The organism is Chitinophaga eiseniae, assembly GCF_900167135.1.
Lineage (GTDB): Bacteria > Bacteroidota > Bacteroidia > Chitinophagales > Chitinophagaceae > Chitinophaga > Chitinophaga eiseniae.
Window position 1 is genome coordinate 1 of sequence record NZ_FUWZ01000008.1, and the last position, 57,671, is coordinate 57,671.

A 57,671-nucleotide genomic window follows, 5' to 3' on the forward strand; every position below is an offset into this window, starting at 1 on the left:
GCCAGGTCGGAAGGACCTGCCTGTAGCGGTAAACCGGCTGTGCTATACCGGCACCGTAGCTCCAGGAAGTGGTCCAGCACCGTTTTATCTATCACCAGTTTACAACCGCTGTCGCGGGTAATGTAACTGATCCGCTCCTCCGGATAACCGGGATCAATCGGAACATATGCGCCACCTGCTTTCAGCACTCCCAGGATGCTGATCACCTGCCACTCGCTGCGTTCCAGCTGCAAGCCTACCAGATCGCCGGGCGACACCCTGTAATGTTCCTGTAAGTAACGTGCCAGCTGATTGGCATGACCATCCAGGGAACTATAACTAAAAGAGCTGTCTTTAAAGACAAGGGCTGTGCGTTCAGCCGACTGCGCCACCTGTTGTTCAAAGCAGGTAATGATCGTTGCTCCTGTATCATAGCCCGGCGATTTTACTTTGAATCTGTCCAGCAGCGCCGACTCCTCTCCTTCCGTTAAATAAGGCAGGCTGTTTACCGCCATGTCAGGAGTACGCAATGCTGCTTTCAACAAATTTTTAAAATGAATCAGTATATTTTTCGCTACATGTTCAGGAAACAGATCTACTGCGTAGTCCAGGGCAAGCGTAAGATCCGCGCCATCCTCATATTCCAGCAAATGAAAGAAAAGATCTTCCTGCTGTTCAGGCGGCGGCAGGTACGTGATAGCAGCAGCCGCATTACCCAGGCTGGTATTATAGCTGTTCTTCTGATAAGAGAAAGATACGTTATAGATATTCCCCTTCCGGTCCAGCTCCTTCAGCATATCGTATAAAGGGAAGCGCTGATGACGGTAACATTCTTTCAGTTCTGCTGCCACCAGTGGCAGCAGCTGGCTGAAAACGCGATCATCCTCTACAGGAACAGAGAATGGCAATATATTTACGAAGGCGCCGAGTGTTTCCTTAAACTGTTTACTGCTGCGGTTAAAGACCGGAACGCCCAGCAACAGCGCTTCCTGGTTATTATACCGTTTATGCAGCACAAACAGCACCGCGATGAAATAATGGAAAGCCGTACAGTGATACAATTTGCAGAAGGCTGTAATTTCATAAAACAGGCTGGCTTCGATACGTATCTCCAGCCGCTGTGTGCTCATGGTATGCCTGTTATTGGCGTGAACGCAGGATTGAAAAGCGGCGGAGGTGCCTGTTCCGCCTAGTCGCTCTAACCACCAGCGGCGATCGTCCTGGTATTGATCAGATGATTTATACTGCAGCTCGTCGGCAATAAATTTCCCGTAACTGAAAGAGGGCACATCTGCTTCTGTATGACCACTAATCCATGTTGTATATAACCTGGAGACGTTGTTAAAGAAAAGCGCCATCGCATAGCCATCAAACAAGACATGATGTACTTTCGCATACCAATAGCATTTGTCATCCGAAGCCTTCAGCAGCCTTAACTTCAGCAGGCACCTTCCCGTATCGAAAACAGATTGCATATCGTCATGCATCCACTTCAGACAAACATCTGCCGCCTGTTGCTGCTGTGAGCAATCGACAACATCTATATCATATTTGATAAAGTTAGCATTGCTATTCAACGGCATATCATTAAACCCCATGTATCCCGTTTCAATAACATCCGTATGTTCCAACACGGTCGTTATTGCTTTTATCAGCAGCGGCATTTGTATTGCGCCATGAATAAGGGCATACCCTCCTACGTTGAACAAGGGCGAACGAGGATAAATATGTTGTGTTAAGCAAATGGAATCCTGCAGGGTCGATATATTTTTCGTTGGGTTCATCAAGATTGCATTAAACAGTTGTGTGAATTACAAATACGTCATCATTGCAGTTCTTACGCCTGCAAATCCGAAAATGTGCCAACAGCCTTAAACACAATGACAGCATGCGCCATTGAATAAGACCGGCATGAGTGCATACTGGACAGACTTTATTGGTTATTTGAGCAGCTTACGACTGGGGCAACAGGTCATCTTGTGCGCCTACAAAAGTTTGCGTACTCTTGGTGCCATTACAAACATACCTTACCGGTAGTTAATAAAAGCCATCCCATAACAATTAAGCTAAAAGGGGCAATAAATATTATTACAAAGGAATTACGTTGACAACTCTCACTGGAATTTAAATTGTTTAAAATAGGGAAAACGCCTTCAATAGATTAGCAAAAACAATGATCTTGCGGTTAAATCAGCTATAGTAAATTGTGTCTTATCGTTCAACTATCCACTAAACTCCTGAACAAATATCTTCTTTAAAACATCACCAAACTACATTCCATTTGTGCTATTATATTACGTTTGGAATATTGCCTGCAATGCTATTTTTTTTAATGATTACAATAATAGAAGAAAAAATATAGTTTGCCAATTTTAAAACAATTTTTTTCTCACCAACACACCCAAACACGCTACCACAGCGAATATAAATGCTACTCCGCTGCAACCGGAACAATACATCCTGTAAATAAAAAAAGTAAGTGTAAATCTTTTTCACAATTTTTATTGTATGTTTACGTAGCGCGTTAATTCCATAGTAAATTATTGATTGTTTAACTTCATATTTGTAATTCCCGGACCCTACAGTTTATAATCTGACCTCACCGGAAAGGAAAAGAACAGAGATATAAACCGTACTATACCTGGCGCTGCCAGCTTTTAATTTACCGTCAAAATAATCAGTTACACAATTAATCCATCCCTTAAAATATTTCCAACAATGAGCGAACTGTGTACTTACTCTGTATGTATATCTTTTTAAAATTGCCGCAGGCGACTGTATTTCAAAAGAGTTATTCCCAGCAATAAATTATTCCATAAAAAAATTTAATCACCGTGAAAATATTAGGCATTAAAACGAGCCATGATGGTGCTTTGGCATTAATAGACAATGGCAAGCTGATTTTTTCCTACGAAATGGAAAAACTAAATAATAACAACCGGATAGAAGTTTTCAATCTGACCATGCCTGAGGTGGAAACGATATTGAACAACTACGGGTATAGCCTGCGCACGATGGACGTGGTTGCCATTGATGGCTGGAGAAATGACAAAAAAGTGGTAATGCAATCCGAAAGAGAAGAAGAATTCTCCATTACCAAAGACGCGAAGCTTGGAGAGAACTTTACTGTCGACCTGAAGCTGGCAAAATACGGCATCCTCGTAAATGAAACCGAGGATGTATTGAAACCGGTGGAAGCGACCGTGGAGGCAGTTGGCATGTCCTATTCCAGCTACATGCATGTGACGGGGCATCTGTATTGTGCATACTGCACCAGTCCATTTGCGAAAGGCAAACAGGACTCGTATGTACTTGTGTGGGACGGTGGCATGCCGCCGCAGCTGTTCTTTTACCAGGGATCCGATGGAAAGGTAATCAATTGCGGCCCGTTGTTTCTCATGCTGGGTGCCGTTTACCCTGAATTCTCCTTTGAGTTCGAACCCTTTGACAAAATCAAGGGAGACGACCAGGCCTCAGGAAAATTAATGGCATACATCGCGCTGGGTAAAGTAAACGACAGCCTGCTGCAATACTTCAATGCACTGTACACAGAACTGGAAGCAGCAGTAGGCCAGGATATCACCGTCAGGAATGTTAACTGGATCACCCGCCAGTTCATTGCCCGTTCAAAAGAACATTTTCCGGCAACAGGCATTAGCAACGAAGATCTGCTCTGCACCTTCCACGTATTCCTGGAAAGCCTGCTGATAGAACGACTTACGGCCCGTGTGCGGACCCTTTCATATCCCACGGAGAACCTGTGCTTTGTTGGCGGTTGCGCGCTCAGCATAAAATGGAACAGCCGGATAAGGGACACGCAGCTGTTCAGGAACATGTGGGTGCCGCCTTTCCCCAACGATTCAGGAAGTGCGATAGGGACCGCCTGCAGCGCTATGGCAAACAAATCGGGGCATACCGTGCTTGACTGGGACGTTTACGCTGGTCCCGGAGTGGCAGTCTCACCGGCATTAAAGGACAGCTATGCGGTAAGGCCATTTTCTGTTGCACAACTGGCCGCATTGCTGGCAGAAAAAAATGAGCCGGTAGTAGTACTTAACGGCAGAGCAGAACTTGGTCCCAGAGCGCTTGGCAACCGGAGCATCATTTCAGCGGCCACACATCCCCGCATGAAAGACCTGCTGAACAAAGTAAAAGGCAGGGAATTCTATAGGCCCGTTGCGCCGATCTGCCTGGAAAGCGGGGCACCGGAAGTATTTACACCGGGCACCCCTGACCCCTACATGCTTTTCGAACATATAGTAAAAGACGACTGGAGAGATAAGGTCCCTGCTATTGCACATCTTGACGGCAGCGCCAGGTTACAAACAGTGAATGAGAACGAAAACGCAATGATATATGAGTTGTTGACCAGGTATCATGAACTGACCGGCGTCCCCTTATTATGCAATACCAGTGCAAACTTCAAAGGAAAAGGATTCTTTCCCGACGTTCAAAGCGTGATGGAATGGGACCATGTTAATTATATATGGAGCGACAACATCCTCTATGAAAGAAAAGAAAAGTTATCCCTGCCGGAGCCCCTGGAAGGCAGTAAAGCTGTGCCGGCCCTGTATTGATTCACTTTTCCCAATTGATGCAAAACTGTATGAAAGATATGAATTTACATGATAAAGGTTTTATACAAAGCGAACAGGCTACGCTTGTTGCGGCGTTAGAACCGGTGGAGAGCAAAGAGCGTCATGCGTCGCCGGAGGATTATTGGATTTCACAGCTGACCGGGGAGCTGCCTGTGTTAAATTTACCAGGATACAGAAACAGGCAGCTATGTACCACTTACAGCAGTGCATCTGTCAACTACAGCTTCCCACAGGAAACATTGGAGATACTAAGGTCCTTCACAGAGAAGCAACATATCACATTGTTCACGTTGTTGTCAGCTGGCGTACAGGTACTGTTACACAAGTACGCCCGGCAATGCGATATTATAACCGGCGCATACGTCAACTGCATGTCAATGCCCTTTGAAAAGAATGAAAGCGAAAATTTGCTACCGATAAGGACCCGGATAGATAAAGATATCAGCATTCAACAGCTGTTGAAATTGCAGCAGCATATTTTACAGGAGGCCTACACACACCGGCATTATTCGCCCGACGAGCTGCGTGCAAAACTGAATACCGGCATTACCTTCATGCCGGAAGTATATGTTGCGCTGAACGGCAACACGCCGGTGGGTGCCCCTCCCCCCGGGATCTGCTTTTCCTTTACAACGGACGATGGCCTGCAGCTGTCTATCATCTACAATGCAGATGCATACGACAACAACGCCATCAGCAGGATGGCAGGGCATTATCAGCAAGTACTCTCCGGCATGACGGAAAATGAGGTAAAACGCATCAGGGACATTAGCTATATTACCCCTGCGGAAACAACAGAGCTCCTGATGCTGAACCGCGTACAGGCGGTCAGCCAGGAAGATGAGACCATCATTGATCTCATTGAAGACCAGGCCTGCCGGCATCCCGGGAAGACAGCCATCGTGTTCAACGAACAGCAGTTTAGTTACCAGGAACTTGACAACAGATCAGACCGGCTGGCCAACTACCTGAGCGACATGGGCGTTCAGCCGGGGACCTGCGTGCTGTTATGCTTTAATAATCACATGGACCATGCACTAACCGGCATACTCGGAATAATGAAAACGGGTGCCGCTTATGTTCCACTTGACGCCGACCTGCCAAAAGAAAGAATTGCCTATCTTATTAAGGACACCAATGCATCAATAGTAATTACCAACACCCTGGATGCGGCTTCCTTTGACCATGAATCGCTGCAGGTGATCCCACTGGATGATGAGCAGGGACAATGGCAAAAAGCATCGCCCGACAAAAAACACAGGAAAGTCCAAAAAGAAGACCTGGCCTATGTGATCTACACATCAGGCACAACCGGTGATCCCAAAGGAGTAATGATCACACAGGGAAACCTGTCGGATTATTTTAAAGGACTGGACCAGCAGACGGGCATATCGGCCAACAAGGCGAGCGCCCTGATGTCGACACCGGCCACTGACCTGGGAAACACCGTATTGTTCGGCTCATTGATTTATGGCAATACACTGCACCTGTTCTCAAAAGATACCTTGCGTGACGTAGGGTATATACATCAGTATTTTACCAGGCATGAAATTGACTGCATCAAAATAGTGCCTACCTATTGGAAGGCGCTGGAATACAGCGGGCAATACCTGCTGCCCCGAAAGATGATAATATTTGGCGGCGAGCAACTTCAGAAAAACACGGCTGACCGGATACGCGAAGCACTGCCGGGACTGCGCATCATCAACCACTACGGCCCCACAGAAACTACGATCGGCAAGCTTCTCTATGAAATAACTGACACCGCGGACGAAGCGGCCATTCCCATCGGAAAGCCTTTCTCCAACACGTGCGTATACGTAGTGGACGAGGAGCTTTCGCCATGTGCAAAAGGTATCTGGGGTGAGCTGCTGATCGGCGGCGACGGCCTTTTCCGCGGGTACCTTAACCAGCCTGACCTGACGGAAGAAAAGTGTGTCAGATTCAATAATGAGCGCCTGTACCGCACCGGGGATATGGTACGGATAAACGAAAAAGGCGAAATAGAATTTGGCTACCGGATCGACAACCAGGTGAAGATACAGGGCTATCGTATCGAGCCCGGTGGCATCGAAACCGTTGTCCTGCAATACCCGTTCATAAAGCAATGTTTTGTAGCGACCGTGGAAAATGAGCATTCAGATAAATTACTGGTAGCCTACCTCCAGGTGAAAGAAGGATACTCGGACGAGGCGCTGAAGGAACACCTGCGGGAGCATCTTCCGACTTATATGATCCCATCCTTCCTCGCAACGCTTCCGGCTATCCCCATGACCTCCAATGGAAAAGTGGACAGAAAAAAACTACCCGGCGCAGACCTGCTGAAAGCATCCGGCGATTATGAGCCTCCCCATACCGAAATACAGCAAATAGTAGTGGGCATACTGGAGGAGATGTTTAACCGGGAACGCATCAGCCTGACCGACAACTTCTTTGAAATGGGTGGAGACTCCATCAAATCCATACAGGTAGCTTCGCGCCTGCGGCAGCGTGGTTATAAGCTGCAACTGAAGGATATCATCAGACATCCTGTCGTAAAGGATTTTACGGCGCAGGTGAAAGTGAATACCACAACAGGGGTGAAGGAAGATATGTTTACCGGTGCTATAACGCTCTCTCCCATCCAGCAATACTTCTTTGAAAGTAAAAGAGGCAACTATCACCATTATAACCAATCCGTTGCGCTCCAGGCAACGGCGATAGACGAGATCAGTATCGGGAAAGCTTTCGATAAACTGGTTCAGTTCCACGATACATTACGCATCAAATACAGGCAGGAAAATGACCAAAGCTGGCATCAGTACTATGATAGCCCGGATAATGTTTATTCGTTTGAAACCATCCCCTATACGGATGAAAGCACTATACCGGAAAAGACGGCAGCAGCAGGCAAAAGCCTGAACATCAAACAAGGTCCGCTGATGAGGGTATGCCTCTTCAAAGGAGGCGCGACAGACGTGCTGTATATTGTAATCCATCATTTACTGACAGACGGGGTATCATTCCGGATACTGATAGAGGACCTTACCAACCTGTACAACAAATACCGGCATGGGTCGGGTTTTGACCTGCAGAATAAAAGCGCTTCTTTTAAGGAATGGATGGTAAAACTGCAGGAATATACCAAAAAGGACACGGTACGGGCAGAGCTTCCCTATTGGCTGCACGTGGCAGACAGCAGGGCAGACCGGATAAGTACCATGACAGCCGTCAGCAATACGATCGCTGACAGGGATATCGTTTCATTCAGCATCGGTAAAACCGCAACTGCCGACCTGTTAACCAGGTGTTACCGCAAACACAATACAGAGATAAACGAAATACTTATCACGGCGCTGTGCCTGGCCCTCCAGGAAGTGTTCCATACCAGGAAGGTGCTGTTGAACCTGGAAGGACACGGCCGGGAGGATATCGGGTTGGATGCGGATATTTCAAGGACCATGGGGTGGTTTACCAGCATATTCCCGGTTTATTTTGACCTGCACACTACAGTCGGCTATATTGATACGCTGTTAGCAATAAAGCGCACGCTGAACACCGTCCCGGCAAAAGGCATTGGTTACGGGCTGCTGAAATACCTCTCCGGCGCGGACGGCCTGGATGTACAGCCGGAAATCACCTTCAATTACCTGGGCGATTTCTCTTCCGGCTTAAGCAGCAATAACAGTAATGTATTCCACAACGTGAAATTCAACTACCAGGATGCTGATACACAAACCACCTGTGGCGATAAACTGAATTTTACCGGAGTCATAACAGATCAGCAGCTTTGCATGTACATTAATTTCAACAGGCTTTTGTTTAACAAGATGCAGGTAAAGATGCTGGGTGAGGCCTTTAATAATCATCTGTTAAAAATAATTGATCAAATAGTGCTCCACTAAACCGGGCAACTTTCTATACAAGCTATTAATTGAACATATGGAGAATTCAGCGGATGCTTTATTATACTGGAGTAATTACCTGAAGGGCTATACAGCTATATCCGGAATACCATTCGAATCACGCCAGCCCTCTCCTGCGGGCCAGGAAGTAACAGTGGAAACCATACAACTTCCGACAGAAACAACCGAAGGTCTGCTGGCAATATGCGATCGCAACGGTATCTCCCTGACGACCTTCATACAGTGCGCATGGGGATTCCTGCTCGCCAGATACAATAATACAGAAGACGTGGTATTTGGAATATGCGAGCCGCAGCACGAAGTGATGCCCCTCAGGGTACAATTCAGCCCGACGGAAACAGTAAGCGGCTTCCTTAAAAGATTGCAACAGGAAGCACTTCAACGAAGACACCTGCACCTGGCAGATATACAGTCCCAAAGCATTCTGGGGAATGACCTGTTCAACCACGTGGTGACATTCGACCAACCGCCTCATACAGCATATCGCTTCCAGCTGATAGTGTCCACTACGGACGCAAACATTGTGATCCGGTTTGACCAGCAGGCCTATATTCACGATCTGGTCAGAAACATTGCCGTTCACCTGTCTGTAGTGATCAGGCAGTTCATAGAAAACGAACATCTGCCACTGGACAATATCAGCTACATCAGCGACAGTGAGAGGCAGAAAGTCCTTTATTCGTTCAATGACACCGCCGCAGACTATCCGCGGGAGCAAACCATAACAGCGCTTTTTGAGGAACAGGTGAGGAAAACACCCGGCAACGCTGCAATTGTAAAGGAAGACAGGGTGATTACCTATGAAGCGTTAAACAATATTTCCAATCAGCTTGCTTTTTATCTCAGCAGCAAATGCGGGGTGATGGCAGGCGACACGGTTGCCGTAAAGCTGGAACGCAGTGAATTCCTGATCATCGCATTGCTGGGAATTCTGAAGGCAGACGCCATCTACCTGCCCATGGACAAGGACATCCAGGAGAAAAGGATGGAATATATCCGTGAGGACAGCCAATACAAATATGTTATTGACGCCGCCTCCATCGAAGACTTTATGCAGCACCGCCAATGCTGCCCCGAGGAGAACAACCCACGACGGCGTAACGCAGATGATATTGCCTACATCATTTATACTTCAGGTACCACGGGCCAGCCTAAAGGCACCTTAATAAGGCATTATTCGCTGGTGAACCGCCTGTGCTGGATGCAAAAACAATACCGTTTGACGGACCAGGATAATATCCTGCAGAAAACCACCTGCACCTTCGATGTATCTGTATGGGAGCTGCTGTGGTGGTCGATCGCCGGTGCTAAAGTGACATTATTGAAAGATGGGGATGAAAAAGACCCCGAGCAGATCATACATTATATTGAACGTTACGCCATAACAGTGCTTCATTTTGTACCGTCGATGTTGTCCCGGTTCCTGGATTTCGCAGAAGGGGAACCGCGGTTAAAACACAAACTGGAAAGCCTGAAGAGGGTTTATGCCAGCGGTGAAGCGCTGACCGCTAAACTAAACCTCCGGTTTCACCGGTTGTTGACCGGAGCCAGGCTGGTAAACCTGTACGGGCCTACCGAAGCAACTATTGACGTCACCTGTTTTGAATGCGCGCCCGGGCTGGATGTGGTCCCCATCGGGAAGCCGATCGACAATACACGTACATACATACTGGACAGCCGTCTGCAGGCCGTTCCCGTTGGTGTGGAGGGCAATCTGTTCCTCGCCGGGGCGGGGTTGGCTGCCGGCTATCTAAACAAGCCCGATCTTACTGCGCAGCGGTTCATACAAGACCCGTTTCATCCCGGGGAACGCATGTATCACACAGGGGACACAGCGAAATGGATGCCGGATGGCAACATCGAATACACCGGCAGAAATGACGACCAGATCAAACTGAGAGGATTCAGGATAGAGCCCGGAGAGATCAGTTACCACCTGGAACGGATATCCGGCATAAGTGCCGCCCATGTGTTAAAAACAGATGAGAAGCTGGTGGCGTTTCTGTTATCTTCAACACCACAACAGGGGCAGCTGGATGCCGGGCAGGAAAGCAGCATCCGGTCGGCTCTCGAAAAGTGTGTACCGGACTATATGGTCCCTCATCGTTTTTTGCTGGTCAAAGAGATCCCCCTGTCATCCAGCGGCAAAGCGGATAAAAAACAACTTATCAGTCTTTACGAGGCCAGCCGGGCCCATGTGGCTGCAGCAAAGCCAGCCGCTGCGACGCTCTCCGCGAAAGCACGGGACATGGCCGGGATATGGGCCGAGGTGCTGAACATACCAATCGACACCATCGATCCGGGAAAAAGTTTTATCGAATACGGCGGGGACTCACTCTCTATGTTAAGAGTAGTGGCTATATGTAAAAAGAAAGGATACCCGGTAACTATAAAAGACTTTTTGCGCAAGCCCTACCTTCATATACTTGAAGACATCGGCCAAAGCAAAACTCAGGAGAAAAGTCGTATTGAGGACCAGCCAGCAGGTGAGCAAAAAAATACTTTCATGCTTTCGCCGATTCAGCAGTTTTTCTTCGATCATAACAAACAGGAGTTAAACTTCATTATGCATGCCTCCTACTACCTGCACCCGTTGTTCAACACGGACAGTATCGGGCAAAGTATTGCCGCTCTGACAGCAAACCATGATTCATTCAGCCTGCGGTTTAAAAAAGAAAAGGGAATGTGGGTTCAGTACTATGCGCAGGGCGGCACGGACCATCTGCTGGAAAACTGCGGACCGCAGGACGACACCGCTGACCTGGCATCTTCTGTTAACAGAGCGCTGGAAATAATAAACATTGAAAAGGGGCCCCTATTGTATGCACGTATTTTCTATGAGCATGCACGCCCCGTTCTTTTCCTGGCCTGCCATCACCTGGTAATGGATGCTGTATCATGGAAAATATTCATCGGGGAGCTGGAGGTAAACTATTTCAACAATCATATGCCTGAAATCACCACGCGGCATAAAGAAGCGGATTATGCAAACTTATAGGAACTGGATAAAAGATAATCAGCGGGCGGTTAACGTGCTGCTGGAAAATGAACTTGACTACTGGTTAGCACAGTTGGACCTAGCGGAAGCACCGTTCCCCACAGAGAAAGGAACGGTTTACACAGCAACGATAAACACCCCTTTCAACAACAGCTTTAACGGTACGGAACTGCAGAACCGTGGCATGGCCGCCCTGCTATTTTCGCTATACCAGTTGACCAATACAGCTGCACAGGTAATATTCAGAGAGGGACATGGCCGCACCCCCCTGGGGCAATACGATGTATCAGACGCAGTAGGCTGGTTCACCTGTAAATACCCGACCAGGTATAACGTTGTACCCGACAGCTTACACCGTACGCTGGATATGGTAACGGCGGCAAATAACGCGGTCCCTAACGGCGGTGTTGGTTTTGATGTGCTGAAATACTACGGGCCCGTTTATATTAACCGGCAGCTGGAATGCCCATCAGGAATTCTTTTCAATTACCTCGGCGACCTTACTTTTACCGGCAACACAGATACCGGTCATACGAAGCATACGCTGTTTCAATCCCCGCACTCCGGTTTTTCCTCCACTATGGAAAGCAGCCGGAGCGCAGAGGGGACAGCGCTCTTCAAGATGAATGTAAATGCCTGGTGTGACAGCAATACTTTTTACTGCAGCCTGGACATTGCGCCCAGCCTGGGACTGGATGCGGAAAGCTGTAAACGGCTTACAGAACACATTCAACATCATCTAAATGAACTGTTATCAGGCAGCCAGGCAGCTGTCAAAGGAAAAGTAACTCCATTTCAGCGGGGACTGATCAGCTATGCATTCAACCATCCTGAAAGCAACAGTTACATCAACCAGAATTGTTTTGAAAGCAGCACGGAAATATCTTTTGCCTTCTTTCGGGAGGTGTGCAAAATACTTACCGTTAAGTACGAGATCTTGCGTACCTGTTATGAGTTTGACTACCAGACGGGCAATTTTGCGTCCACCCTGCTGCCTGCCGGCACGCTCAGCTGCGCATACCACGACCTGTCAGATGCAAACCCTCAGACGGCACTACCTCCACTGTTAAAGCAAATAAAACATCGGGGGTTCCGGATAAACGAAGAACCACTGATCCGTTTCTCGCTGGTCAAAATACCGGCGGGCAAAAACATTATTGTAATAACAAGCCATCATATAATTATTGACGGCACCTCGGTGATGTATCTTCTGAAAGAGCTGCTGAACATCTCATCGGACCTGCAGGCAGGTAAACCAGTTGCTACCAGTATCTCTACCGCCCATAAGTTCTCCACGTATGCCGACTGGATAGCGTCAAAAAACGAAGCGGACGCCCTCCGTTACTGGAAAGACCTGCTGGCGGGCGCCACGGCTTCCCTGCCGGAGGACAAGACTACGGGGGAGCCCGAAGCCGCCGAAAACTCATTTGCAGATGCAGCGCATCACTTCAGCATACACCCGGATACCGCCGGCATTCTGAAAGAGCAGCACCTGACACAGGCCGCAGCCCTCAATTACATGGTGGGATTTGTTATGTCCAAATACAACGGGACAGACACTTTTGTGTGGGGTAACACGGTTACCGTGCGCCCTTTTGAGCTGGACGACATGGAGACTATTGTAGGTCCCTGCATTGCTACCGTCCCTGTCAAAATGAACTTCAATACGGACGATCACCTGGTGAGCGCAATGAAATCACTTCAGCTACAGCTGATGGAATCGCAGGAGCATGCTTACGTGGCACTGAATGACATTAACAGGTGTGCAGGTCAGCAGCAGCTGTTCAGCGTTACCTACGTATACCAGAACTTCCTGAAGTCGGAGCTGGATGAACAACAGTCGGGCCCGTTCCAGTCACATTTCATGCAGGACAACAATATATCATCGCACTTTCCGATCAATATACTGGTGTATGAAGGGGACCGGGAGCTGTCTATCCGCGTGAAATACAGGAAAGATCTTTTTACCGGCCAATTGATAAATGATATTTGCCAGGCTGTCGGCAATCTTTTCAATAACCTTCAGGTGATACAGGAATTACCGGTAAAGGATATCGATATTTTCAGCATCTGTGCATTAAAAGGATCTTCCCTGCAGGGCGAATATAGCAATGTGGAGGGCATAACGCTGCACAATGCATTTATGGAAGCTGCAGAGCGTTACCCGGAGAAAACAGCTGTAAGAGACGTTAACAACAGCGTTTCCTACCGGGAGCTGGACCATATGAGTAACCGTATCTGCAGACTGCTTATGGACCGAAATATCTCAGGCGCTGTAGGTATCCGCATGAAGAGAACTGCGAACCTGATAGCCGTGATCATCGGTATACTTAAATCAGGATGTCATGTAGTAAGTCTGGAACACGATTTTCCTGATGAAAAAATCGACTGGATACACCGGAATATTGGCCTTGCTGCCGTATTTACGGACGAAGGGACTTATCTGAACGTTGACACTCCGGCTTTTTCCATCAGTACGATAGCACCACTGGAAAAAATTGACAAGCTACCGTATGTTGATCCTTCTGCCCTGTGCTGCATTAACTATACCTCCGGCTCCACCGGTGTTCCAAAGCTGGTGAAGATCAACCATACAGGGCACGTAAACAGGGTGCTATGGCTCGCCCATTGTTTTCCGGCCACTGCGGAAGATGTATATGGTTTCAAGACCCTGCTATGCTTCGGTCCATCTATGCGGGAAGTGTTCGAACCGCTGATGCAGGGAAGCACCCTGTTTGTTTATACCAACGAATCGAACAATCATCCTGCCCTGTTCCACGAGCAGACCCTGAATTACCGGGTTACACGGCTTTTTCTGACGCCTACCTTCATAAGGCTGTTGCATGAGGTTGAGCTACAGGATACGTTTAGCGCTTTAAGATACCTCGAGATCAGCGGCGAGCCTATTGCCGTTGAACTCTTTGACAAATTAAGAAGTGCATTCCCGGCCATGAAAACCGTTGGAAGGTATGGCGCCACAGAAGCGCCCGGCACGGTCTATTATACGTATGACGCCCATAACAGCAAACGTAACCTGCCGCTGGGACAGCCTATCCGCAACACAGGCGTAGCAGTATTAAATGAGCAAGGGGGTATACTACCCACCGGTGTGATAGGTGAAATAGCCATTTCGGGAGAGAGTATTTCCACCGGGTATATTAACCGCGAACTGGAGAAAGGTAATTTTATCATTGTAAACGGGAAACCGCACGTAAAAACGGGCGATCTGGGTTATGTGAATGCCGGTGGCATACTGGTGTTCCAAAGCAGGAAGACACGCATGCTTAAGATCAGAGGGTTTCGTGTGGAGCCGGCAGAGATAGAGGCCAACCTTATGCGGCACCCAGGCATAAAAAAATCGATCGTTGTGCCGGTCGTATCTAAAAACAATACCCGGCTTACCGCATTTTATATTAAAAAAGAGGCTGCAGCGATACAAGGGTTAAGAGCATTCCTGGAAGAAAGACTGCCCCCCTACATGATACCACATGAATTCACGGAGATCAGCAAGATACCCCTTACCGAAAGCGGCAAGGTGGACTATGTGGGCTTGTCAAACCTGGCAACCACACATTCGAAAGGCGATCTAAAGCCACCTGCAACAGGCATTGAAAAAGATGTTTTCGAAATAGTAAGCGATCTGATCGATCACAGAGAATTTGATGTACTGTCAAACTTCGTTGAAATAGGTATGGACTCGATACTGGCGCTGAAAACCATCTACAAGATCAGAAAATCATTTAATACCGACATAGTGGTAAGCGATCTGTATATGCGGCCGACAGTAAAGGAACTTAGTGCTTTTATTGAAAAGAGGATGCAGGAAGGACCAGGCGAAGAGGCGCCCTGCCATCTTGTTAACGACCAGGAAAATAACGATCTGCTGTTCTTTGTCCCACCTATAGGAAATAGCCAGATAGATATTAAAACACTGGAGAACGCCGTTCCTCCCAATATTACACTGGCCATACTGCAACCTGTTAACGCTGATGACGTAGCCGCCTTGTCTATAGAAAAGATTGCGGCTGACTATATAGCGCATATCAGAAAAATCGCGCAAAACCGCAGCGTGCATATAAGCGGATGGTCTTTAGGCGGCACCATTGCATATGAAATTGCCGTGCAGCTCGAAAGAGATGGATTTTCAATCGCCCATCTACTGCTGTTTGACCCCGGACTCTATACCCCGGCATACGACCACAACATGACAAGAGATAAACTGGAACAGATCCTAAGCGGCCTCGCCGGCCAGGACCTGTCGGCAGACAAAGAGATTAAGGAGAAGTTACTGACCGATATGCTGCATGCCAACCAACTTATTGTCAACTATCAGCCATCCGCCTATTCAGGAGCCGTGCATCTGTTTAAACCGACCGATATAGGCAGAGAAGAGCGGAACTTTGGAAAGGAAATGAATGGTCTGGAGCAATACTGTAAAGGAACAATACACGTTACCAGGTTGGCGGGCAATCATATCAGCATGTTAAATGACATCCAGCGCAACAGGCAGATCATGATGGAATTTGTTGGCCGGTAGCAGATTTTTCTACCTCAAGGGGTTATAGCCGGCATTTATTACTACCTGATCGAAATTAGAAAAAGCTTGTAAGATATATATCATGCTGCCAAAAGTAGGACTGGCTGGCAGTTTTAGAGAGAGGAAATTATTTTCGTGTGTCGTGTCGTGTGTTAATTATGTGTCGCCAATAGTGGGCAGAAGCGGACAAAAACGACTTGCAAGTATTTTGGCTTAAATAACCAATACATGCAGTCGCTTTTTTCATTTGTATTGTACATATAGTTAATGTGATATTAAAAATTGAAGTTATGGAAAAATTAACCTGTGCCCAGGCCAAGCAGCTTGCCAGGCGTACATGCCATTTAACAGACCGATCAAAAAGCAATCCTGCTCAGGCAACCGGACAGGATTGCTCTCACCGTTCTACATGGATGGGCGCCAGCGCAATTCTTCCGGAGTACGCATACTACCGGTTCTTGTTGCGCAATCTACTCAGCGTTTCTTTTGTCATTCCGAGATAATTGGCAAGAATATGATGAGGAACACGCAAAAATAATTCGGGTGAAGTTTTCATCAATTTATTATACCGTGCTTCAGGGGTTTCATAAAAAGAAGCTATTAACCGCTCCATACTATAGCAGGCAACATTCTCAGCCAGGTGCCGTCCTATTTTTTGCCAGTTGTAGCTACTGTCGAATATACCCAGCAACTTGCCGGCATCAATGCAGGCAACCCTGGATCTTTCAACTGCAACGATCTCCGTTTGGGAAGGTTGCCCGGTCATGATGCTGAGGTAATTGGTTACAAAATCATTTTCAATGGCAAAATCAAATGTTCTTTCTTCACCATTGTTTATTTTTATCCATCTGAAGCAGCCCTGAAGAACAAAACCAACCGTATTACAACGCCTGCCTGCTTGCTGGTAAACGTCTTTCTTATCAAATTCCTTAATTGTAAGCATTTGGCAAAACGACAACCATTCACTTTCGTTCAAAACCGCTAACCGGCTTAATTGGTCATGCAGGGCTTTATAATCTGAGTTTTGTTGCGTAGTCATATAGTTCTTAAAAATAAATTTTTAATTACTGGTCATAGTTGAATTTATTGATTAGGATCATCGCTCCCGAAGAAAATGCCTTTTAGCTTTGTTATATATAAAATTAAGAAATTATGAATACGAAAGAAAACATAGTTATAACGAGTGCCAATAGTGTAACTGCAAAGATCCTGATCCCTGAATTGAATGCCAGAGGTTATTATACAATTGGATTGGTCAGGAAGGAAGCTTCTGTTGGAACACCCGAGATCGTTACAAACTGGATGGAATCGGATATTGCAAAGCAGGCACTGGCCAATGCAGATATCATTATCCACTTAACAGGAGAAATAAACGCTAAAAAAGAAACTTCTTATATTCAGGCCAATCTCACCAGTACTCAAATCGTGGCGCAGGCAGCAGCATCGCCCAAAGTGAAGCGCGTTATATTTTTAAGCTATCCAGGTGCAAACGCAAGGCATAAGAACTGGTACCTCCGTTATAAGGGGATGGCAGAACAATTACTTGAAAAAACCGGGAAGGCAGTAATATTCCGATGCCCATTTATTGTTGACTCGCCTCATGAGCCTTCAAGGATCGATGTTTTGTTTATGCCACAGCATAATAAACCTGTTCAGGTTATTGGCTCGGGCCAGGAAAAAATGCACCCGGTTTATCGTGGTGACGTAGCCGATGCAGTGCTGTCTTCACTTGTTAAGGGAAAACCGGGGACCTATGAATTATCCGGTTGCGAGGAGATGACCACAACCGAATTTATATACCTGATCAATAAAAATAACCATACAAAGATCCGTTACACGCCTGGCTGGCTGGCCAGGCTGCTTAGCCCTTTTATAAAAGGATTGTCACCAACTTTCGTGGATGTTTTATTGAACCATACCAATAGCACGTTTATTCCCGATACTTACCGGCAGTTTGATATTAATCCTACTTCGCTGGTAAAGCTTTGGAGAGAGTATCGCAGATGAATTTTTAGAAGTTACAGTCTGGATAAGGGTTTGAGCGAAAATAAAAATGGACAAACCGAAGAAATTATCGATTTGTCCACTCTCGTGCCCAGAACTGGATTCGCATCTAGTTAAGGGTGAATTAGTTGTGAGGTATTTGTGTCAATGAAGTGTCTGATAATTATTGATCTGGCAAGAGGCATCCAGATATAAATTCATTTACAATTCCACCTCTATACTCTCTTGAGGATTTCTCATTAACGCCTTCTTTAGCAGTTTCAAAATATCTAATTCTATCCTGAGGTATTTCAGAATGATTATTCTCACTAAGATCAAGTATATACTGATTGTTTTCAATCTCAAGAAGTCGTAATTTATTTACTAAGCATTGTGTATCTATAAAACTGGTTTCATATTTATACAATTCCACTATTAATGTGAATATATTTGCTTTATTAAACCAATAGGATCTTGGGGGGAGTTTAAGGGATTCGATGAATACCACTGTTTTTAGCAGCCTCTCTTCTACCTCTGGCGCCAAACTAAATTCATCAAAGTAAGTCTCTACATAGTGTTGAACTCTTAAGTTTCTATTGAAGTATTGCTCTTCGCATAGTGTTGCTACTAGAGTCATTATGAACTGAAGTGATAACATACGGTTTATGTCATTCTCAGAAAAAATTTCATTCAAGTGAAAAAAATCCAGGAACTGCTTTCTGTGGTTGGCATTCAGTTTGTATGCAACCAAATCTATGTCAACACCATCTAGTTCCTTTTCTACTATTTGTTTTGCAAAACAAATAAACTCGCTATCCCCCCATTCTGCGTTTTTAATTTCAGTGGTATTTAAAGAATACTCAGTGCTATTAATTCGACGAAATATTTCTCCTACTTGGTCTCTATTTACATTTTTTAAGTATCTAACGGACACCTCGTAGTTCAAAAAACCCTCTTTAGCTTCTCTTTCTAGTTCCGAAAATTTAGGTACTGGAATCTTATCCTGGCTGAAGACTCCCTTCTCATCAATATAGTCAATGATGGTGTTTAGGCGCTGTTGGCCATCAACTACATTATCAACTATCGTCATTTTCTCAGTATCTAATTCACCTTGCGAAATGTAAATTTCCGGAAAAGGATAATTATTCAAAATAGTATCGATAAAATTGAACTTATGCTGCTTTCTCCATACAAGCTTCCTTTGAAACCTGGGAGAAGTCTCAAGTTCTTTCCTCTTAACTTTATTGTAAAGCTCAATTACTTTTTGGTTATTAGCAGGAATGCTGAATTGTAATTTGTTAATCGCTGTCATATTACTGTAGTTTCAACCTTGAGCGCTAAAGATTTAATGTTTTCTATGTGATAATGTTTAAAATAATACCAATCTTGATAAATACCAAGGCCAGTACGTCTGTTAAACTCAGTAAATAATTCTCCCTTTAGTTGAGTGAATGAGTCTTTTATACAAAATTCGAAGCCATCTGGTTTCATATCTGGTCTAAACCAACCTTTTGAAAAATATTCACAATATTTATAGTGTAGGGGAATCTGAGAAGGATTCTTGTTATAAACATTATTCTCCCATTTGATTTTGAATCCATTCGTAAATTCATGAATACCCCTACCAATATTTTCAAAAAGAGACCGGGAAACGACCGCAATATCAAGATCAGACTTATCTCTAAATACTCTAGTTCTTTCGTATTTAGAATCAAATCGCGTCCATGGATGTTGTGGATTTAAGCTAAAGCCCAGCTTTCCAGAACCAACAAATATTACTTCGTGTATATGGACGCCTAGATAACTAGCTATAAGGGATTTGATTTTATATTCTTTTTGAACATCATTCAGTACATGTTCAAAAAAGTATGTATTGCCATCAACAACATACCTTTGAAATAATTCCTCTGGGGACAAATATTGATTTAAAACATCTTTTTTAAATCCTGTTATCTTGTCATTAACAACATTCATAGTACAAAATAGAATCCTTCGAAAGCAAATTAATACATTTTATTCAATTTAATAAATACATTCAAGGTATCCAAGACCAATATCAAGCACTGCTAGCCCACGCGCCAGCTAGCAAGTTGTATGGTTGTTACACAACCACTTGAAAAGCTGCCTCCAAAGTCGGCGCTTTTGTGGAAATAATCGCTCGGAACTCGCGATTATCCGAAACCAAATCCACCATAGTTAAAATGAGACCGGCAGACTAACAGCCTGCCGATCTTAGATATTCTGGCATTAATTTACGCTTCAATTAACTGAATCAGGCAATTTTGAAGCCACTCTTTTACTTCAATAGCCACCATTTTCATCATCGTTTTTTCTGCATTACTTAGGGTAGATGTTAAGCTGGAATCCTTATCCCAATCATTCGCTTGCCTCATTTTCCGGTAGAAAGTTGGCATGCTCCAATTGCATTGCTCGCACATTCTTTCCCGAAAGAGAACCGGAATTCTGACAAAAACGCCGTGCATGTCAGCAAGACTGTTTGTATTCTCATTTGACATACTTATCAAGCTTGACAGATGAGAAGGAAAGGGTGACGGAGAAAGCGGTAAGCCCCTTTTTGCTCCTGACTTCGATGTTTCCACCTAATAAGTCAGTGAACTGTTTACAAATATATAACCCTAAGCCAGCCCCGGCATTGACTTGGTCTAGTGTCTGGTAAGGCTCAAAAATTATTTTAAGTTTTTCCGTTGGAATTGTCTTACCGCGACTAATCACCTTCAAAATCATCTTTTCTCCGTAGACGTGGGCGCGGGCAATGATATAACTTTCCGGTTGAGCATATTTAAAAGCATTGAGCAAAAGATTGGAAAATATTTGCCGGAGCTTTACAAAATCAGTTACCCCTTTGATTCCAGGCGGCATAAAAACATCGCGGTCGATCCGTATATTTTGCAGGCTGCTGAGTATGGAAAATGAATCTATGCAGGACTGAATAAACGGCTCTACCAGCATTTCTTCCTCCAAAATTTTCAATTTTCCGTTCCCAGCCACAGAGGAAGCTATCATATTTTCATAGACAGTTTTTGCATTTAAGGTTATCATTTTGATATAGTCAATATAAACGTTGACTTCTTCCGAAAAGGTGCCATCTGATTGTTTGTGTGTGCCAATGGAATTTAGCGCCTGAATTATTCCTGTGAGTTGCCCTTGTAGCTCATGGCCTAGCAATGCTAAAAAATTTGATGATCGGGAAAGCGGTTCTACCGTTCTTTCCTGAGATGTGTAACATGCTTCCATGAACCGCTCCAGTTCCTCCCTGAACCAAATGTAATTCAGTGGATCGGGTGCATTACTGATCAAAACCCGGCTTAACCAATCATTTAGCGTTTTACGGATTTCCGGCAAAGGAAAGTCTGTCATGAAGGTTTTTACTACTGTTAAGGGGTTGGCGATTTCGCTTCTGGTTAACCGGAACGGTTTACTGTGCCAGTCCGGGAGAGTCTTTGCAAGGTTTTGTGTGTGCATAAAGATAGATTTAAAGTGATTGGTATAGTCTGGACAATAGCGCGCTGGTCGGTTTATCGAAACCGATTTTTCAAGGAGGTTGAAGAAGTGATTTTCAGCGATGGAGACGTATTGCTGAATAGAAGAGGTAGGGGCAAAAAAAGACGTGGGACAGTCCCTACCGAATCACTGGGCTACGACACCCCGACACCGAATAGTGACGCCCACGCCAGTAGCGTGAGCGCTTTACTCGATCCCCCGGTGTCTCAATTGTCGTAGTTTGTGATTCCGAGAACTAAGCAAATACGCCTAATATTTTTATGAAGCTGCTAAATTACACCATTAGGATGTATTAACAAATAGCCTAAATATCATATTGATATGCTTTTAATTGTTATCAGTAAGAGAAATAACAAGTCCAATCAAAAGGACTGGTATTATAAAGATAGTAAAAAATCGTTTTGATACTCGTTCTAGTATCAAAATATTTTAGAGATTTTCCCATTTTACTTTGATGGAAAAGGGAAAGAAATTCTATAAATATAGATTGGGATTAGGTTTGCTCCAGTGGATAGCCAATAATAAAGATATTGCTTCCGAAGATAAAGAAGCAGGGAGGCACCTTGTTAAAAGTCTGCGTGGCCTGGAGTCCAGTTCAGGTATCAGTTATACAATTATTCAGGGGATTTCAAAAGGACAAAGAAGTCCGGAGTATACTACCTTGGAGGCCATTGCTGAAGCCCTGAACACGAAACTGAGCACATTCATTGCATTTTGCGAAGCTATACCTGACGCCGAAGTAGCAAAGGCAATAGAAAAGGACAACAAGTCTAAAAGCAAAAAAAGATCAGACAAATAACCTCCATTCTCCCTTCTCAAAAATAATTCACTGCTACGAGCCTACGAAACGCTGCGCCTCTGCTTCGCGCCGGCTTGCCCTTTGGGTGTACTGAATAAAAATCTCCACCCCGCGTCATTTTAGCTTCACCAGCTGGCACCATGCACGATGTAACATTGTTACACCTTTCGGCTCTCGCAGCCGGGGTAGTATTTTTATTCAAACACGTTTCTCCGACCTCCGCAGTGAATTGGCTGGTCGCTACGGGATAATGAAGGGCCGCACGTTCATATATTAAGAAAATACGGCAATAGCTCTGGCGTGGGTAGTTGCCCGATTGTTGTTTGCTGGTCTGCCGGCCTATGACGTTTGTACGTTTTCTGTATCTGCTTAGTGGTGCTATGTCCCATTAAATAGGCAATAGTAGGGTCATCTACCAGTTTATCTTTTAAAAGAATGGCAAAACTCAACCGGGCGCAAGACCACGTTATGTATTTATCAATCTTTGTAGCGCTGAACCATTTTGCAAGTACTTTATTGGCTCCGTCAGCGGTAGGTAGTCTGAAAAGTAATCCGGTAGCAGATTCCCGGCGCTTATTTACGATAATATGCGCAATAGGATGCAATGTTAAAGTAACAGGTAAGCCTGTTTTAGCCTGAATAATCCGCGTTCTCAGCGTGGGGCCGTTAATCTGTTCTATCCTTAATTGTTTTACATCTACCCAACGCAACCCCGTGTAACAACAAAAGATGAAAGCGTCTTTTACTTCTTCGTTGGTACAAGGCGTATTTAGTAACTCCAGATATTCCGATACTTCCAGATGTTCCTTTAATCTGACACTGGGATTGGATTTAGCAGTCACCTTTTCTGTAGGGTTCACACGGAAATAACCATCAGAAGTAGCGGCGGCCAATACCCATTTAAAACGAGTGTAATAATCGGAGGGTGTTTCACCGGTGTATTTGTCTAATAAATACCGGCGGAAATTCTTGCAAAGAACCTCTGTTATATCCATGGGGGAAATGAACTTCGTATCCAGAAACAACCTGAACTGATTCAGGCTATTTTGTAGGTGACGGTTACCATCCCGCCTATGAGTATTTACGTATTCCTCGTAGTAATCAAGAAAGTTGTCCTTAAACTTATGGGGTGGAATGTAGGCGGTGCCTATAGATAGTTGTTCAATGATAGCCTGGCTTTTCTTTACTTCCAGTAATGCTAATGCCTGTTTGTTGTGGTTCTTTTGTGTCTGATCTTTGGGCTTCGTATATACGAAAATACCGGTCGCGGGGCGTTGACCTTTGCCACGTCCAAAGTCATAATAGTAATAGGTTTTATCACCTTTTGCGTTCTTTCGCTTCAATAGATTCATACCGCACGATGTTTAAAGGTGAAACCATTGGCACTAATAGTATGCCGTGTCAGTAAGGATTTGAAGCCATTTGCAAAATGGTGAGAAAGTGGGCCAAAGTGAAAGAAAGAATTTTTTTCGTACACAACAGTCGTTGTGTCATACTGCTCAAATGTAGGACTGACAGGCAGCTTGGGAAAGAGGAAATAATTTTCGTGTGTCATGTCGTGTGTCAATTATGTGTCGCAAATAGTGGGCAAAAGCGGATAAAAGCGTACAAAAACGACATTGACAAAAAAAAATAGGTTGTAAGTCAAATACTTACAACCTATTACGTGCCCAGAACTGGATTCGAACCAGCACACCCTTGCAGGCGCTGCGACCTGAACACAGTGCGTCTACCAATTTCGCCATCTGGGCAACTGATATTGTGATCAGGGAGCGCAAAGATAAGCACTCGTTTCAATTCTCCAAAAAATTTTACTGAAATATTTTTTCAGACAGTGTTGGCAAACAAGCTAAAAACCAGTACTATAAACAATTGCACCGGATGGTTGTTATCCTGTAAAGCGGCTGACTTATGCTATCTATCACTATCATTATCGTACTCATCGCGCTCAACTTTTACTTCTCCCTCGCAGAAATAGGTCTGATATCTGTCGACAAAAATACGCTGACCATACAGGCCAACGGCGGTAATCAACGCGCGGCCAGCGTACTCCAACTGATTGACGACCCTGATGAATTCCTCAGCGCGGTACAGGTGGGCATCACCCTGGTAGGCATACTCGAAGGGCTATACGGCGGCGATATGATGGCCGCACTACTCGAGCCTGTATTCCGCTCCTGGCACCTGGGCAACTATGGCGCTCATCTGCTGGCCCTGCTGATCGGGGTAGGTTCTATCACCTACCTCACCATCGTCTTCGGTGAACTCATCCCTAAAACAATCGCACTGCTCAACCCGGAGAAAATCGCGTTTATCATCACCCCGTCCATGATCATCTTTTCGAAGATCACCTACCCTTTTATCAAACTGCTGACCTCCGGTACCAAGTACATCCTCGGACTGTTCCATATCAATACCATCCGCGAACAGAAGCTGACCGACAACGACCTGCGCGGCATGCTGACCCTGGCTTACAAACAGGGACTGATAGAAAAAGGCGAGTTTATGCTGCACAAAAATATCTCCACCGCCTATGACATGCCGGCGGAAAACATCATGACCCCGGCCAGCATTGTTACGGTAATGAAAGAAGGCATGTCCCACGAAGAGATAACGGCAACGATCCAACGAAGTACACACCGCACCTTCCCCGTGATGACAGCAGGCGACGAGATCACCGGCGCGCTCATGATCAAGGATTTTTTCCTGCGGCCGGACAAACCGCTGCGCGAACTCGTCAGCCCTGTCTCCTACCTGTCACTCAACCAGGGCATCTACGATATGTTTCAACTGTTGCGCCGTGAAGGTACCATCATGGGGATTGTACTCAATGAATACGGGGAGTTTGAAGGCATCGTCACCTTCCATGATATTGTGTCAGGACTACTGGGCAACCTGCCGGGATATAATACCAAAGAGCGGATATTACAACAACAGCCGGACAAAAGCTGGCTCACCAACGGTATCACCCGGCTGTCTTTTATCCGGGAGACATTGAACCTGGAATGGCTCCGCCCGTACGAAGAGGAAGATATTACGGTAGCAGGCCTGCTGATCGGCAAACTGAAACATATTCCTCAACCCGGTGAGAAAGTAACGCTCCACCAGCTCTCCTTCGAAATAAAAAGTATGAACAAACACCGGATTGAGGAAGTGATCATCAGGGAAATCAGTTCCACTTAAAGAACCGGATGCCCAACACGCCAAATATCACGGTATAACCCAGCGTAGCCAGCAAGGCGTAAGTAGCCTGCAGGTTCCACGTTTCGGGTTGCAGCGCTGTCGCGATCACGCGGTTAACCACACCATAGGGTGACCATTGTATCGATTCTTTCACGACATCTCCCAGCACGCCGAAATTACCCAGCATGCCCACCATGATGAAAATAAAATATACCAGCCGCGTAGTGGAGTTCACCGTTTCCGGATTTTTAATCAGTCCCACGATCAGCTGACCAAGGCTGAGATAGAGCGCGCCCCCCAGTACAGCGGCGAAGAAGCCTGTCACGTAGCCTAATGGGGGCAACACTATTTTATCTACCAGGTTGCCAACGGCAAAAATAGCGATGGTCATGGCCATTATGGTTGCTATCTGCACCAGGATACGGCTGCTCATAATGGTCCAGGCGGCCACAGGGCCCACCCGCAGGCGCTGGAACACGCCCTTGTCACGGTCACGCGCAATGGAGTTGGTATAGCCTAGCAGGCCGATACTGATAAGACCGATGGTAATGCCGCCCGAGAGCACATAAGCGCCCCCCATCATGTTCACCATCCCTTTCCAGGAGATGACGATCACCACCGGGACCAGCAACACGAGCCGTAGAGAACGGCGGTTGCGCCACAGGGTGGTAAAATCAGCCCGCAATAAAGCGGACATGACAGCAGAAGTCTGAGGTATTTTGGTTTGCATAAAGTAGGGATTGAAGAGTTAGGAACGGACAGCCCTGCCGGTAAGGCCGATGAATACATCTTCCAGCGTGATCTTCCCTTTACGGGAAACGGCGATCACGTCGGGATCGTTGCGGTGTGCCGCTATCAGCGCTTCTGGCGTATCGATGGCAATTACGCGTCCATGATCGATGATAGCGATACGGTCGCACACCGCTTCAGCTTCTTCCATAGAATGGGTGGTGAGCAATACCGCATGGCCCTGGGCTTTGATGGCTTCGATACGGTCCCAGAGCTGCCTCCTGGACTGCGGGTCCAGGCCGGTAGTGGGTTCGTCCAGCAGCACCAGCTGCGGATCGTGGATGGTGGAGATGACCAGCGACACCCGCTGTTGCTGCCCGCCGGACAACTGCCCGAAACGTTTGGTCCCGGAATCCTGCAGGTTGATTTCCACCAGCTTCTCCTCTACTTCTTCGGGGGTCAATTCTTTGCCGTAGATACCGGCAAACAACCGGATGATCTCGGCGACGGTCAGTTCCGCCTGAAAACTGGTGGACTGTAACTGTACGCCCATGTTGGCTTTGGCGTGTAGCGGCTGTTGAAGGATGCTGAAACCAGCTACGTTGATTTGCCCGCCCTGTGGCCGCAATAGCCCTTCGATAGCGCTCAGGGTGCTCGTCTTACCAGCGCCGTTAGGTCCCAGCAGACCAAAAATTTCACCGGACGCGACGGTAAAGGATACTCCTTTTACCGCCTCAAAAGGGCCATAGGACACGCTTAACTGGTCTACCTCCAGAATTGCCCTTTGTTGATTACTCATGTGCTGACTCGATTTTGGATAAATGAACAGGTTACAATGATACAAAAACCAACAAAGGACACAGGAGAAATAAGGTAAGTGACCTGTACAGGTCGGTAAAGTGCATTTTTCGGGCGGTAAAGAAGTCGTCAGAGCGATACCAGCTGCCGCCGCAAAGCTTCCAGCACCATGCCGGTACGGCTTTGCACGTTAAGCTTATGGAAAAGGATTTCACGATAACCGTCCACCGTACGCTCGGAGACGTTCATTTTTTGCGCGATGGCCTTATAGGTAAGATCGCTGCAGGCGAGGCTGAGGAATTCTTTCTCCCTTTCGGTGATGGTCTCCTGCTGTTCAGACTGCAAGATCAGCCGGCGGTAGTTGACATTGGAGGCGTCGTTGTGATAGTAGCCTGATTCATGTATCTCCCGCAGGGCTTTTTCCAGTTCTACCGGGTGAATGTCTTTGAGCAGATAAGCACAGCAACCGGCTTTGAGCATGGTGATAATGGTCGTGTCATTTTCCTTCATGGACAAGGCCGCAATGCGGATGCCCGGATACTGTTTCTGCAGCAGTGCGGTCGCTTTGGGCCCATCCATGACGGGCATGTTCACATCAAGCAATACAATGTCCGGTTGGACAGGCAGCGCTGTGATCTTATCCAGCAGCTCTTTTCCGTTGACTGCTTCTGCCACAATACTAAAGCCGTTAAAGCCCGCTATGAGCAGGCTGAGTGATTTGAGGAATAACTGATGGTCGTCTGCGATGGCAATTTTGATGTTCATAACTGATTTGGTTCAACGGGTAATTTTATCAACACAGCAGTACCTCCTGCATCCGTCACTTCCCAGTTGATCGATCCGCCCAATAGCTGGGTGCGGTGTTGCATGTTCCGGATACCCAGTCCGGTGGCGGACATACCGGCTTTGTCAAAACCGGCGCCGTCATCCGCGATGATCAGCAACAATACCCTTTCGGCTATACGCAGACTGATGTCTATCACTTGCGGGCGGGCATGTTTCAGGCAATTTTGCATGGCCTCCTGGATAATACGGAACAGAATGATCTGCGGTTCGGACTGTAGCGGCAACTCCGCCAGCTCGTGGGTAAACTTTACTTTAATGGTACGACTGGCATTAATACGGGCCACTTCGCTCTTCAGGTTATCGATCAGACTAAACTGATCCAGCCATTGGCGACTGAACGATTTGGACAGTGCGCGCAGGTGATGAATGGCCGTACTGAGGGTTTCTTCCGCGGTCTTCAACGTTTCCGGTGCATCGGTCAGATTACGTTGAGTAACATTGATTAACAATTTGGTGCTGGTTAACAATTGGCCAATATCGTCATGAAGCTCCTGCCCCAGGTGGGCAAAGGTTTCTTCCTGTATTTCAATCTGTGACCACATCAATTGTTTATCATACTCTTCCTTCATTAATTTAAGCTGATGCAGGTAAGCCTGTTGTTTTTTCTTGTAGTTGATGATCGCCGCAATCACTATCAATCCCATGATGATAAACAACAAGGTGAGTAATATGACTGCTACGAAGAAATCCTGTTTGACCGGAAGCATATGATGCTTTTTATCAGCATAATATACAACAGGTAATTGGATAATGAGTTCAAAATCGTAAAAAGATGTTTGGCAGACCGTGCATCACCGGCCAGTAGCAGGTTGTAAAAGCCATTGACACACATGGACCCCGCGAAATAAAAGAAGAACGCGAGGGTCAGCCAGAAATTTGGATGCCGGAATATAGACGCTTCACTATTAGGGCTAATCGAAAAAAAGGACAAAAGGCACCAGCATATGACCAGGAAGCTCTCAATGGTGATATTAATACCCGGAAAATAACGCCAGCCGCCATAAACAAAACTGTGTGCGAGTGACACTACCCCAAACACGAATATCGACACCCACATCAGCAACCGCCAGCGCTCATCCTTGATTCCTGACCGTAAAATAATTGTTATCAGACTATATTCCAGCACCACAAAAAAGTGGTATACAATAAAGAAATGGGAACCACGCTTTCCGATCACTTCAACCATCACCTCTGATAATATGGAGAAACCCAATAACACAGCCAGCTGCTTCACCTGCGTGTACTGCAGGTTAAACAGGCTAATGGCAAAACATGTCACCAGCATCGCATAGTACCCATAGATCCATCCGTTCATTCAGCGTAGCATTTTTTTTAGGAATTTTCTAAATCGAGTCGGGTTACCGCTCCGAATGGATGCCCGCTGGCCTTCAGCGCCGCCAGCAACTGGTCCATCAGCTCTTTCTTTTCTCCGCCGTTACCTCTTTCTTCAATGCCAGGATCACCAGGACCGCTATCCAGCACACCTGCGGTGGCTTTCTCCAGCAGGACAGGGAAACCAATGTTGACATGGTTGGCATCCAACCCCTCGCCCATCAGACTCAGTTTGTTGTTGTCTTCCGGAATGACAAAATGAAAGCGTACAAATTCACAGCCGGGCTGGCTCAGCAACCGGAAAAGGGAAGCCTTGCTAAACTCTACAGAGTACACGCCCTGAAAAAATTCTTTTACCTCAGGATTCTGGGAGAGGTAATTGTAAAAATGAAACAGCATTCCGAAATAAGCACTCACAGTAACCGGCATCCCGTAAGTTTTGGGATCCCCGGTAAAAGGCATGTTGGAGTCGAGAGGGATGGTGGTATTCTCGAGATATCCCTGGCTATTGGCGGTATAACCGCTGACAATCATTTTGTCGCTCATGTTGTTGTGTTTAGTGAAAACAAATATTCAACATTTTTTTCATGCTTATACCGGGGTTTTCCCCGGGTAGCTCCCCGGGAGATTTCCTGTTACACGCTATCAATAATATATAAATATATTGACATGCTGAATTTTACCCCTGACCGATATGCCCAACCTTTCATGATAGCCCGCTTTTATATAAATTGCAGCAAAACCCATGGCCATGAGTCAACAGGACACCCGTGTAAACGCCTACATCCTTAAATCGGCCGATTTCGCCCGGCCCATACTGGAACACCTGCGGGACCTCGTCCACAAAGCCTGCCCCGAAGCTGCCGAAACCATCAAATGGGGCATGCCTTTTTTTACCTGCAACGAACAACTCCTCTGCAGTTTCGCGGCTTTTAAGGCCCACTGCTCCTTTACCTTCTGGAAAGGCGCCCACATGGACGACCCGGACAACATCTTCCGGAAAAGAGGCGAAAACGGCATGGGGCAGCTGGGAAAAATCACCAGCCTGAAAGACCTCCCCTCCGATAAAATCTTTATTAAATACCTGAAAACCGCCGCCAAACTAAGCACAGCCAGCACACCACCCGCCGCCCAAAAAACCACCCCAGGCAAAAAAGAACTGGAGGTCCCGGACTGGCTGCTGTCTGCCATTAAAAAAAATAAAAAGGCATGGACCACCTTCGATGCCTTCAGCTACAGCAACAAAAAGGAATATGTGGAATGGATCACCAGCGCAAAAACAGCGGCAACCCGCGATAACCGCCTCACAGACGCTTTAGCCTGGATGGCCGAAGGGAAAATCAGGAACTGGAAATATGTGAAGTAACTTATGCAGAAATTTTTAACTCCTGGCTATTTTGACTAGGTCGTACCAATAGCTAATCAAGTGTAAAATTCGTAAACTCCACTAGCCGGCACAATATCCTTTCAGATGGATACCTAAAATTAAGAACCCACTCTACGAGTGGGTTTCATAATTTCCTACGTCAAAGAGAATTTTAACTGTTGCTTTACGTGACCTCTCTCATTATTTACGATCGATTTATCATGAAGCAATTCATAAGCTCTTTCCTTTTCCAATATTTTAAACCACATGATCGCAGGGAAATTTCTATTCGAATGAATTTCCAATCGGTAGATAATTTTCTCGGTAGGCTTTCTGTGTTTATTTATAATCTGGCTTAACTCTGTGGGATCTACATCTATCTCTTGTGCAAACTGCCTGTTTTTCTTTTCAAGACGGGTAATGTACTCCTTTAAGAAATATCCGAAATAGAAATTCTTATTGAAGGAATCCGCTTTCAGGTAATCCTCAATCAGAAATTTTAATTGAAGCAATTGCGAAATCAGTTTACTCTCCTCAGATTGACTTTCTTTTTGTTGTTTTCTGACTTGCCTTAATACTGACAGCATCTCCCCCCGCTTGGCAGGGTCCTTAGGTCCCGGGAACACGAGTGATTCGGCTATTTCCTCCGGACTATGCTTCTTTTCGATTTCCTTGTACGATTTCATATCCGCGATTTTTCTTTTCTGCACATTTAAAGTTAATGATGATCATTACCCGACGATCGTTACGCTGCATCCAGGTACATTTTGATCAGCTTCCTCGCACCCGGTTCAAATAGTATCATAAATCCATTGGGCCTTCTGTCCGATTTCACAGGGATGTATTGAAATCCGTACTTAGCCGGATAATGGTCTAATAAAGAACTCTTGGGCACTAAAAATACACATCCCTCATGCCCTCTTTTAAATGACTCCCTGCAAGCAAATGCAATTAAACACCCACCAATACAATCCAACCGCTTTTCCTTCCCTATATTTTCAGACGACACTTCCAGTAACTCAATTTCAATCGCGTCAGTAGCTTCATCGGTATGATCAATCAGGCACATCAGCCCTAAAATAATATCGTCTTCTTTAAGGCGTAATTTGTAGACTTCTTTTTGCCTATATTGGTTCCAGTTAAATTTATCGAATTGTTCCCGGCTCTTTTTCACCACCTTAAAATCAGCCAACGTCATTGGCTCGATCACAGCCATCAAATACGAATTAGTAAACACCTCTTTTAATTTTACCTCGAATTGAGCTATCTCCATGCCCTTTGTATTTCTAATCAAAAGTACAAAAAAAATTTACTCTTTTGTAAAGTATTTACATTTTTGTAAAGCTTTACAAAAGAGTAGAAAATCACAATTAATTGACTATCATTTACTTTTAAAAAAGACCTATTAAAGAACGTCTCTCTATATTATTTAAACGGAAGATTATGTTTTGAATCAGGCTCTCTCGGAGTTTCAGAAAGACTTACTACATCATCTTTAAGCAACAGATCAATCATCGACAAAATAATTGTATTCAGATCTGCAGGAACTTCCTTTTTATATTTACATGCAATAAAATCAACATATTCACTGATGGTCATCTTTCCGGTAGCATCCAGGAATACCATCTGAGGCCAGGGGTCAAGAGTGATCATCCGGGAAGCCTGAAAGTCCTGGATTGCAATCATTTCATTACTAAACCGGAACCACGGTCTTGTACGGAAAAAATAAGAATTTTTTATTCAGCCCCCCTGCCTATACTACCGCCACCCCAATCCCGGCGCAACATGCGTTAGGATAGACGACAGCACGTGCACATTGTAATCAACTCCTAATGTGTTGGGTATTGTTAAAAGAAGCGTATCCGCTTCCTGGATCGCTTCGTCTTTAGCCAGTTCTTTTATCAGTTGGTCCGGCTCGGCAGCATAACTTCTTCCAAAAATAGCACGCCTGTCACTTTCAATAAACCCTATCTTGTCCGTCCTGTCAGCTTCCCCCCCGAAGTAATACCTGTCCTGGTCGTTTACCAGCGCAAATATAGACCGGCTCACGGACACTCTCGGCTCACGCTGATGCCCGGCCTTCTTCCATGCCTCTTTATAGAGCCTTATTTGTTCTGCCTGTTGCACATGGAAAGGTTTACCGCTTTCATCATATTTCAGGGTGGAACTTTGAAGGTACATGCCGTTTTCTGCGGCCCAAACAGCTGTAGCATTGGACGCCGCTCCCCACCAAATCCGGTCCCGCAACCCTTCGGCATGCGGCTCCAGGCGCAGTAAACCCGGGGGATTCGGAAACATCGGATATGGGTTAGGCTGGGCAAACCCGACACCTTTTAACTTATCTAAAAATTCCAGGGCTTTACGACGTCCCATATCGGCATCCGTTTCCCCTTCTGCCAGCTCATAACCAAAATAACGCCAGCCATCAATGACCTGCTCCGGCGATCCTCTGCTAATACCCAACTGCAACCGGCCTCCCGAAATCAAATCCGCAGCCCCGGCATCTTCTATCATATACAGCGGATTCTCATAGCGCATGTCGATTACGCCGGTCCCTATCTCTATGCGGCTGGTCCTGGCGCCGATAGCCGCCAGCAGCGGAAACGGAGATGCCAGCTGAGCAGCGAAATGATGCACCCGGAAATAAGCGCCATCCAAACCGATTTCTTCGGCTGCAACCGCCAGATCGATCGACTGAAGCAGCGTATCCCCCGCTGTACGGGTTTCATAGGCAGCATTATTGGACCAGTGTCCGAATGATAAAAACCCTATTTTTTTCATACCACTCCTTTATGTGTAAAAAAGCGCCTTACAATTTCAGCAACCCCGACCTGTAAAGCGTATTCACCGGCTTGTTATCCCAGAAAAGTTCAAAATCCTCCAGGCCTGCCGCTTCATAACTGTCTTTGATCTCCTGCAACGTATAGGTTTTAGGGTTAGCTACCGCTACCTGCGCCAGCACGCCCGCCAGCCATTCCCCCTGTGGTGGTGGCACGCTGATATTCATCTTTTCTTTTTTATTCTGAAACGTGAAAGATGCCACCTCCCAGGTACTGCCCTTCTTGGATTTGGTGATCACTTCCATCGAAGGTTGTTTGCCCAGGTATACCACTTTGCTGGTAGGTTTGATAGTCCCAGCCTCTTCCTCTGTCAGCGCTTTGGTGATAAAATCCGGCGCCACACTGGTTTTCGGCACTTTGAAGTCAAACCATTTCTGCAACGGGTAATCCAGGCAGGCGCCATGCATGAAGTTGAGCAGCGACTTCTTCAGGCCGTAGCTAAAACTCTCATGGTCTGCCCCTGTGGGGTCGATATGCATAATATCGTTATTGGCGAAAGAACCGACCGCCTCGCTCTCTTTCTGCACGCTGAACTTCGCGGGCTCCAGTCCTACAGGGCTGTGGGCCGTCATGGTAAACTGGTGCCAGAAAGCAGATTGCAAAATACCTGCTGCAAACATCTGTCGCACCATTTCCAGCGAATCGATGGTCTCCTGCGCTGTCTGCGTGGGGAAGCCATACATCAGGTAGGCATGCACCATGATGCCTGCTTCGGTAAAATGACGGTTCACCCGCGCTACCTGCGCTACGGTGATCCCCTTCTGGATAAGGCCCAGCAAGCGGTCAGACGCCACTTCCAGTCCACCGGACACGGCGATGCAGCCGGACGCTTTGAGCAGCAGGCAGAGGTCGCGCGTGAAACTTTTCTCAAAGCGGATATTGGTCCACCAGGTGACGGTCAGCTTACGCCGGATGATCTCCAGCGCCAATGCCCGCATCAGTGCAGGCGGCGCGGCTTCGTCCACAAAATGGAACCCGTTCTGGCCGGTCTGCGCTATGATGGTCTCCATCCGGTCACACAGCATGGAAGCGGCTATCGGCTCATACACGCGTATATAGTCCAGCGAGATATCGCAGAAGGTGCATTTGCCCCAGTAGCAGCCATGGGCCATGGTCAGCTTGTTCCAACGCCCGTCGCTCCAGAGGCTGTGCATGGGGTTCACTACCTCAATGGCCGACACGTACTGGTCCAGCAGCAGATCGCTGTAATCCGGCGTACCTACCTGGCTCTGCTTGTAATCGTGGCAGGAGGCGTTGTTGACATAGGTCACCGCACCGTCCTGCAACAGGAAGGTACGTTTCAGTGCTTCGATGTTTTTCTGTCCCTGGAGGTATTGAAACAGGTTCTCCATGGGCGCTTCGCCGTCGTCGAGGGTGATGAAGTCGATAAATTCAAACACCCGTGGATCGCTGAGCGAGCGCAGTTCTGTATTCGGGAAACCGCCGCCCATAGCTATTTTCACCTGCGGGTAATGGGCTTTGATCCACTGCCCGCAGCGAAAGGCGGCGTACAGGTTACCCGGAAAAGGAACAGAAATAGCCACCAGTGAGGGCTGTACCGCCTCCATCCGGGCAGCCAGCAGGTCTGTCAGGATGTGGTCTATATAAGTATACCCTTCGTGAAGGGCGTCATACAGTTCATCGAAACTGTTGGCGGAACGGCTTAACTTTTCGGCATAACGGCTGAAGCCAAAGTGCGGGTCCACACATTCCATAATGAGGTCCGACAGGTCCTCCAGGTACATGGTGGCCAGGTGTTTGGCCCTGTCCTGCGTGCCCATGGACCCAAAAGCCCAGTGCAGATCGTCCAGCTGGGCAAACCGCGACGCTTCCGGCAGAAAATCGCGTTTGCTGATCTGGTGCGCCAGCGTAGGGTTTCTGCCCTGCAAAAACAAAATAACCGCGTCAATAGTGTTCACATAGTCGTCCTGCAGCGCAATGATCCGGGCGACATTCTCCGAAAGTTCCGCCCGCGGCTCCGCCCCGATGCTGTCAAACAACTGCTGCAACCCCTGTTTTGAAAATAAAGCCAGCGTGACTTCAATACCCAGGTCAGCCTGGAAAGCACTGATCCCTTTAGTGTTCAGGAACCCCTTCAGGTAGGCTGTGGCCGGATATGGCGTGTTCAGCTGCGTAAATGGCGGTGTTATTAAAAAAACAGAATGACTCAAAACAGGTTATTTTAAAACGCAAAGGTAGGTCATATTAATGAAAGATAGCAGGGCTGCGGATGTACGCATGAAAACACAAACAACCAGTTTACTTCTTCCGATGTTGCCCTCACTGCTTTTAGGGACCAGGAACACAGGCTTTTGCAGATGCCCTCTCCTGTTATGTCCTTTGGTACTTTTCATTGTTTTTCTTTTTCATTTTTTACCCTTCGGGCGATGACCGCCTGGCTTCTGTAGCGTGTAGGCGTTACAGTAGCCTCGCGTAGTCGCCATGTACAGGCCATCTGTCGCCTTGCATCCGGAGCCAAATAAGTTTCAGGTCCAAATTCATCATTCACCATTCTCAAAGTCCATACATCCGGACAATAACAGTGCAAAACATCTTTGCGCTCTTTGCTCCTTGTATGCTTTGCGAGAAAAAATATTACCGGCGCTCAACCGCAGCGCCATCATACTGATGTACATCCATAAAAAAGGAGATGAACAGCAGCTGTTCATCTCCCTATATTTTTAAAACACCGTCTTACTAAAATTTCACGCTGCCTCCCAGTGTTATCCATCTGCCGGGCATAGGCACCGCGCCGGCTTCCACATAGGTCACGTCCAGCAGGTTATTGGCATCTGCATACACCTGGAAACGGCTTTGCTGGTAAGCGATACGGGCATCCACCACGGTATAGTCCTTATAGTTGATACGCATATTGTAACGCGCTGTGGCAGACACCATCCAGTGCTGCAACAACGAAGCCCTTACACCGGCGGTAAGCTGATGGCGCAGACTTTCGATCACATAACGGGAAATCTTTTTACGGTTGTCATCTCCCTTAAATGAAGGCGACAGATAGTTATAACCGGCGTTGGCGGCAAAGCTGTTAAACACCCCGGAAGCAAAAGTAGTAGCATAACCGGTCTGCAATGAAAATCCTTTAGTGTCTGCCCGCTGGAAATTCTGCGGCTGCCATGGCTGCGGCAGGCTGTCTTTCACATAATCGATAAAATCGGATATCTGGCGGTAAAAAACACTGCCGGAATAGGAGAACTTACCGCTGTACTTACGGATACCGGCTTCCATGTAGGTAGCTTTCTCTACGCCCAAATTAGCATTCCCGAGGATAGCGGGACTTTTATAATACAGGTCGGTATACGTTGGTAAACGTTGTGCCGTCCCGATATTGGCATACAGCTTCAGATCGGAAGTGAGGTTAAAACCTGCATCTGCGCCGGGGAAGAACTGCCAGCCATAGGCAGAGTTATAGTTCAGGTAACCACCGACGGAAAAGCTGAACCGTTTGTCGGCCTTGCTTTTATACTCACCGTAGATACCGATATTGGTACGTTCGTGAATACCAAGATTATTACTGTTGATAGCTTCATAACGCGCTTCAGCGCCAGCGCCGAAAGAGCCGATGGCCGTTTCAAAACGGTTGTTCAGCTCCACGTCCACGATGTTGTTGTCGTGCAGGTTGGCGCCTGCTTTATTTTGTTTAACATAGAGATAATTGTCCTCCGTATAACGGTAACTCACCCGCGGGGTCATCTCCCATTTTTTGCTGATCTGTATTTTATCGCTGACGGCCGCCAGGAAAGTTTTCACGGATTCTTCCGATTCTTTGTCGCCAGGAGCGGCATAAAATCCGTTGGCGCCGTAGCTGTTTTTCACGAAACCGGCCAGCGCGCGGATATCGTGGTTGGCCGACGGCTGAAAGGCGCCCTGGTAAAACGCCCGGTAGTTGTCATACGCCGTGTTGTAGCGGTAACCGTTGCCGCTGTTGGCACTGAGCGACAGCGACTGGCCTGCGTTGCCGGTCATCAGTGTGCCGGTGGCGCCGATACCGTACCCGCTGTACAATTTGTTTTTTTCGTCTTTTTTGAAGCTGCTGCCGGCGTTGGCGCGGACGACTGCGCCCGTTTCCTTTGGCTGACGGGTGATGATGTTGATAGCGCCGTTGAGGGCGTTGATACCGTATACCCTTGCCGCCGCGCCCCGGAGTACTTCGATGTGGTCCACATCGTTGAGGTCAACGGGCAGGTTCATCATATTGTGACCGGTTTGCGGATCGGTGATTTTGATACCGTTCAGCAGCACCAGCGTCTGGTCGAATGTACCGCCATCGATGCCGATATCTGCCTGTACGCCTCCCGGGCCGCGCTGACGCACGTCCAGGCCGGGCACAAAGGCCAGCACTTCATTGATGGAAGTAACCGCCAAAGCGTCTATCTGCCTGCGGCTGATGATGGTAATATTGCGGTTGGCCGCCTTTAAAGGCGCTGCCAGCCTGTTCTCATGAACAATCACCTCGTCGAGGTTATGGGTGGCCATGGCAGTGTCGGGGCGCTGCTGGGCGGCTGCCCGGCCACACAGGCCCATCAGCAGGAATATGAAAATTGTACGACTAGTCGAATGAATGTGCATTCTGTTAAAATTGGTCAAAGCGGCGCAAAAGTACAGAATTATTTACAACCGCCCCGCAGCGCATCCTGTACTGTCCTGTCCGCCGGTCATATTTTCTTCCGGGTATAAATATTAGACATTAACTTAACGGCACTGCTTACTCCTAAAAGCTTTATCATGAAATTCCACGTATATCCTTTACTGATCTTGCTTTGCTGTCTCAGCGCATTACCCGGCCACAGCCAGCTGCCTGCCAACCCGGCGCTGCTGCAAAACCGGTGGACGGCCTCCTGGATCAGCTGTCCAGGCATCGCCCAGCGGGCCTATGGTGTCTATCATTTCCGTAAGGCGGTCACCCTGGCGGCTAAACCATCAAAATTTATTGTGCACCTGACAGCCGATAACCGCTACCGCTTTTTTGTGAACGGTCAGGCGGTATGCATTGGCCCTGCGCGCGGGGACCTCTACAACTGGAATTACGAATCGGTGGACATCGCCCCTTACCTGCAGGCAGGCAATAACACGCTGGCCGCCTTGGTCTGGAATATGGGTGAACATGCGCCGGTAGCGCAGGTGTCCAACCAAACCGGCTGGCTGTTGCAGGGAGACGGCGAGGCGGAAAAGGCCGTCAATACCAACAGCAGCTGGAAAGTATATCACGATACCGCTTATACCCCCTGTTCCCTCGACAATGGCGCACGGATGCGCAGCTATATGGTGGTAGGTCCGGGCGACCGGGTGCAAGGCTCAGCCTATCCCTGGGGCTGGGAACTATCGGGCTACGATGACAGCGGCTGGAAAACCGCCAGCGTTCTCACGCACCCTGCCTCTTTCGGCTACGACAGCGATAACCGCTGGACGCTGGTGCCCCGCAGCATCCCGCTGATGGAAGAAGTGCCGGAGCGTATGGGCGCCGTACGGCGCAGCAGCGGTATCACGCCCGTTGCCGGCTGGCCCGGCCGGCCAGGTACACTCGAGATACCCGCTCATCAGACCGTCAGCATACTGGTAGACCAGACCTACAACACATCCGCCTACCCACAGCTGACCGTGTCCGGCGGCAAAGCGTCGAGCATTAAAATGACTTACGCAGAAGCGCTGTTCCGCAACCATCAAAAAGCTAACCGCAACCAGGTGGAAGGCATGGAGATGATCGGCAACTACGACATCTTTGAGCCCGACGGCGGCGACCACCGCACTTTCCGGCCCCTATGGTTCCGTACCTACCGCTACCTGCAACTGGATATCACCACCGGCGACCAGCCGCTCCGCATCGATGACCTCTATGGTATGCGCACCGGTTACCCGTTTGAAGAAAAGGCTGCTTTCAGCAGCAACGATACTACGCTGACGGCTATATGGAACATCGGCTGGCGTACCGCCAGGCTCTGTGCCGGCGAAACGTACTTCGACTGTCCTTACTATGAGCAACTGCAATACGAAGGCGATACCCGCATCCAGTCACTCATCTCCCTCTATGTCGCCGGCGACGACCGGCTGATGCGCAAAGCCATCCACGATTTCTACTGCTCCCGCGTGCCCGAAGGGCTTACGCAGGGCCGCTACCCAAGCAACCGTCTCCAGGTGATCCCTCCTTTTTCCCTTTACTGGGTGTCTATGCTGTACGATTACTGGATGCACCGGAAAGACGATGTTTTCCTGCAACAGTATCTTATGGCTGCCCAGGGCGTGCTGGACTGGTACGAGCGGCATATAGACAGCAGCCGCATGATGCTGGGGCCTATGCAATGGTGGGGCTTCACCGACTGGAACACCGCATTCCCCGGCGGAGTGCCCGATGGCGCCACCAACGGACATTCTGCTGTGATTACCCTGCAATATGCGTATACGTTACAACAGGCCGCAGCACTGTTTAGCGGCTTCGGTAAACAGGCGCTGGCACAACATTACGGCCGCCTGGCGCAGCAGCTTACCCAAAGCGTGTACCGTCAGTGTTTTGATCCGGCCCGCAATGCCATGGCCAATACACCGGAGAAAAAGACTTTCAGTCAGCATGCAGGCATCATGGCGGTGCTATCAGGCGCTATTCCGGTCAACCAGCAACAGGCGGTCCTCCGCCGCCTGATGACAGATACAACACTGAGCCAGGCTACCTTCTACTACCGGTTTTACCTGAACCAGGCATTGAAGAAAGCAGGCATGGCCCATCAGTATTATGGTCAGTTACAACCCTGGCGCGATATGCTGGCCATGGGGCTTACCACCTTTGCAGAAAATCCGGAACCGACCCGCTCCGACTGTCATGCGTGGAGCGCCAGTCCCAATTATGATTTTCTTGCCACTATCTGTGGTATTGTTCCGGCGAAACCCGGCTTTGCAAAGGTGAAGATTGCGCCCGCCCCCGGTGAGCTACAACAGGTAAAAGGCCGTATGCCGCATCCTATGGGCGATATAACGGTATCGCTTGTACGAAAAGGTACGCATGGCATTACCGCAGACATTACGCTGCCGGCCGGACTGGATGGGGTGTTTGTGTGGGAAGGAAAAGAGAAGGCGTTACACGGCGGTCAGCAAACAGTTACATTCTGATATACAGGAATTTTCAGATGCTGGAATTTGAGATTCCTGGAGCGTCATCCGAAGATCCCGGAATCTCAAATTCCAGCATCTGAAAATTAAAAGATAGATTCAAAATTTCCGTCCGTCATTACCTGCTCCAAACGTGCGCCTAATGCCTTTTTCTGCGCCCAGTACATGCTTCCGCCCGTACTAATGCGTTTTACGCCCAGCGAGGTCAGTTCATCGAGCCCCGGCAGGCCTTTCATGGCAAGGACGTTCACCGGCAATTTCGTGGCGGCTACCACCGCCTGTATGTCTGCAGCATCCTTGATAAACGGTACAAAGAGACTGTCGGCGCCGGCATGTTCGTATAGTCGTGCACGTTTGAACGTTTCTTCCAGTTTACCGGGGACGTCCAGCAGGAAGGTATCCGTACGGGCATTGATAAAGAGATGTTGCCCTTTTGCGGCCAGGTGGCTTTTGATAGCGGTGATTTTTTTCACAAAATCATCGGCAGGCAGCAGGGCCCTGGTGCCGGAAGGAGCGGAATCCTCCAGGTTAATGCCGGCCACGCCGGCTTCCACCAGTTGATCGATATTGGCCAGCAGTCCCTCCAGGGTATCGCTGTAACCGGCTTCTATATCGGCAGACACCGGCACCTGTACACTTGCCACAATGCGGCGGATGACATGCAGCAGTTCCCCGAAAGAAATGTTTTGCCCGTCGGCATAACCCAGTGTATCCGCGATGGCGGAGCTGGAAGTAGCAATGGCTTTAATGCCTTTTTCCTGCATCACGAGGGCGCTGGCCACGTCCCATACGTTACTCAGCAACAGCGGGGTATCCTGGTGATGTAATTGTTTGAATCGTTCGAAAGCAGACATGGTTTCCTGTTTATAAATGATTAACATGAAATGTGCCGGAGATGACCGTCACCGCTTCTCCGCGGAGCAGCACACGGTCCCCTTTCAGTTCTACCTCCAGTTCACCTCCCCTTGCAGAAGCCTGGTAGGCGTTAAAAGTAGTTTTACCCAGCTTGTCCGCCCAATAGCGGGCAAGGCAGCAGTGCGCAGAGCCGGTCACAGGATCTTCGTTGACGCCCAGTGGTACGGCAAAATAGCGGGACACAAAATCATAGGGACTGTCACTGTCGCCCGGGGCAGTAATGACCACCGGATAGGACTCCAGCAGGTGGAAGTCAGGCACGAACTGTGCGACCGCGCCGGCTACCGGCAGTTCCACGATATAACGGTCATGACTATACACCGCATAGTTGTAGTTGTCCTGGAACAGCTGGCGTAAGGCCGTAGGCAGTACCACGTCTTCATAAGTCCGGGCGGGGAAGTCCAGTTCGATCAGGTGGTCCTTGCCGGTGGCTGTCAGCAGGCCGCTGCGCACTGTATAAAAACGTAATGGCGTGTCTTTTGGTTCCAGCCCGTTGCTCCAGAGCACATGTGCGCTGGCCAGCGTGGCATGGCCGCAGAGCGCTATTTCCAGTTTGGGCGTAAACCAGCGGAGGCTGTAGCCGTCGGCCTGTTTCAGCAGGAAAGCGGTTTCAGCGAGGTTGTTTTCCGCGGCGATGGCCAGCATTGTTTCATCGGGCAGTGGTGTCTCCAGCAGACATACTCCGGCCGGATTGCCGGAGAAGGGTTTATTGGTAAAAGCATCTACCTGGAAGAAGCGGATATCCATATCGTGGGAGATTGTTGAGCAGCAAAAATGCGACAATTCCCCCGCCTAAAACAGACGCAGTTTTTTATTTTTTAACCATATCAGATGAATTGGTTACATCCGGTAACAGACCGCGTTGATATTCATCCCGGCGCCTACGGACGCGAATACGATCACGTCGCCCGGATGCAGGGTATGCTCCGGCAGCTCGCCTTTGCGGACCATGTCAAACAGGGTGGGAATGGTAGCCACGGAGCTGTTGCCCAGCTCATGAATGTTCATGGGCATTACGCTGGCGAGGTCCGGTGCCAGGTCGTACAATTTGTACATTGCTTTGATGATCGCTTCATCCAGCTTTTCGTTGGCCTGATGGATGAATATTTTCTTTATCTGGGAAATGGGGATACCGGTAGCGTCTATGCAGGATTTGATGGCTTCAGGCACATGTTTGAGGGCAAACTCGTACACCCGCCGTCCCTGCATTTTTACGTATTTGATACCACTATCGTCTTCAGGGGAGTTAGAGACGCCGGTGCTGATGTAGTTTAGTTCCTGTATCGCGTAGGTTTGCGCAGCAGAAGAGAGAATGCCCGGACCACCGGCCGTCGCCTCCGCGGCCTCCAGCACCATGGCGCCGGCGCCATCGCTGAAGATCATGCTGTCGCGGTCATGGCCGTCCAGCACTCGGCTCAACACCTCTGCCCCGATGACGAGGCACCGTTTGGCGACGCCTGCGCGGATGAAGGCATCGGCCTGTATGACGCCCTGTAGCCATCCGGGGCAGCCAAAGAGAATATCGTAAGCCACGCAGTTGGGATTACGGATACCCAGTATATGTTTTACACGGGCCGCCAGTGAAGGTACGGCGCCCGATTGTATAGAACCCTGTTCCACGTCCCCGAAGTTATGCGCCACAATCAGCTGATCGATGGTTTCGGGGTCTGTGCCGGCATCTTCCAGCGCTTTTTGCGCAGCCCACGCTGCAATTTCAGAGGTATGCTGATCATCCGTTACATAACGGCGCTCGCCAATACCGGTGATCTGCCGGAACTTATTAACGATTTCTTCGCCCGGTGTGTCAATAACCACCTGCTGGGCATCATAAAAGCGATTGGGAATAAAATCCCTGTTCAGTTTAGCAACTGCGGGAATAAAGCTGCCGGATCCTTTAATAATAGTGTTGATCTTGTCCAATGTCTGAGTTTAATTTTTTTGATAAAAAGGTAAATAGGTTCACAGTCCCTACACGCACTTCATCCGGTTGCAGGGCGGATGGCACGTACCCTTCTAATGCATATAGTGTGCAGAAAAAATCCTGCCGGCTTACCCGGCTAATCAGACTTCGAAAGCAAATATATCCACCTGAAGGTACTTTTTTTGACCGATAAAAACTAATACGAGCCGGACAATATCTGACCGCAGTGCCGGAAAGACGGCCCGATTTTTTGTTAACTTTAAATCCAAACACTTATAAACCATATCAATATGACAATCCAGGAAATCGCTCAACGCCTCGCGGCTTATTGCGAAAAGGAAGACTACACAGGCGCCCACAAAGAGCTGTATGCGGAAGACGCCATCAGCATTGAACCGGAAGCCATGGGTGGCTTTGAGAAAGAAACCAAAGGCCTGCAAAACATCATCCGTAAAGGAGAGCTGTTTATGGACCTGATAGAAGCATCCTATGGCGTAAAAATATCGCCTCCGCTCATCGCTGGTAATGCTATCGCTTTCACGCTTGCCATGGACACGAAGTTTAAAGGCAGAGAACGCGCTACCTTCGAAGAACTCTGCGTGTACGTGGTAAAAGACGGAAAGGTCATTTCAGAGCAATTCTTCTTTTGAACTGAATACGCTCCTGAACAGAATAGCCCGGGGCCATTGCTCCGGGCTATTTTGTTCAGGAGACGGCAGCCGCCGACATCTCCTCCTCGTACGCTTTCCTGACCACCTTCGCCGTCTTATGATCGCCGGTATGGCTCCATCCAGGCGGCATAACGATATACAGCAGTTTGTTGACAATTCCCGGCGCCCTGCGGATATCTTTCCACAGACAGTACAGCTCACCAAAATAGACATCCAGCAAATTTCCCGGATTCATCTCCCGGGTGATACCATACTGTATCTTCACCTCTTTTTTCTCCGGCTGGAAAGTGCCAAATACCTTATCCCATATATTGAGCAGGTTGCAAAAATTGGTATCCATATATTCCGGGTTCTTCGCATGGTGTACCCGGTGGTACGACGGCGTAAGTATAATCCGGTTCAGGAACCCCATCCTGCCGTCCGGCAGAATGTTCTCCCCCACATGGATAAAGGCGCCCCAGGTGCCGTCTATAAACATGATCAGGAACAACATCGGCGGGTTCACACCGGCCAGTATACAGATGGAAGTGCGGATCACGTCCGCATACGGCGCCTCCAGGAAAAAGTGCGCATAGGTAACAGACAGGTTCATCGCCACCGGCGCATGGTGCGTGGAATGCAGACACCAGAAAATACGGACCTTATGCCCCAGGTAGTGATAAATAAAATGAGCGAACTCCCATATCACATAGCCATAGATAAACCAATACCAGGTAAACGTGGTCTGAAAGGGCGCTATTTTCTCAAATACCCCGATACAAAATGCGATGGCAGCTATGGAAATAAACCGGGAGATAAATCGATTAAGCACAAAGATCAGAAAAGGAATTTTGTAGTCTTCTATCTTAAAACGCTTGTAAATCAATGCACGGGTGATTTCTATCAGCAACAGCAACGGGATCACCGGTGAGATCACCCAAAGGATACCGTTGAATGTGAGCAACGAGGAATAATTGCCGGTACGGTACAGTTCAAGGAGGTTTCCGATACCCAGGAAAGAAATCACCTCCTGGTACAAAGTCTGGAAAATGGCCATAACAGGATAATTAAAAAAGATCAGTAACGCGGAAAAACTTCTCCCGGAAAATAATATAAATTCGGGAAGATTTTACCCGAAATTGTTCTTATGAGAAAATTTTCCATCCTGCTGGCTTTACTATTGTCTGCAACCCTCCTCAGCTCCGCCCAGACTACCGATTCCATCCGTACCTCCTGGGGACACCTGTACTATCATCTTTATGGCAAAGGAGAACCGGTCCTTGTATTATCCGGCGGACCGGGCAATTCCTGCCTGCAACAGGCGGGCGTGGCAACGGAACTGGGCAAAACGCACCAGGCCATCCTGCTGGAACAAAGAGGCACCGGCCTTTCCATACCGGTGCCGCTGGACTCCACCACCATCAACCTGAAAGCGGCCGTCGACGATGTGCGCCTGTTGCTGGACCATCTGCGCCTTCCCCGCGTGACCATCTACGGCCATTCCTGGGGCGCCATGCTGGCCATGAACTTCGCCGTTACCTACCCGCAGCGGGTGAAGAAACTGGTGCTCGCCTGCCCCGGCTATTACAAATTCGATCCCGGCTTTTTTGCCACCCACATCAACAACCTCAAGGTGAGAATGGGCCTGTCTGACATCAGCCGCTATGATTCACTCGAAAAGAAAATCAGCGCACGTCAGGCCACCAAAGCAGATTCAGCTGAATACAACCGCATCATCCGCATGTCCTATATCTTTGACAAAAGGATGATCGACAGCATGCTCAAACAAATCGATGTAGCACCTTCCAACACCACCATGCAGGGACTCATGATCCAGGACCTGAACCGCATCCACTATGATCTGAGTAAAACCCTGCCCCGGTACAAAGGCCCTATGTACGTGATCGGCGGCGCACAGGACGCCCTGTCATTCTATACCTACGAGCTGAAACAAATACACCCCGCAGCCATCCTTTACTGGATACAGGGCTCCGGCCATTTCCCCATGTTTGAACAACAAAAGGCATTCTTTGAAACGCTGAAAAAAACATTGTAATGATTGCGGGCCCGCGGACCTGTGAATTTTCGGATTCGCAGCCCACGGCGTGGGCCCTGGGCTGCGCCGTTCGGACCCGCGCGCCGGATAGGTTGCCACAATATGAAAATTTCTATTATCTTGTTGCCCAAGTTAATCTAAACCCGTTGTCAAATCCAATTAAAAGAGCATTGGCCCGGCTGGTAATCCGGATGTCTGACCGCCTGTCATCCCGCCCGGACAAAAATGCGGTATTCAAATCCCTGTCGCAACTGCACGACCGTATCCTGAAAGGGAAAAAGGATAGCGGCTTGCTGGTGCCGTTTGACCTGCAACAGGGCCGTTTCATTATTTTCTCCGACCAGCATAAAGGCTGCCGGGATGCCGCTGATGACTTCAAAAGCGCGGCAGACGCCTATATAGATGCCCTGCAACATTATTACGATCATGGCTATACGTTGATTAACCTGGGCGATTGCGAAGAACTCTGGGAAAACAAGCCCTCGGCTGTGATGCAATACAACAACCCGCCGCTACAGGCTGAGGCACGTTTTCTTCAGAAGAAACGTTACTACCGCATCTTCGGTAACCATGACCTGGAATGGTATTACGTAGTGCCCCGCCGCCAGTTCCTGCAACCGCTGTTTGGCAAAAAACTGCGGGTTTACGAAGGACTGGTACTACAAACGCAGTATAACGGCAACGCCCATAGGATTTTTCTGGCGCATGGCCATCAGGGCGACAAACGAAGCGACGGCAATGCCTTCAGCAAGTGGTTTGTGGCAGCCATCTGGACGCCGGTGCAACGATTCCTGGATATACATCCCGATACCCTGGCAGCATCCTTTGACCTCGTAGACGCCCACAACATCATTATGTATGAATGGAGCGTGCAGCTACCACGCACATTATTTATCTCCGGTCATACACACAAACCTGTCTTTGCCTCGCTGGACCATATTGACCGGCTCAGCAAACAACTGGAACGGGCCATGGCGGATAATGACCAGAACGCCATCACCGCGCTGCAAGCCGAGCTGCGCCGGCGGCAGGAGGAATATGCCGGTAAACAGTTTGTTAAAACCATGGCCTTTCCCACCTATTTCAACACCGGCTGCTGCTGCTTCAGCGATGGCGACATCACTGGCATAGAGATCGCCGACGGCTTCGTCCGCCTCATCAAATGGAGCCGTAAAAACAATACCGCTACCCATCGCAGCGTGCTGGAGGAAGCTCCCCTGTACTATCTTTTTGATCAGCTTCAGCCCGGCGCCTAAACGATCCGTTAATTGCAATTTCTTTAGCAAAGCGGCAAGAACAATAAAAAATACTGAAGTGCTATGATTGCAGCACTGAAAGGATATTCCCCGCGGGGTCTGCAAACCAGGCGATAGCCATCCCCCGCTCTTTATCCCGGAAAATGCCTTTTTCATCGGTTCCTATTTCACCTTCATATTGCAGGAAACGGATGCCTTTCTGCGTAAGCTGTTCCACAGCATCATCCACATTGTCTACAATGAAGTTCAGCACCGTAAAGGTTGCCGGTTCGTGATCAGGCTTGGAATACAGAAACACTTTGGGTCCGCTGTCTACCTTTAACTCCAGTCCCTCGGCTGTTTCGGAGACAGCCAATCCTACTTTGTCATGGTAAAACTGTTTGGCCTGCTGCAGATCATTGACGGAAAAGCTGCTGAAGGCTCCTGCATGTTTAAGCATAAGCTAAGGTTTTAAAAAATGAGGAATACCTCTGCTCCACAATTTTTTAACCAGAAAACGCATCGCTCAGGATGAGGTCGCAATTTTTAGGGTTATTTGTAAAAATAAAAAAGGCAGCAGGCCATTAACCATACAACACCTGCTGCCTGTAAGCCACCAATGCTGCCTTATGCCAGCAGTGCCGCTGCTGCAGTATCGAGATAAAAGGTACAATGCGGATGTTGTTGCAGAATACTGGCCGGGAACAGGTTGCTCACCGGTTGTTCCAGGCTGTTTTTGACAGCCCTCGCCTTTCTTTCGCCAGGCACGGAACAGATGATCTGTTTAGACAGCATAATCTGATGTACCGACATGCTGATGGCCTGCGCCGGTACATCGGCCGCTGTTGCAAACCACCCTTCGTTGGCCTGCTGTTGCCGGCAGGCATCATCGAGGTTGACCACCAGGTAGGGCGCTTTGGTGGTAAAATCGGCCGGAGGATCATTAAAAGCGAGGTGGCCGTTCTCTCCTACGCCCACCAGGGCTACATCTATAGGATGCGCCTGTATCAAGGCCGCCAGCCGGGCGATTTCTGCCTCGGGATCTGTTTCTCCGTCGATCAGATAAGCAGCTTTCAGCGGGCTCACCTCTTGCAGAAAACGTTCTTTCAGGTATTTCCGGAAGCTGGCCGGGTGCGTCACCGGCAGCCCGATATATTCGTCGAGGTGGAACATCACCACCTTGCTCCAGTCGATGTCTGCCGTTATCAGTTCACGAAGGGTTTCAAACTGACTGGTACCGGTGGCGAGGATCACGTTCGCCTGTCCTTCTTCATGGATAGCCTGGTTGATCAGGGCAGCCGCATCCTGGCCGGCTGTCACCCCTAATTCCTGCGGGTTGTTGGATCGGATGATTTTCATGTATATGCTTTTTTTAGTCGTGACGATTGAATTGTTCGTTTCCGGGAGATGATCACCTTTTGTTCACTACGCCGGTGGTGCCACCCTGTGCCAGGGAGATATCTACCGGCTGGTTTTTCTTCCACGATCCCCCGGTGAAATCAGGGACATCAATGGAATTGGAGCGGTGGCCGACAGACCATTCACTGAGCGGCCATACGGCGCTCCAGGTGGCGGCGTCATAGACGTCCATGTCCATCGGCAAGCCATTGCGCAAACAGTCGATCAGGCGCCAGTCCATCATAAAGTCCATGCCGCCGTGACCCCCCACCTGTTTGGCCATCTCTCCTACTTTGCGGACGATGGCCGGCATATACTGCTCTTCCAGTTTTTTGAAATCGGCGTCGTTGAGCCATCCTTCATGGCTGGTGGCGATACGGGCGGGCAACGGATATTTCTGCGCGGTGGCTTTGGTGCCACTGACCAGGTGAATGCGGGAGTAGGGCCGCGGGGAGGTCACGTCATGCTGCACCATAATGGTTTTGCCTTTACGCGTGCGGATCGTGGATACATTCATGTTACCCCGGAAATGGGCGTTGGTGAACTGCTGAAAGAAATTATCTTTTGCTGCCAGTTCCACCGCGCGGTCATGCATCATAAAATCGTTGGACGAAACAGACACCAGGTACTCCATGCTGTCGCCCCGGTTGATATTGAGCACCTGGCATACCGGTCCCAGTCCATGTGTAGGATAGAGATTGCCGTTATGTTTGGCGTTTTCGCGGAGGCGCCAGTTGTCATACCGTTTTGTTCTGTCGAACATGCTTTCGAAGATATCGTGGATATAGGCGCCTTCGCAGTGGATGATTTCTCCGAAGAAGCCCTGGCGGGCCATGTTAAGGGTAAGCAGTTCAAAAAAATCGTAGCAGCAGTTCTCCAGCATCACGCAGTGTTTGCGGGTGCGTTCGGATGTTTCCACGAGGCGCCAGCAGTCTTCCAGCGTATAGGCAGCCGGTATTTCCGTGGCCACATGTTTGCCGTGTTCCATGGCGTATACGGCGATGGGCGTATGCAGTTCCCATGGGGTGGCGATATATATCAGGTCGATATCGTCCCGTTCGCACATTTTTTTCCAGGCATCGGCGGAACCCGTGTATTCGTGGGGGTGATAGCCGCTATTGGCGATCCGTTTTTTGGCTTCCGCTATTTTTTCCGGGCGGATGTCGCAGAGGGCTTTTATTTCGATGCCCTGCAGCCAGGTGATACGCTCCACGGCCGCCCCGCCCCTGTTGCCCAGTCCAACGTACCCGATGCGGACGGTATCGATTTTGGGTGCGGCATAGCCGCACATATTAAAGCGTTGCTTACGGGCTTGTTGCGCCTGTTGCAGCAGGTTGTCCGGTATACCGGCGGCATGGGCTGTTCCGATGCCCGGCAATACGGCGCTGCCGGTAAGACCGATACCGGCGAGGCCCGCCAGTTTGAGAAAATCCCTGCGGTTATTTTTCATATGCATATTATTTTTCTACGTTATAGTTGTTATCTGCGGTGCGGACGATGAGCTGTCCGCGCTGGCGGCACCGTTTGCGTAGTTCCTGGAACTCGTCGCGGTAGAATTTAAGCGGCAGCCCGTTGATAGGGTTGCCGGACATGTCTACCGGCGCTATCAGCTCCACTTCCCGACCGGTGAGTGCGGCGGCCAGCGACACGTCGCCCCATGGCAGGATGCCGGGCACGTGGATGGCCATGTTAAAATAATCGACACCCTGCCTGTTGGCAAACTGGTAACTGACAGGACTGTTATGTGCTACCACTTTGTGCACGCCGCTTTCCAGCGCGGCCGCAAAAAGACTGGCCATACCGGTTTCCTTATATCCCTCGAGTGTAATGCGTTTCACGCCGTAGTGGCTACGGAGAAAGCCTGTCAGCAACCGCAGGTCGTTGGTCCATTTGCCTTGCAGGGTATGCCCCAGCCAGAGCGCACTGCGTGACAAGGTGTGAAAACGCGGCAGGCTGCCATCTGTTTTAGCAGCCACTTCGGAGCTTTGTTCGCCGGTCCCCCACAGGTCGGCCAGTACCAGGCCATAACCTTTCGCCAGCAGCTCGTCGATGCGGGCGGAAGGGATACTGTCTTTCCCGCCGCTGTGGGTTAGTACCACGTAGCCGTTTTCCCGTTTGCGGGGTTTACGGTGCAGCAGCGGCAGCAGTTCTCCGTCCGTTGTCTCCAGCGCCAGTCTGTCCCATCCTTCTTCCGGCGTATAGGTATGTATTTTTTTCAGTTGCAGCGGTTGTTCTGCTTTCAGTACTGTTTTTAAGGCGGCTCTTTTTTCTTTCACATCCAGGCGGTCGTGGCCCAGCATGTTGGCGCGCCATTCGCTGCCTGCCTGGCGGCACCAGGCGGCGGTGCTGAGCACATTACTATCCCGCTGCAAGGCCGGAAATGTGAGCAGTTGTCGTTCGGGCAGCAATGCCGTATTGGGCAGCGGCACCGGTTCACCGTTGCCGGTATGTTTCAGGTGCAGGTCAAACCAGCCCAGCATGGCGCTGCGTATTTCCGGCCAATAGCCGTGGGTGGCGTTAAAGAGCTGGTATTGCAAACGGTCGCCGGCCTTCAGCAGCCGGAACAATGGCGCAGCCGCTTTATAGCTGCGCAGCATCTCCGAAGGATAAAATGATTTGCTGACGTCTTTTTCGGCGTTGCATATCTTCAGTGCCCTGGGCGCCGCCATAGCGAGGATGCCGGCTTCTTCGGTGAAGGTGAGTCCGGAGGGCAACAGCTCACACACACAGTTACTGTTAAGGATATACGCTTCGAAAGTGCCTACGCTGACCACCGGTACCGCTGCTTTAATTCGTTCATCCATGGCCGTTAGCCACATGGTCTGGTTCCCTCCGCCGCTGGCGCCGGTGGCGCCGATCCGTTTTTTGTCGGTCTGTGGCAGGCTGCACAGCAGGTCTACCCCCCGCATGTTGTCTGTCAGCTGCATACCCATCAGGGTGGCGCCGGCATTCATCAGGGAAGCGCCGAGGTTAGCGCCGTGATATTCGGCCGCACCGGGCGTAGTAGTTCGCTCCCCTGCCCCCCAGGCGTCGATATTCAGGCAGATATAGCCATGGCTGGCCAGTTCATGAGCGGTGGCCTGCACCATCTCACCGGTACGGGCGCCGGGCCAGTGGCCGTGCATATTGATCACCGCAGGGAAAGGACCCGGACCGTCCGGCATATACAGATTGGCGGTAGCGTATACACCGGGCCGGGTCTGGAAAGCGATATTACGGATGCTGTATCCCTGCTGCTGTACGCGGCCGGTTTCTTTTGTATCGAGTGGCAACGTATGGTCTTCCTGCATACCGGTCTCCCGGACGATCCTTTCACGCAGCTCCTGCCGCCAGGCGGCCCACCCTTCGGTGGTTTGCGGAAGCGTGGTATACCGCTGAAAGGCGGCAGCTGCTTCCAGCTTCAGCTGCCTGCCGGCAACATCTTCCCGTTCTGCGGGAAGCACTTTGGGCAACGGCGGCCCTACAGCCAGAAAAAGCGAAGACATGACCATGAAAAACTGCGCTATCGTATTCAACATCCAATGAATTTAACTATTTAAAACAAGGCTATTCCACGTCCCACCACAAACGGGTGGCGACGTTATCGGGGCCGCCCAGCAGCTGTATCCCTTTCTTCAGCTCGGCGCCGTTGGTGGTCGCTTCTGCAGAAGGGTAAGGCAACCGTTTGATGAAGGCGCCGGCAGGCAGGTCTGCATTGTCCGACTGTAATACCGGGTACATCTTCGGGTAACCGCTGCGGCGGAATTCAGCCCAGCCTTCCATCCCGTCGGGATAGATGGCGATCCATTTCTGCGTGCCGATCTGCTGCCGTTGTATATTGGCAGCTGAACCGAACTTCACCGGGACATCTGCTACGGCCGGCGAATTAGCTACATCGCCCGGCGCCGCAGGCATGGCAGCGGATTGTTTGTAAGCGTTGATAGCAGCGGCATCGGTAACGCCCCACTGCTGCATGCTCGTCTCAATCCCTTTTTCATAGAGCGCCTGCGCGGTGCCGCCCATATTCCAGCCGTTGACAGCACCTTCTGCCCGCAGGAAATAAGCTTCCGCGGCATAAAGCACCGTCTGGGAAGCTTCCAGCACAGGCAGCCATGCGGTGCCGTTCCAGGTGGCCCAGTACGTACCGGCATTAGAGGTTTGGTCCGCCTGGTTCAGCGGATTATTGAGCGCCACTGCCGGGGAACCGTTGCGCACGCTACGGAAAGTGCCATTTCCTACCGCTGGCTGGTACATTCTGTTCATCCGTGGATCATTGTATCCTTTTAAATACGATAACATGGTGGAACTCATGCTAAACTCGTTATAGGAAGCTACCCTGGCCAGGCCGTTACCATCGCCGCCGCTGAGTGAGCGTTTCAGTTTAGCCGTATGTGTGATATCGGTCATTACACCGGCGGCAACAGCCGCTTCGGCTTCCTGTTTGGCCCTGTCGGGCTGTACGCGGGAAATGCGCAATGCCAGCCGCAGCCGCAGCGTATTGGCGAACCGTATCCATTGTTGCACATCGCCGCTATAGATCAGGTCATAATTGCCGAACACATTGCCGGCGCCCGCCTGTTGCAGCGCTTTCACGGCGTGGTCCAGCCGTTTGAAAAAATCGTCGTAGATCTTATCCTGCGCGTCATAGGCGATCACATCCTGCGCTTTACCGGCATCAAAATACGGCACCGGACCGAAATAGTCTGTCATATGATGAAACACATACACCCACATGATTTCAGCCAGTGCATATTCGCCGGAAGTGGGTTGGGTGTTTTCAAAGATCGTACGTAACTGCGGTACGGTCTGTACATAGGTCACAATACCCGGGCGCGGCAGCCAGCCGTCGTTGATCAGGTAACGGTCGGTCTGGAAGCTGGTGGTATTCAGCGCAAAATATTGTGCATACAGATCGGCGTAAAGGTTCTGCGTAGTCTGGTAATATCCCTGGTTAACGGCAGCAGCCGACTGGGCTTTAGAGAACATAAATGGTATTTCCCTGAGACCGGCCTCGGTAAGCGTACCGGGATTGGTATTCAGTTCATCGAAATTTTTGGTACAGCCGTTCAGTGCAGCAGCCATTACCAGCGGAAGGATATATCGGAATTGTTTTTTCATGGCAGTTGATTTTAGCGGCTAAAAAGATACGTTCACGTTGAAACCGAAGCTGCGTACGGCAGGGAGCAGACCGGCTTCTATGCCCTGGTAGTTACTGGCGCCGATAGCCATTTCCGGATCTACCGGGAGGGTACGTTTGCCTATGCCCGGAATATCCAGCAGTGACTTGCCCCTGTACAGGAAGAAGAGATTTCTTCCTGTGAGTGCTACCCTGGCGGATTTCAGCAGTTTGTTATTTAATTTGAAATCATAGGCAACGGACAGTTCCCGCAGGCGGAAGTTGGTGGCGCTGTAGGTAAAAAACTCACCGTAGGCATTGCGGCCGCCCTGTGACACGGTCGTCCAGAGATCTTCAGCCTTGATAGCCACATTGTTCTGAGAGCCGTCCGGCAGCGCGCCGGGCAGTACCAGACCGCCGTCACGGAAACGGGTGGTATAGTCCGCCACGCCATAAGCCGCGAGGATCGCGTCGGTACCGGATACCAGCACACCGCCTACCCTGCCGTCTATCAGGAAAGACAGGGAGATGTCTTTATACTTCAGCTGGTTGCCCCAGCCCAGGGTGAAGTCGGGGTTGAAGTTGCCCAGTTTCTGGTTGGCCGTCACCATGGGCAGGCCGTTGGCATTCACCATGCGCTGACCGGTTTTCTCGTCGCGGCTCCAGGTATAACCGTAAATATCGCCGTAAGAGCCGCCCGGCTTGATCAGCAGGCTGCCGAAGTTATCGGAGGGCGACAGGTCGGCCTGGTCCACTCCCGGCGCCAGTGACAATACTTTGTTTTTATTGGTGGCGTAATTCAGCGTGGTATTCCAGCTGAAGTGATCATTACGTACAGGCGTCGCTGTTACCATCACCTCTACTCCTCTGTTTTCGATGTTACCGGCGTTGATGTACTGATTATCGAAACCGCTGGCCTGCGGCAGGCCGATATAGATCAACTGGTTGATGGTATTGTTTTTATAGATGGTAGCGTCCACACCGAGGCGTCCATCGAGGAAACGAGCTTCCAGTCCGGCTTCATAGGACTTGGTCTGTTCCGGTTTCAGGTCCCTGATGGCTTTGGTGAAGCTTCTGGACACGAAGCCGTTGCCGGCGCCTACGCTGTAGTTGTAGGTCTGCAGCAGCAGGTAGGGGTCTGCATCGTTACCCACCTGCGTATAAGAGGCGCGTATTTTTCCGAAAGAAACCCAGGAGGGCATTTTTATCATATCGGATAAAACAGCCGACAGGCCTACAGACGGATAGAAGTAGCTGTAGGGGCTGGGTAATGTGGAGGACCAGTCGTTGCGCGCGCTGACGTCCAGGTAGAGGTATTGTTTAAAATCCAGCTGGGCGCTGCCATACACGGATTGTATTTCTTTTTTGACGGTGGTATTGGAGAACGCCGGCGCAGCCGCGAAGTTCAGGTTGAACTGGTTGGGGATGCTCAGGCCATTGGCGATGGACTGGGTGTTGTATCCCCTGCTGGTGAGCACACTGCCGCCTACGTTGTAGCTGACATGAAAGCTGTTGGAAAGGGTGTTATTACCGGACAACAGCAGGTCCATGTTACGCTCCCAGTGGTTGACATATGCTTCGAGGTAACGGCCGCCGGGTTGTACGGGGAAGGCGACCGTACCGTCGTAGTAGGAGGCGGTAATTTTATCGTCGTAACGGTCGAGGCTATATCTTCCCTGCACGCTGAGCCAGTCGCGCAGCTGGTATTTGGCAGATCCCATGAGCATGATGCGGTTTCGGGATTCGTTGACGCTGTTGCGGTACACGTCCCAGTAAGGGTTCTGGAAGGTGGAGGAGTTGGTCCAGTAAATGGGATATGGTTTCCCGGTGGCATCTCTTCCTTCAAAGTGTCTCAGTGAGTCCGGGCTGAGGTCGCGGGGCATGATATAGGCTTCGTTGGCCACGCCCTGGTCTCCCACGCGGGGTTTATTTTTAATATCCTGGCTCACGTAGGTCAGTTTCACGTCGGTGGTGAGGCGGGGCAGTACTTCCGCGTTCACGCGCAGGTTGAGCGTATTGCGTTGCAGGCTGTTTTTGGGATAGATGCCGGTAACGGAGTTATTGGCATAGGAAGCGTATCCCTTGAGTTTATCGGTACCGCCGGACACGTCTACCGCGTTGTTCACGGCCGTACCGGTATTAAAGAAGCCTTTCACGTTGCCGGCGTAGGTCTGTGCCGGCGCGCCCCAGCTGTTGCCGGCGCGGGCGCCGAACTGGCCACCGTTGCCCCGGCCGTACGTATTCTGTAATTTCATGAGCAGGTTGGGCTGATCGATGGACACGCCACCGTTGTAGTGCATGGCCAGTTTACCGCTTTTGCCGCTTTTGGTGGTGATGATCAGCGCGCCATTGGCGGCACGGCTGCCGTAAAGCGCTGCAGCAGCAGGTCCTTTCAGCACGTTGATGGATTCCACGTCCTGCGGGTTGATGCTGGCCGCGCCATCGCTGCCGGAATAACCGCTGGAGGTGCCTTTAGGCTGTGTAGCCACCGTATTGGCGGAACCGCCGCCGGCGGTCTCCGTGCTCATGGTATTGTCGATCGGCACACCATCCACTACGATCAGGGCGTTGTTATTACCGCTGATGGAACGGTTGCCGCGGAGCACTACTCTCACCGCGCCGCCGGGGCCGGAGGCTGCCGGTGTCACCACCGCGCCGGCCACTTTACCGTTGAGCGTATTCATGATATTGGCGCCCGGGTCTTTCACCGCGTTGATACTTTCGGTGCCCAGTTGCTGGGTGGCGTATCCCAGAGAACGGGTTTTTCGTTCGATACCCAGCGCGGTAACGACCACCTCGCTAAGGCTGGAAGAACTTTCGCTGAGCGTTACGTCGATAGTCGCTTTGCCGCCAACCGGAATTTCCTGGCGGGTGTATCCTACGAAGGAAAATACCAGGGTGGCATTGGCCGGTACGGCAAGCGAATAAGTACCATCGGCGCTGCTGGTAACGCCTTGCGTGGTGCCTTTAACGGCGACGGTAACGCCGGGAAGCGGCGCTTTGGAGACAGCATCTCTGACAGTGCCTTTGACAGGTGAATTTTGCGCCGCCAGTTGGCCGGACAGCGCCATTAGCAAGCATAGTAGCAGGTAGGGGAATAAATCGCGGCAATTACAGTTCTTCATACGCTCGAATTTTAATGAGTGATTCTTGGTTGGCTCGTTGCTAAAACGTACCCCCAAAATACGTAGCCTCGAAACGTTTTGCCGGAATTTCACCGGTAACGTTACCGAAAACGTCCGTGATTTCTTATATTCGGGCATATGCGCCGACACTATGCTACGATAAAAGATATCGCCCGGGCGTTGAATATATCTGTATCAACGGTTTCACGGGCGCTGCGGGACACTTATGACGTGAATGCCGAAACCCGGCAGATGGTACTGGACAAGGCGGCAGAACTGAATTACCGGCCCAACTTCAATGCCACCGGCCTGGTAAAAAACAGTTCCCATAACGTGGCGGTGTTACTGCCGGCCATCACCAACTACTATTTCTCTACGGTATTTACCGGTATACAGGAAGTAGCCTACCGTCATGGCTATAACCTTATCCTGCATGTGACCAATGACGATGCGGAGCGGGAGCTGAACATCATCCGCAGCCTCTCTTTCAGCAGCCTCGACGGCATGCTGGTATCTGTATCGTCGCAGGCAGATGCCTGTGACCATTTCCAGGAAATTATAGATGACGGAGTGCCGGTCGTGTTTTTTGATCGTGTAGCCGAACATGTTGGTACCAGCAAGGTAATGCAGGACGATTACAACGGCGCTTTCGAAGCCACCGAACACCTGATCGCCAAAGGATACCGCCGCATTGCGCACCTGGCAGGGCCACAGGGACTAACCTTTACGGCCAACCGGCTGCAGGGCT

Annotated in this window: 42 protein-coding genes and 1 tRNA gene (1 of these 43 running past the window's edge); 13 read left to right on the plus strand and 30 right to left on the minus strand. The window is 49.2% G+C overall.

Annotated elements, in window-relative coordinates:
• Positions 1–1,763, minus strand: a 1,763-nt coding sequence (locus tag B5D63_RS32475) for a condensation domain-containing protein (RefSeq protein WP_143313273.1), incomplete at its 3' end; no start/stop codon positions are given.
• A gap of 1,050 nt (positions 1,764–2,813) precedes the next feature.
• Between B5D63_RS32475 and B5D63_RS32480 the strand changes: the two genes are divergently transcribed.
• From B5D63_RS32480 to B5D63_RS35645, 4 genes are read left to right on the plus strand one after another with little or no spacing between them, the layout of a single operon-like run.
• Positions 2,814–4,556, plus strand: a complete 1,743-nt coding sequence (locus B5D63_RS32480; protein WP_078673067.1) for a carbamoyltransferase N-terminal domain-containing protein — start codon at positions 2,814–2,816, stop codon at positions 4,554–4,556.
• A 38-nt stretch (positions 4,557–4,594) separates the two neighbouring features.
• Positions 4,595–8,461: a non-ribosomal peptide synthetase gene (locus B5D63_RS32485; protein ID WP_159456252.1), complete on the plus strand. Its 3,867-nt coding sequence runs from the start codon at positions 4,595–4,597 to the stop codon at positions 8,459–8,461.
• A gap of 37 nt (positions 8,462–8,498) precedes the next feature.
• Positions 8,499–11,480, plus strand: coding sequence for a non-ribosomal peptide synthetase (locus B5D63_RS35640; protein ID WP_078673069.1), 2,982 nt, complete (start codon positions 8,499–8,501; stop codon positions 11,478–11,480).
• Positions 11,467–16,017, plus strand: a complete 4,551-nt coding sequence (locus B5D63_RS35645; RefSeq protein ID WP_078673070.1) for a condensation domain-containing protein — start codon at positions 11,467–11,469, stop codon at positions 16,015–16,017. The genes B5D63_RS35640 and B5D63_RS35645 overlap by 14 nt, the downstream gene beginning before the upstream one ends.
• Positions 16,018–16,465: 448 nt before the next feature.
• Here the strand turns inward: B5D63_RS35645 and B5D63_RS32500 are convergent, their stop codons facing one another.
• The gene (locus B5D63_RS32500; RefSeq protein ID WP_078673071.1) at positions 16,466–17,056 is read right to left on the minus strand and encodes a Crp/Fnr family transcriptional regulator; all 591 of its coding nucleotides are present in this window, start codon (positions 17,054–17,056) and stop codon (positions 16,466–16,468) included.
• A 113-nt stretch (positions 17,057–17,169) separates the two neighbouring features.
• Between B5D63_RS32500 and B5D63_RS32505 the strand changes: the two genes are divergently transcribed.
• Positions 17,170–18,024 (plus strand): SDR family oxidoreductase, encoded by an 855-nt coding sequence (locus B5D63_RS32505; RefSeq protein WP_078673072.1) that lies wholly within the window; start codon positions 17,170–17,172, stop codon positions 18,022–18,024.
• A gap of 160 nt (positions 18,025–18,184) precedes the next feature.
• Here B5D63_RS32505 and B5D63_RS32510 read toward each other — a convergent pair whose 3' ends face one another.
• From B5D63_RS32510 to B5D63_RS32525, 4 genes are all read right to left on the minus strand, one after another.
• Positions 18,185–19,312, minus strand: a complete 1,128-nt coding sequence (locus B5D63_RS32510) for a DUF262 domain-containing protein (protein WP_078673073.1) — start codon at positions 19,310–19,312, stop codon at positions 18,185–18,187.
• The gene (locus B5D63_RS32515) at positions 19,309–19,974 is read right to left on the minus strand and encodes a hypothetical protein (protein WP_078673074.1); all 666 of its coding nucleotides are present in this window, start codon (positions 19,972–19,974) and stop codon (positions 19,309–19,311) included. Before B5D63_RS32515 ends, B5D63_RS32510 begins: the two co-directional genes overlap by 4 nt.
• 278 nt (positions 19,975–20,252) lie before the next feature.
• A complete protein-coding gene (locus tag B5D63_RS32520) occupies positions 20,253–20,516 on the minus strand; it encodes a hypothetical protein (protein ID WP_143313277.1) in 264 nt (87 codons plus the stop codon).
• Positions 20,506–21,483: a sensor histidine kinase gene (locus B5D63_RS32525; protein ID WP_078673076.1), complete on the minus strand. Its 978-nt coding sequence runs from the start codon at positions 21,481–21,483 to the stop codon at positions 20,506–20,508. The genes B5D63_RS32520 and B5D63_RS32525 overlap by 11 nt, the downstream gene beginning before the upstream one ends.
• A 493-nt stretch (positions 21,484–21,976) precedes the next feature.
• Between B5D63_RS32525 and B5D63_RS32530 the strand changes: the two genes are divergently transcribed.
• Entirely contained in the window at positions 21,977–22,321 is a 345-nt protein-coding gene (locus tag B5D63_RS32530; protein WP_078673077.1) for a hypothetical protein, read from the plus strand.
• Positions 22,322–22,587: 266 nt separating this feature from the next.
• Here B5D63_RS32530 and B5D63_RS32535 read toward each other — a convergent pair whose 3' ends face one another.
• Together B5D63_RS32535 and B5D63_RS32545 are read right to left on the minus strand one after the other, a co-directional pair.
• Positions 22,588–23,673: a site-specific integrase gene (locus tag B5D63_RS32535; RefSeq protein WP_078673078.1), complete on the minus strand. Its 1,086-nt coding sequence runs from the start codon at positions 23,671–23,673 to the stop codon at positions 22,588–22,590.
• Between the two features lie 315 nt (positions 23,674–23,988).
• Positions 23,989–24,072 (minus strand) — tRNA-Leu (locus B5D63_RS32545).
• Positions 24,073–24,232: 160 nt separating this feature from the next.
• Between B5D63_RS32545 and B5D63_RS32550 the strand changes: the two genes are divergently transcribed.
• Positions 24,233–25,504: a hemolysin family protein gene (locus B5D63_RS32550; RefSeq protein ID WP_078673080.1), complete on the plus strand. Its 1,272-nt coding sequence runs from the start codon at positions 24,233–24,235 to the stop codon at positions 25,502–25,504.
• Here the strand turns inward: B5D63_RS32550 and B5D63_RS32555 are convergent.
• The 6 genes from B5D63_RS32555 to B5D63_RS32580 form a co-directional block, all read right to left on the minus strand.
• Complete coding sequence (locus tag B5D63_RS32555; protein ID WP_078673081.1) at positions 25,491–26,234, minus strand: ABC transporter permease; 744 nt, start codon at positions 26,232–26,234, stop codon at positions 25,491–25,493. The two genes, B5D63_RS32550 and B5D63_RS32555, sit on opposite strands and share 14 nt — an antisense overlap.
• A gap of 18 nt (positions 26,235–26,252) precedes the next feature.
• Positions 26,253–27,032, minus strand: a complete 780-nt coding sequence (locus B5D63_RS32560) for an ABC transporter ATP-binding protein (protein ID WP_078673082.1) — start codon at positions 27,030–27,032, stop codon at positions 26,253–26,255.
• A gap of 128 nt (positions 27,033–27,160) precedes the next feature.
• A complete protein-coding gene (locus B5D63_RS32565) occupies positions 27,161–27,796 on the minus strand; it encodes a response regulator transcription factor (RefSeq protein ID WP_078673083.1) in 636 nt (211 codons plus the stop codon).
• Entirely contained in the window at positions 27,793–28,584 is a 792-nt protein-coding gene (locus tag B5D63_RS32570) for a sensor histidine kinase (protein WP_078673084.1), read from the minus strand. Before B5D63_RS32570 ends, B5D63_RS32565 begins: the two co-directional genes overlap by 4 nt.
• Positions 28,554–29,192, minus strand: a complete 639-nt coding sequence (locus tag B5D63_RS32575) for a hypothetical protein (protein ID WP_078673085.1) — start codon at positions 29,190–29,192, stop codon at positions 28,554–28,556. The genes B5D63_RS32570 and B5D63_RS32575 overlap by 31 nt, the downstream gene beginning before the upstream one ends.
• Positions 29,193–29,209: 17 nt before the next feature.
• A complete protein-coding gene (locus tag B5D63_RS32580) occupies positions 29,210–29,755 on the minus strand; it encodes a hypothetical protein (RefSeq protein WP_078673086.1) in 546 nt (181 codons plus the stop codon).
• A gap of 205 nt (positions 29,756–29,960) precedes the next feature.
• Between B5D63_RS32580 and B5D63_RS32585 the strand changes: the two genes are divergently transcribed.
• A complete protein-coding gene (locus B5D63_RS32585) occupies positions 29,961–30,575 on the plus strand; it encodes a YdeI/OmpD-associated family protein (protein ID WP_078673087.1) in 615 nt (204 codons plus the stop codon).
• 155 nt (positions 30,576–30,730) lie between these two features.
• Here the strand turns inward: B5D63_RS32585 and B5D63_RS32590 are convergent, their stop codons facing one another.
• The 6 genes from B5D63_RS32590 to B5D63_RS32615 form a co-directional block, all read right to left on the minus strand.
• Positions 30,731–31,261: a hypothetical protein gene (locus B5D63_RS32590; RefSeq protein WP_078673088.1), complete on the minus strand. Its 531-nt coding sequence runs from the start codon at positions 31,259–31,261 to the stop codon at positions 30,731–30,733.
• 59 nt (positions 31,262–31,320) lie between these two features.
• Positions 31,321–31,848 carry a hypothetical protein gene (locus tag B5D63_RS32595; RefSeq protein WP_078673089.1) on the minus strand — a complete coding sequence of 176 codons (528 nt, stop codon included), beginning with the start codon at positions 31,846–31,848 and terminating at the stop codon, positions 31,321–31,323.
• 152 nt (positions 31,849–32,000) lie between these two features.
• Positions 32,001–32,261: a hypothetical protein gene (locus B5D63_RS32600; RefSeq protein WP_078673090.1), complete on the minus strand. Its 261-nt coding sequence runs from the start codon at positions 32,259–32,261 to the stop codon at positions 32,001–32,003.
• A 72-nt stretch (positions 32,262–32,333) separates the two neighbouring features.
• Positions 32,334–33,356, minus strand: a complete 1,023-nt coding sequence (locus tag B5D63_RS32605) for an LLM class flavin-dependent oxidoreductase (RefSeq protein WP_078673091.1) — start codon at positions 33,354–33,356, stop codon at positions 32,334–32,336.
• A gap of 28 nt (positions 33,357–33,384) precedes the next feature.
• Positions 33,385–35,586, minus strand: coding sequence for a B12-binding domain-containing radical SAM protein (locus tag B5D63_RS32610; protein ID WP_078673092.1), 2,202 nt, complete (start codon positions 35,584–35,586; stop codon positions 33,385–33,387).
• 526 nt (positions 35,587–36,112) lie between these two features.
• A complete protein-coding gene (locus tag B5D63_RS32615) occupies positions 36,113–37,999 on the minus strand; it encodes a TonB-dependent receptor plug domain-containing protein (RefSeq protein ID WP_078673093.1) in 1,887 nt (628 codons plus the stop codon).
• A 156-nt stretch (positions 38,000–38,155) separates the two neighbouring features.
• Here B5D63_RS32615 and B5D63_RS32620 point away from each other — a divergent pair, with 156 nt between their 5' ends.
• Positions 38,156–40,528 (plus strand): alpha-L-rhamnosidase-related protein, encoded by a 2,373-nt coding sequence (locus tag B5D63_RS32620; protein WP_078673094.1) that lies wholly within the window; start codon positions 38,156–38,158, stop codon positions 40,526–40,528.
• 86 nt (positions 40,529–40,614) lie between these two features.
• Here B5D63_RS32620 and B5D63_RS32625 read toward each other — a convergent pair whose 3' ends face one another.
• From B5D63_RS32625 to B5D63_RS32635, 3 genes are all read right to left on the minus strand, one after another.
• On the minus strand, positions 40,615–41,382 hold the full coding sequence (locus tag B5D63_RS32625) for an isocitrate lyase/PEP mutase family protein (protein WP_159456253.1): 768 nt from the start codon (positions 41,380–41,382) through the stop codon (positions 40,615–40,617).
• A 10-nt stretch (positions 41,383–41,392) separates the two neighbouring features.
• A complete protein-coding gene (locus tag B5D63_RS32630; protein WP_078673096.1) occupies positions 41,393–42,190 on the minus strand; it encodes a PhzF family phenazine biosynthesis protein in 798 nt (265 codons plus the stop codon).
• A 93-nt stretch (positions 42,191–42,283) separates the two neighbouring features.
• The gene (locus tag B5D63_RS32635) at positions 42,284–43,363 is read right to left on the minus strand and encodes a 3-oxoacyl-ACP synthase III family protein (protein ID WP_235021691.1); all 1,080 of its coding nucleotides are present in this window, start codon (positions 43,361–43,363) and stop codon (positions 42,284–42,286) included.
• 291 nt (positions 43,364–43,654) lie between these two features.
• Here B5D63_RS32635 and B5D63_RS32640 point away from each other — a divergent pair, with 291 nt between their 5' ends.
• Complete coding sequence (locus tag B5D63_RS32640) at positions 43,655–44,014, plus strand: SnoaL-like domain-containing protein (RefSeq protein ID WP_078673097.1); 360 nt, start codon at positions 43,655–43,657, stop codon at positions 44,012–44,014.
• Positions 44,015–44,069: 55 nt separating this feature from the next.
• Here the strand turns inward: B5D63_RS32640 and B5D63_RS32645 are convergent, their stop codons facing one another.
• A complete protein-coding gene (locus tag B5D63_RS32645) occupies positions 44,070–45,071 on the minus strand; it encodes a sterol desaturase family protein (protein WP_078673098.1) in 1,002 nt (333 codons plus the stop codon).
• Between the two features lie 90 nt (positions 45,072–45,161).
• Here B5D63_RS32645 and B5D63_RS32650 point away from each other — a divergent pair, with 90 nt between their 5' ends.
• The gene (locus B5D63_RS32650) at positions 45,162–46,070 is read left to right on the plus strand and encodes an alpha/beta fold hydrolase (protein WP_078673099.1); all 909 of its coding nucleotides are present in this window, start codon (positions 45,162–45,164) and stop codon (positions 46,068–46,070) included.
• A 146-nt stretch (positions 46,071–46,216) separates the two neighbouring features.
• Positions 46,217–47,326 (plus strand): metallophosphoesterase, encoded by a 1,110-nt coding sequence (locus B5D63_RS32655; RefSeq protein ID WP_235021692.1) that lies wholly within the window; start codon positions 46,217–46,219, stop codon positions 47,324–47,326.
• A gap of 61 nt (positions 47,327–47,387) precedes the next feature.
• Here B5D63_RS32655 and B5D63_RS32660 read toward each other — a convergent pair whose 3' ends face one another.
• From B5D63_RS32660 to B5D63_RS32685, 6 genes are all read right to left on the minus strand, one after another.
• Positions 47,388–47,765: a VOC family protein gene (locus tag B5D63_RS32660; RefSeq protein WP_078673100.1), complete on the minus strand. Its 378-nt coding sequence runs from the start codon at positions 47,763–47,765 to the stop codon at positions 47,388–47,390.
• A 167-nt stretch (positions 47,766–47,932) separates the two neighbouring features.
• On the minus strand, positions 47,933–48,664 hold the full coding sequence (locus B5D63_RS32665; protein ID WP_078673101.1) for a glucosamine-6-phosphate deaminase: 732 nt from the start codon (positions 48,662–48,664) through the stop codon (positions 47,933–47,935).
• A gap of 52 nt (positions 48,665–48,716) precedes the next feature.
• Positions 48,717–50,153 carry a Gfo/Idh/MocA family oxidoreductase gene (locus B5D63_RS32670; RefSeq protein WP_078673230.1) on the minus strand — a complete coding sequence of 479 codons (1,437 nt, stop codon included), beginning with the start codon at positions 50,151–50,153 and terminating at the stop codon, positions 48,717–48,719.
• A 7-nt stretch (positions 50,154–50,160) separates the two neighbouring features.
• On the minus strand, positions 50,161–52,221 hold the full coding sequence (locus B5D63_RS32675; RefSeq protein ID WP_078673102.1) for an alpha/beta hydrolase family protein: 2,061 nt from the start codon (positions 52,219–52,221) through the stop codon (positions 50,161–50,163).
• A gap of 28 nt (positions 52,222–52,249) precedes the next feature.
• The gene (locus B5D63_RS32680) at positions 52,250–53,800 is read right to left on the minus strand and encodes a SusD/RagB family nutrient-binding outer membrane lipoprotein (protein ID WP_078673103.1); all 1,551 of its coding nucleotides are present in this window, start codon (positions 53,798–53,800) and stop codon (positions 52,250–52,252) included.
• 18 nt (positions 53,801–53,818) lie between these two features.
• On the minus strand, positions 53,819–56,923 hold the full coding sequence (locus B5D63_RS32685) for a SusC/RagA family TonB-linked outer membrane protein (RefSeq protein WP_078673104.1): 3,105 nt from the start codon (positions 56,921–56,923) through the stop codon (positions 53,819–53,821).
• Positions 56,924–57,061: 138 nt separating this feature from the next.
• Between B5D63_RS32685 and B5D63_RS32690 the strand changes: the two genes are divergently transcribed.
• Positions 57,062–57,671: the 5' portion of a LacI family DNA-binding transcriptional regulator gene (locus B5D63_RS32690; RefSeq protein WP_078673105.1), read on the plus strand. 410 nt of this gene lie beyond the right edge of the window; only the first 610 of its 1,020 coding nucleotides appear in the window; it begins with the start codon at positions 57,062–57,064; the stop codon falls past the right edge of the window.

Bases quoted from the DNA above. Each gene is read 5' to 3' on its own strand.
- B5D63_RS32485 (WP_159456252.1), top strand. From the start codon at position 4,595: ATGAATTTACATGATAAAGGTTTTATACAAAGCGAACAGGCTACGCTT.
- B5D63_RS35640 (WP_078673069.1), top strand. From the start codon at position 8,499: ATGGAGAATTCAGCGGATGCTTTATTATACTGGAGTAATTACCTGAAG.
- B5D63_RS35645 (WP_078673070.1), top strand. From the start codon at position 11,467: ATGCAAACTTATAGGAACTGGATAAAAGATAATCAGCGGGCGGTTAAC.
- B5D63_RS32500 (WP_078673071.1), bottom strand. From the start codon at position 17,056: ATGACTACGCAACAAAACTCAGATTATAAAGCCCTGCATGACCAATTA.
- B5D63_RS32505 (WP_078673072.1), top strand. From the start codon at position 17,170: ATGAATACGAAAGAAAACATAGTTATAACGAGTGCCAATAGTGTAACT.
- B5D63_RS32510 (WP_078673073.1), bottom strand. From the start codon at position 19,312: ATGACAGCGATTAACAAATTACAATTCAGCATTCCTGCTAATAACCAA.
- B5D63_RS32515 (WP_078673074.1), bottom strand. From the start codon at position 19,974: ATGAATGTTGTTAATGACAAGATAACAGGATTTAAAAAAGATGTTTTA.
- B5D63_RS32520 (WP_143313277.1), bottom strand. From the start codon at position 20,516: ATGTCAAATGAGAATACAAACAGTCTTGCTGACATGCACGGCGTTTTT.
- B5D63_RS32525 (WP_078673076.1), bottom strand. From the start codon at position 21,483: ATGCACACACAAAACCTTGCAAAGACTCTCCCGGACTGGCACAGTAAA.
- B5D63_RS32530 (WP_078673077.1), top strand. From the start codon at position 21,977: ATGGAAAAGGGAAAGAAATTCTATAAATATAGATTGGGATTAGGTTTG.
- B5D63_RS32535 (WP_078673078.1), bottom strand. From the start codon at position 23,673: ATGAATCTATTGAAGCGAAAGAACGCAAAAGGTGATAAAACCTATTAC.
- B5D63_RS32550 (WP_078673080.1), top strand. From the start codon at position 24,233: ATGCTATCTATCACTATCATTATCGTACTCATCGCGCTCAACTTTTAC.
- B5D63_RS32555 (WP_078673081.1), bottom strand. From the start codon at position 26,234: ATGCAAACCAAAATACCTCAGACTTCTGCTGTCATGTCCGCTTTATTG.
- B5D63_RS32560 (WP_078673082.1), bottom strand. From the start codon at position 27,032: ATGAGTAATCAACAAAGGGCAATTCTGGAGGTAGACCAGTTAAGCGTG.
- B5D63_RS32565 (WP_078673083.1), bottom strand. From the start codon at position 27,796: ATGAACATCAAAATTGCCATCGCAGACGACCATCAGTTATTCCTCAAA.
- B5D63_RS32570 (WP_078673084.1), bottom strand. From the start codon at position 28,584: ATGCTTCCGGTCAAACAGGATTTCTTCGTAGCAGTCATATTACTCACC.
- B5D63_RS32575 (WP_078673085.1), bottom strand. From the start codon at position 29,192: ATGAACGGATGGATCTATGGGTACTATGCGATGCTGGTGACATGTTTT.
- B5D63_RS32580 (WP_078673086.1), bottom strand. From the start codon at position 29,755: ATGAGCGACAAAATGATTGTCAGCGGTTATACCGCCAATAGCCAGGGA.
- B5D63_RS32585 (WP_078673087.1), top strand. From the start codon at position 29,961: ATGAGTCAACAGGACACCCGTGTAAACGCCTACATCCTTAAATCGGCC.
- B5D63_RS32590 (WP_078673088.1), bottom strand. From the start codon at position 31,261: ATGAAATCGTACAAGGAAATCGAAAAGAAGCATAGTCCGGAGGAAATA.
- B5D63_RS32595 (WP_078673089.1), bottom strand. From the start codon at position 31,848: ATGGAGATAGCTCAATTCGAGGTAAAATTAAAAGAGGTGTTTACTAAT.
- B5D63_RS32600 (WP_078673090.1), bottom strand. From the start codon at position 32,261: ATGATTGCAATCCAGGACTTTCAGGCTTCCCGGATGATCACTCTTGAC.
- B5D63_RS32605 (WP_078673091.1), bottom strand. From the start codon at position 33,356: ATGAAAAAAATAGGGTTTTTATCATTCGGACACTGGTCCAATAATGCT.
- B5D63_RS32615 (WP_078673093.1), bottom strand. From the start codon at position 37,999: ATGCACATTCATTCGACTAGTCGTACAATTTTCATATTCCTGCTGATG.
- B5D63_RS32620 (WP_078673094.1), top strand. From the start codon at position 38,156: ATGAAATTCCACGTATATCCTTTACTGATCTTGCTTTGCTGTCTCAGC.
- B5D63_RS32625 (WP_159456253.1), bottom strand. From the start codon at position 41,382: ATGTCTGCTTTCGAACGATTCAAACAATTACATCACCAGGATACCCCG.
- B5D63_RS32630 (WP_078673096.1), bottom strand. From the start codon at position 42,190: ATGGATATCCGCTTCTTCCAGGTAGATGCTTTTACCAATAAACCCTTC.
- B5D63_RS32640 (WP_078673097.1), top strand. From the start codon at position 43,655: ATGACAATCCAGGAAATCGCTCAACGCCTCGCGGCTTATTGCGAAAAG.
- B5D63_RS32645 (WP_078673098.1), bottom strand. From the start codon at position 45,071: ATGGCCATTTTCCAGACTTTGTACCAGGAGGTGATTTCTTTCCTGGGT.
- B5D63_RS32650 (WP_078673099.1), top strand. From the start codon at position 45,162: ATGAGAAAATTTTCCATCCTGCTGGCTTTACTATTGTCTGCAACCCTC.
- B5D63_RS32660 (WP_078673100.1), bottom strand. From the start codon at position 47,765: ATGCTTAAACATGCAGGAGCCTTCAGCAGCTTTTCCGTCAATGATCTG.
- B5D63_RS32665 (WP_078673101.1), bottom strand. From the start codon at position 48,664: ATGAAAATCATCCGATCCAACAACCCGCAGGAATTAGGGGTGACAGCC.
- B5D63_RS32670 (WP_078673230.1), bottom strand. From the start codon at position 50,153: ATGAAAAATAACCGCAGGGATTTTCTCAAACTGGCGGGCCTCGCCGGT.
- B5D63_RS32675 (WP_078673102.1), bottom strand. From the start codon at position 52,221: ATGTTGAATACGATAGCGCAGTTTTTCATGGTCATGTCTTCGCTTTTT.
- B5D63_RS32680 (WP_078673103.1), bottom strand. From the start codon at position 53,800: ATGAAAAAACAATTCCGATATATCCTTCCGCTGGTAATGGCTGCTGCA.
- B5D63_RS32685 (WP_078673104.1), bottom strand. From the start codon at position 56,923: ATGAAGAACTGTAATTGCCGCGATTTATTCCCCTACCTGCTACTATGC.